Origin of the sequence: Enterobacter cloacae complex sp. SHL009, from assembly GCF_049237205.1 — a bacterium.
GTDB lineage: Bacteria > Pseudomonadota > Gammaproteobacteria > Enterobacterales > Enterobacteriaceae > Enterobacter > Enterobacter cloacae_M.
Genome location: NZ_JBMKIW010000005.1, coordinates 115,343 through 173,013, shown reverse-complemented (window position 1 = coordinate 173,013; position 57,671 = coordinate 115,343). Strand labels below are relative to the sequence as shown.

At 55.6% G+C, this 57,671-nt stretch carries 53 protein-coding genes (2 of these 53 running past the window's edge); 37 read left to right on the top strand and 16 right to left on the bottom strand.

What is annotated here, in order from left to right; genetic code table 11:
* Positions 1-1,163, bottom strand: partial view of an anaerobic C4-dicarboxylate transporter gene (locus ACOTZC_RS13785; RefSeq protein ID WP_023312271.1) — the 5' portion only. Its footprint begins 181 nt before the window's first position; 1,163 of the gene's 1,344 nt are visible here — the first part of the coding sequence; its start codon is at positions 1,161-1,163; the stop codon falls past the left edge of the window.
* 452 nt (positions 1,164-1,615) lie between these two features.
* Positions 1,616-2,119: a non-heme ferritin-like protein gene (locus ACOTZC_RS13780; protein ID WP_023312270.1), complete on the bottom strand. Its 504-nt coding sequence runs from the start codon at positions 2,117-2,119 to the stop codon at positions 1,616-1,618.
* A 787-nt stretch (positions 2,120-2,906) separates the two neighbouring features.
* Between ACOTZC_RS13780 and araF the strand changes: the two genes are divergently transcribed.
* The 5 genes from araF to otsA all read left to right on the top strand — a co-directional run bounded on the left by araF (position 2,907) and on the right by otsA (position 8,862).
* Entirely contained in the window at positions 2,907-3,896 is a 990-nt protein-coding gene (gene araF / locus ACOTZC_RS13775; protein ID WP_003859687.1) for an arabinose ABC transporter substrate-binding protein AraF, read from the top strand.
* A gap of 71 nt (positions 3,897-3,967) precedes the next feature.
* Positions 3,968-5,482: an L-arabinose ABC transporter ATP-binding protein AraG gene (gene araG / locus ACOTZC_RS13770; protein WP_421635824.1), complete on the top strand. Its 1,515-nt coding sequence runs from the start codon at positions 3,968-3,970 to the stop codon at positions 5,480-5,482.
* A 14-nt stretch (positions 5,483-5,496) separates the two neighbouring features.
* Positions 5,497-6,483, top strand: a complete 987-nt coding sequence (araH, locus tag ACOTZC_RS13765; RefSeq protein WP_023312268.1) for an L-arabinose ABC transporter permease AraH — start codon at positions 5,497-5,499, stop codon at positions 6,481-6,483.
* 176 nt (positions 6,484-6,659) lie between these two features.
* Positions 6,660-7,463 (top strand): trehalose-phosphatase, encoded by an 804-nt coding sequence (gene otsB, locus ACOTZC_RS13760; RefSeq protein ID WP_023312267.1) that lies wholly within the window; start codon positions 6,660-6,662, stop codon positions 7,461-7,463.
* The gene (otsA, locus tag ACOTZC_RS13755) at positions 7,438-8,862 is read left to right on the top strand and encodes an alpha,alpha-trehalose-phosphate synthase (RefSeq protein WP_029741334.1); all 1,425 of its coding nucleotides are present in this window, start codon (positions 7,438-7,440) and stop codon (positions 8,860-8,862) included. The genes otsB and otsA overlap by 26 nt, the downstream gene beginning before the upstream one ends.
* A gap of 15 nt (positions 8,863-8,877) precedes the next feature.
* On the opposite strand, the gene uspC is transcribed toward otsA, so the two are convergent.
* Positions 8,878-9,306, bottom strand: coding sequence for a universal stress protein UspC (uspC, locus tag ACOTZC_RS13750; protein ID WP_023312265.1), 429 nt, complete (start codon positions 9,304-9,306; stop codon positions 8,878-8,880).
* Between the two features lie 794 nt (positions 9,307-10,100).
* Between uspC and flhD the strand changes: the two genes are divergently transcribed.
* The 6 genes from flhD (at position 10,101) to cheW (ending at position 15,533) form a co-directional block, all read left to right on the top strand.
* Complete coding sequence (gene flhD, locus ACOTZC_RS13745) at positions 10,101-10,451, top strand: flagellar transcriptional regulator FlhD (RefSeq protein ID WP_023312264.1); 351 nt, start codon at positions 10,101-10,103, stop codon at positions 10,449-10,451.
* A 2-nt stretch (positions 10,452-10,453) separates the two neighbouring features.
* The gene (gene flhC / locus ACOTZC_RS13740; RefSeq protein WP_013096051.1) at positions 10,454-11,032 is read left to right on the top strand and encodes a flagellar transcriptional regulator FlhC; all 579 of its coding nucleotides are present in this window, start codon (positions 10,454-10,456) and stop codon (positions 11,030-11,032) included.
* A gap of 123 nt (positions 11,033-11,155) precedes the next feature.
* Positions 11,156-12,043 (top strand): flagellar motor stator protein MotA, encoded by an 888-nt coding sequence (gene motA / locus ACOTZC_RS13735; protein ID WP_008500417.1) that lies wholly within the window; start codon positions 11,156-11,158, stop codon positions 12,041-12,043.
* The gene (gene motB / locus ACOTZC_RS13730; protein WP_008500418.1) at positions 12,040-12,969 is read left to right on the top strand and encodes a flagellar motor protein MotB; all 930 of its coding nucleotides are present in this window, start codon (positions 12,040-12,042) and stop codon (positions 12,967-12,969) included. Before motA ends, motB begins: the two co-directional genes overlap by 4 nt.
* Positions 12,970-12,973: 4 nt before the next feature.
* Positions 12,974-15,010 carry a chemotaxis protein CheA gene (gene cheA, locus ACOTZC_RS13725; RefSeq protein WP_023312263.1) on the top strand — a complete coding sequence of 679 codons (2,037 nt, stop codon included), beginning with the start codon at positions 12,974-12,976 and terminating at the stop codon, positions 15,008-15,010.
* Between the two features lie 19 nt (positions 15,011-15,029).
* A complete protein-coding gene (gene cheW / locus ACOTZC_RS13720; RefSeq protein ID WP_023312262.1) occupies positions 15,030-15,533 on the top strand; it encodes a chemotaxis protein CheW in 504 nt (167 codons plus the stop codon).
* 104 nt (positions 15,534-15,637) lie between these two features.
* Here cheW and ACOTZC_RS13715 read toward each other — a convergent pair whose 3' ends face one another.
* Positions 15,638-16,903, bottom strand: coding sequence for a dicarboxylate/amino acid:cation symporter (locus tag ACOTZC_RS13715; protein ID WP_033145875.1), 1,266 nt, complete (start codon positions 16,901-16,903; stop codon positions 15,638-15,640).
* 429 nt (positions 16,904-17,332) lie between these two features.
* On the opposite strand from ACOTZC_RS13715, the gene ACOTZC_RS13710 reads away from it, so the two are divergent.
* The 11 genes from ACOTZC_RS13710 (at position 17,333) to cheZ (ending at position 28,949) form a co-directional block, all read left to right on the top strand.
* The gene (locus ACOTZC_RS13710; RefSeq protein ID WP_045404424.1) at positions 17,333-17,905 is read left to right on the top strand and encodes a Csu type fimbrial protein; all 573 of its coding nucleotides are present in this window, start codon (positions 17,333-17,335) and stop codon (positions 17,903-17,905) included.
* Positions 17,906-17,917: 12 nt separating this feature from the next.
* On the top strand, positions 17,918-18,466 hold the full coding sequence (locus ACOTZC_RS13705; protein ID WP_047173228.1) for a Csu type fimbrial protein: 549 nt from the start codon (positions 17,918-17,920) through the stop codon (positions 18,464-18,466).
* A 16-nt stretch (positions 18,467-18,482) separates the two neighbouring features.
* Positions 18,483-19,238 (top strand): fimbrial biogenesis chaperone, encoded by a 756-nt coding sequence (locus tag ACOTZC_RS13700; RefSeq protein ID WP_109845183.1) that lies wholly within the window; start codon positions 18,483-18,485, stop codon positions 19,236-19,238.
* Positions 19,214-21,598 (top strand): fimbria/pilus outer membrane usher protein, encoded by a 2,385-nt coding sequence (locus ACOTZC_RS13695; protein WP_421635823.1) that lies wholly within the window; start codon positions 19,214-19,216, stop codon positions 21,596-21,598. Before ACOTZC_RS13700 ends, ACOTZC_RS13695 begins: the two co-directional genes overlap by 25 nt.
* A complete protein-coding gene (locus tag ACOTZC_RS13690; RefSeq protein ID WP_032658592.1) occupies positions 21,595-22,557 on the top strand; it encodes a Csu type fimbrial protein in 963 nt (320 codons plus the stop codon). Before ACOTZC_RS13695 ends, ACOTZC_RS13690 begins: the two co-directional genes overlap by 4 nt.
* Before the next feature lie 84 nt (positions 22,558-22,641).
* Positions 22,642-24,309, top strand: coding sequence for a methyl-accepting chemotaxis protein II (gene tar / locus ACOTZC_RS13685; protein WP_023312255.1), 1,668 nt, complete (start codon positions 22,642-22,644; stop codon positions 24,307-24,309).
* A 44-nt stretch (positions 24,310-24,353) separates the two neighbouring features.
* The gene (tap, locus tag ACOTZC_RS13680) at positions 24,354-25,955 is read left to right on the top strand and encodes a methyl-accepting chemotaxis protein IV (RefSeq protein WP_023312254.1); all 1,602 of its coding nucleotides are present in this window, start codon (positions 24,354-24,356) and stop codon (positions 25,953-25,955) included.
* 19 nt (positions 25,956-25,974) lie between these two features.
* Positions 25,975-26,841, top strand: coding sequence for a protein-glutamate O-methyltransferase CheR (cheR, locus tag ACOTZC_RS13675; RefSeq protein WP_008500429.1), 867 nt, complete (start codon positions 25,975-25,977; stop codon positions 26,839-26,841).
* Entirely contained in the window at positions 26,838-27,887 is a 1,050-nt protein-coding gene (locus tag ACOTZC_RS13670) for a protein-glutamate methylesterase/protein-glutamine glutaminase (protein ID WP_023312252.1), read from the top strand. The genes cheR and ACOTZC_RS13670 overlap by 4 nt, the downstream gene beginning before the upstream one ends.
* A 17-nt stretch (positions 27,888-27,904) precedes the next feature.
* Entirely contained in the window at positions 27,905-28,294 is a 390-nt protein-coding gene (gene cheY, locus ACOTZC_RS13665) for a chemotaxis response regulator CheY (RefSeq protein WP_008500431.1), read from the top strand.
* Between the two features lie 10 nt (positions 28,295-28,304).
* Entirely contained in the window at positions 28,305-28,949 is a 645-nt protein-coding gene (gene cheZ / locus ACOTZC_RS13660) for a protein phosphatase CheZ (protein ID WP_023312251.1), read from the top strand.
* Positions 28,950-28,997: 48 nt separating this feature from the next.
* Here cheZ and ACOTZC_RS13655 read toward each other — a convergent pair whose 3' ends face one another.
* From ACOTZC_RS13655 to ACOTZC_RS13640, 4 genes are all read right to left on the bottom strand, one after another.
* The gene (locus ACOTZC_RS13655) at positions 28,998-30,164 is read right to left on the bottom strand and encodes a fimbrial protein (protein WP_047634886.1); all 1,167 of its coding nucleotides are present in this window, start codon (positions 30,162-30,164) and stop codon (positions 28,998-29,000) included.
* A gap of 4 nt (positions 30,165-30,168) precedes the next feature.
* Positions 30,169-32,709 carry a fimbria/pilus outer membrane usher protein gene (locus ACOTZC_RS13650; RefSeq protein ID WP_421635822.1) on the bottom strand — a complete coding sequence of 847 codons (2,541 nt, stop codon included), beginning with the start codon at positions 32,707-32,709 and terminating at the stop codon, positions 30,169-30,171.
* Positions 32,710-32,718: 9 nt separating this feature from the next.
* Positions 32,719-33,411 (bottom strand): molecular chaperone, encoded by a 693-nt coding sequence (locus ACOTZC_RS13645; protein WP_421635821.1) that lies wholly within the window; start codon positions 33,409-33,411, stop codon positions 32,719-32,721.
* Between the two features lie 134 nt (positions 33,412-33,545).
* Positions 33,546-34,121: a fimbrial protein gene (locus tag ACOTZC_RS13640; RefSeq protein ID WP_045404445.1), complete on the bottom strand. Its 576-nt coding sequence runs from the start codon at positions 34,119-34,121 to the stop codon at positions 33,546-33,548.
* Between the two features lie 499 nt (positions 34,122-34,620).
* Here ACOTZC_RS13640 and flhB point away from each other — a divergent pair, with 499 nt between their 5' ends.
* The 5 genes from flhB to ACOTZC_RS13615 all read left to right on the top strand — a co-directional run bounded on the left by flhB (position 34,621) and on the right by ACOTZC_RS13615 (position 41,222).
* Entirely contained in the window at positions 34,621-35,769 is a 1,149-nt protein-coding gene (gene flhB, locus ACOTZC_RS13635; protein ID WP_248196348.1) for a flagellar biosynthesis protein FlhB, read from the top strand.
* Positions 35,762-37,840 carry a flagellar biosynthesis protein FlhA gene (gene flhA, locus ACOTZC_RS13630; protein ID WP_023312249.1) on the top strand — a complete coding sequence of 693 codons (2,079 nt, stop codon included), beginning with the start codon at positions 35,762-35,764 and terminating at the stop codon, positions 37,838-37,840. The genes flhB and flhA overlap by 8 nt, the downstream gene beginning before the upstream one ends.
* Positions 37,840-38,232: a flagellar protein FlhE gene (gene flhE, locus ACOTZC_RS13625; protein ID WP_045404450.1), complete on the top strand. Its 393-nt coding sequence runs from the start codon at positions 37,840-37,842 to the stop codon at positions 38,230-38,232. Before flhA ends, flhE begins: the two co-directional genes overlap by 1 nt.
* 262 nt (positions 38,233-38,494) lie before the next feature.
* The gene (locus ACOTZC_RS13620) at positions 38,495-40,078 is read left to right on the top strand and encodes an MFS transporter (RefSeq protein WP_126303793.1); all 1,584 of its coding nucleotides are present in this window, start codon (positions 38,495-38,497) and stop codon (positions 40,076-40,078) included.
* A 4-nt stretch (positions 40,079-40,082) separates the two neighbouring features.
* Complete coding sequence (locus ACOTZC_RS13615) at positions 40,083-41,222, top strand: glycoside hydrolase family 88/105 protein (RefSeq protein WP_163354110.1); 1,140 nt, start codon at positions 40,083-40,085, stop codon at positions 41,220-41,222.
* Positions 41,223-41,257: 35 nt separating this feature from the next.
* Here the strand turns inward: ACOTZC_RS13615 and argS are convergent, their stop codons facing one another.
* Positions 41,258-42,991 carry an arginine--tRNA ligase gene (gene argS / locus ACOTZC_RS13610; protein WP_047173223.1) on the bottom strand — a complete coding sequence of 578 codons (1,734 nt, stop codon included), beginning with the start codon at positions 42,989-42,991 and terminating at the stop codon, positions 41,258-41,260.
* 239 nt (positions 42,992-43,230) lie between these two features.
* On the opposite strand from argS, the gene ACOTZC_RS13605 reads away from it, so the two are divergent.
* Entirely contained in the window at positions 43,231-43,791 is a 561-nt protein-coding gene (locus ACOTZC_RS13605; RefSeq protein WP_045404453.1) for a VOC family protein, read from the top strand.
* A gap of 78 nt (positions 43,792-43,869) precedes the next feature.
* Positions 43,870-44,613 (top strand): copper homeostasis protein CutC, encoded by a 744-nt coding sequence (cutC, locus tag ACOTZC_RS13600; protein ID WP_045355966.1) that lies wholly within the window; start codon positions 43,870-43,872, stop codon positions 44,611-44,613.
* Between the two features lie 261 nt (positions 44,614-44,874).
* On the opposite strand, the gene cmoB is transcribed toward cutC, so the two are convergent.
* The 5 genes from cmoB to ACOTZC_RS13575 are packed head-to-tail and all read right to left on the bottom strand — an operon-like array spanning position 44,875 to position 48,455.
* Positions 44,875-45,846, bottom strand: coding sequence for a tRNA 5-methoxyuridine(34)/uridine 5-oxyacetic acid(34) synthase CmoB (cmoB, locus tag ACOTZC_RS13595; RefSeq protein WP_045404454.1), 972 nt, complete (start codon positions 45,844-45,846; stop codon positions 44,875-44,877).
* Positions 45,843-46,586, bottom strand: a complete 744-nt coding sequence (gene cmoA, locus ACOTZC_RS13590; RefSeq protein WP_045355967.1) for a carboxy-S-adenosyl-L-methionine synthase CmoA — start codon at positions 46,584-46,586, stop codon at positions 45,843-45,845. Before cmoA ends, cmoB begins: the two co-directional genes overlap by 4 nt.
* Positions 46,587-46,626: 40 nt before the next feature.
* The gene (locus tag ACOTZC_RS13585; RefSeq protein ID WP_021240443.1) at positions 46,627-47,022 is read right to left on the bottom strand and encodes an MAPEG family protein; all 396 of its coding nucleotides are present in this window, start codon (positions 47,020-47,022) and stop codon (positions 46,627-46,629) included.
* Positions 47,023-47,073: 51 nt separating this feature from the next.
* On the bottom strand, positions 47,074-47,892 hold the full coding sequence (locus ACOTZC_RS13580) for a DUF72 domain-containing protein (RefSeq protein ID WP_045404455.1): 819 nt from the start codon (positions 47,890-47,892) through the stop codon (positions 47,074-47,076).
* Complete coding sequence (locus tag ACOTZC_RS13575; protein ID WP_047173221.1) at positions 47,889-48,455, bottom strand: hydrolase; 567 nt, start codon at positions 48,453-48,455, stop codon at positions 47,889-47,891. Before ACOTZC_RS13575 ends, ACOTZC_RS13580 begins: the two co-directional genes overlap by 4 nt.
* Before the next feature lie 263 nt (positions 48,456-48,718).
* On the opposite strand from ACOTZC_RS13575, the gene aspS reads away from it, so the two are divergent.
* From aspS to ruvB, 6 genes are all read left to right on the top strand, one after another.
* On the top strand, positions 48,719-50,491 hold the full coding sequence (aspS, locus tag ACOTZC_RS13570) for an aspartate--tRNA ligase (protein ID WP_045355970.1): 1,773 nt from the start codon (positions 48,719-48,721) through the stop codon (positions 50,489-50,491).
* A gap of 1 nt (position 50,492) precedes the next feature.
* Positions 50,493-50,936 (top strand): dihydroneopterin triphosphate diphosphatase, encoded by a 444-nt coding sequence (gene nudB / locus ACOTZC_RS13565; RefSeq protein ID WP_008500446.1) that lies wholly within the window; start codon positions 50,493-50,495, stop codon positions 50,934-50,936.
* Positions 50,937-50,963: 27 nt separating this feature from the next.
* Positions 50,964-51,704 carry a YebC/PmpR family DNA-binding transcriptional regulator gene (locus tag ACOTZC_RS13560; RefSeq protein WP_008500447.1) on the top strand — a complete coding sequence of 247 codons (741 nt, stop codon included), beginning with the start codon at positions 50,964-50,966 and terminating at the stop codon, positions 51,702-51,704.
* A gap of 34 nt (positions 51,705-51,738) precedes the next feature.
* Positions 51,739-52,260, top strand: a complete 522-nt coding sequence (gene ruvC / locus ACOTZC_RS13555) for a crossover junction endodeoxyribonuclease RuvC (RefSeq protein WP_003859749.1) — start codon at positions 51,739-51,741, stop codon at positions 52,258-52,260.
* An 80-nt stretch (positions 52,261-52,340) separates the two neighbouring features.
* Positions 52,341-52,955 (top strand): Holliday junction branch migration protein RuvA, encoded by a 615-nt coding sequence (gene ruvA / locus ACOTZC_RS13550; RefSeq protein WP_045355971.1) that lies wholly within the window; start codon positions 52,341-52,343, stop codon positions 52,953-52,955.
* A gap of 8 nt (positions 52,956-52,963) precedes the next feature.
* Positions 52,964-53,974, top strand: a complete 1,011-nt coding sequence (ruvB, locus tag ACOTZC_RS13545; protein ID WP_023312235.1) for a Holliday junction branch migration DNA helicase RuvB — start codon at positions 52,964-52,966, stop codon at positions 53,972-53,974.
* A 57-nt stretch (positions 53,975-54,031) separates the two neighbouring features.
* Here ruvB and znuB read toward each other — a convergent pair whose 3' ends face one another.
* Complete coding sequence (gene znuB / locus ACOTZC_RS13540) at positions 54,032-54,817, bottom strand: zinc ABC transporter permease subunit ZnuB (RefSeq protein WP_354664351.1); 786 nt, start codon at positions 54,815-54,817, stop codon at positions 54,032-54,034.
* Positions 54,814-55,569 (bottom strand): zinc ABC transporter ATP-binding protein ZnuC, encoded by a 756-nt coding sequence (znuC, locus tag ACOTZC_RS13535; RefSeq protein ID WP_023312233.1) that lies wholly within the window; start codon positions 55,567-55,569, stop codon positions 54,814-54,816. The genes znuB and znuC overlap by 4 nt, the downstream gene beginning before the upstream one ends.
* 77 nt (positions 55,570-55,646) lie before the next feature.
* Between znuC and znuA the strand changes: the two genes are divergently transcribed.
* Positions 55,647-56,591 carry a zinc ABC transporter substrate-binding protein ZnuA gene (gene znuA, locus ACOTZC_RS13530; RefSeq protein ID WP_045404493.1) on the top strand — a complete coding sequence of 315 codons (945 nt, stop codon included), beginning with the start codon at positions 55,647-55,649 and terminating at the stop codon, positions 56,589-56,591.
* A gap of 15 nt (positions 56,592-56,606) precedes the next feature.
* Positions 56,607-57,671 carry the 5' portion of a murein DD-endopeptidase MepM gene (gene mepM, locus ACOTZC_RS13525; RefSeq protein ID WP_023312231.1) on the top strand. The gene runs 255 nt beyond the window's last position, so only the first 1,065 of its 1,320 coding nucleotides appear in the window; its start codon is at positions 56,607-56,609; its stop codon lies beyond the right edge, outside the window.

The following is a 57,671-nucleotide window of genomic DNA, read 5'->3' as shown; positions in this document are numbered from 1 at the left end:
GCCGGGAAAAAGGCGATCAGCATTTTCGGGTCGATGCCTAACATCAGCCCCATCGGCGCAACGGCCGTCAGCGCCGCCGCCTGGCTGTTCACCAGTTTTGACACCAGAAACAGCACAATGGCATACGTCCACGGGTGGCTTTTCACAACGCCTTCCAGCGCCAGCTTTAACTCGTCGAGATGCGCCTGGAAAAAGGTATCGCTCATCCACGCCACGCCGAACACCGAGAAGATCGCGACCATACCGGCCTTGAACACCGCGCCGTTGGAAATCGCCGACGCATTAACCTTACAGGCCATCAGCATCACGGCGCCCGCAATTAGCATCATCATCTGAATGACAAGGTTCATCGACAGCGCCGTCATTTTGCCTTTCACTTCAAAGGCGGGGCGCAGTTCCGGGAATGCCCCCAGCAAAACGACCACGGCAATACCGGCAAAGAAAATCCACGTGGACCAGTAGGCCTGTTTAGGGAAACGCTGATTCATTAACGTCTCCGTACCGCCGTAGATAAACTCGCGCTGCTTAGGATCTTTCAGCTTTTCCTGAAACTCAATGTCGTCCGCCAAATCTTTCCCACGGCGTAAGCTCCACAGGGCCGCAATGGCTACGCCGAAAAGCGAAGCGGGAACCGACACGGCGAGAATTTCCAGGATCCCCCACGCGTGGCCGATCCCATGCTGGGCCGCCAGGATGGACACCAGCGACACAACGGCAACGGAAACGGGGGATGCCGTAATCGCCATCTGTGATGCCACCGATGCCACGGCCATGGGGCGCTCCGGGCGGATCCCTTTTTTCAGGGCGATATCCGCAATGATGGGGAACATGGTGTAGACCACGTGCCCGGTGCCGCACAGAAAGGTCAGCATCCAGGTGGTGAAAGGGGCGAGCAGGGTGATGTGCTGCGGGTGTTTGCGCAGCAGGCGTTCAGCAAACTGCATCATGACGTTGAGGCCGCCCGCAGTCTGCAGCGTAGCCGCACAGCCAATTACCGCGAGAATGGTCAGCATAACGTCAACCGGCGGCTTACCCGGTTGCAGACCAAAGACAAAACATAAAATAAAAAGACCAATGCCGCTGATTAACCCCAGCCCCATACCGCCGAAACGCGTACCCGTCAGCAGGCAGAGGAGAATGACAACAAACTCAATGGTGATCATGATGCTCCCTCGTCAATGATTATGTAACTAAATAAATCATCACACGTTGTGTGGTTAATCATTGGGAGCCAGATCTGATTTGTTAAATTTCAGCAAAAGCAGAAGGTTGGAGATGGGAAAAGGAATCCTGCCTCAGGTGGGAGGAGGGATCCCCACAAAACAATGCCTGCACGGACGACTCCCTCTCCCTTGAGGGAGAGGGCTGGGGTGGTCATTCCGTTCACTTCATGTTCCTTGCTACTTTTTAACGACATGACCGGTGAACGTGCCAGGGCGACTCAATCGCCGCCGCCCTGGCGACCCGGGCTCCCGGCTGTAAATCGCCGCTTCGGCGATTTACAGCCGGACCAGGACATCGCTGTAAGTTATTCACTTGCCTGATACAAAATTCATCGCTTCAGGTTAATAAATTTCTGGGAAACCCTCAGCCCGGTTGGAGCAGATTAAAAAACTCAGTGGTGCTGTACCGCCACAATGTCGAGCAGATGACGGTCGGTTTGCTCAGGACATAAACCCGCCTGCTGCGCATTATGGATCTCATCCGCCAGCGTCTTCAGCAGCATGCCATCCTGCTGCTGCTCTTTGTCCATATCACGTAAGAATTTGAGCGTCGTAATGTCCTGCTGCGCTTTGGCTTCATCGGCCAGTTTGCTGAGCGTGCTGCAACGTTGCTCGTACTCTTCAAGCGTTTTCTGAAACAGTTCTTCCAGGCAGGAGTAGTTTTCGTTGATCCCATCAAGGGCTTTAACGACAGGATTTGCCCCTGCGGCTTTCAGAAAATTGAAGACACGCATCATATGGGTGACGTTACTTTGCGCCTGCGAGCGAAAGAATGTAGCAGACCCCGTAAGACTATTCTCGGCACACCACGCACTTAAGTGAAGGTGCAGGTTCGAGGCGTAGAACTCAAGGTTCATCTGCGCGTTAAGTTTTTGCATCATCGTTTGGGTAGCCATACTCATATCCTTATTGACTGTGGGACGTGATGTCCGTTGCTTAACCTGAGCGCCAGGCAAATACGAAGAAAAGAGCAGAAATAGACATTCTGCCGTGACCGAAGTCGACCGAAATTCACTTCCTGTGTTCGATATAAATAAGCATACCCTTGTCTTGAGTCTAAGAAAACTCTTAATCAGGCTGTATTTACCATACATTACAAAGTTTAATATAGTACATAAATACAATTAGCTCGCCATGAATTGAATGTGACTTAATAAGCTAATAATTAAGGATTTTTACCATTAAGGCACACTGTTACTCTTTCGGGGATATTAAGTTGGAATATTACTCCGAGAAAAAGAGAAATACGGTTTAATCGTTTCGAATATATGATGTGCCAATAAAATTGCGCTAAATCAATTTCTGAGAAATAACGTTTTTACAGGTGCGTTGTACATCCTTGATGAAAAACATGTTGAACCCCTTTAACGCCAGCTGCGTTTTGCCCGCTGAGGGGCATCAGGGATATCTTGGCTAATCTTATGGATAATTCTGCTTAACCCCTTTCTATTTGTCTGACAAATCCCGCATTTTTTATGTCATTTTTCGCTGAATTTATGTACGCAATTACTGTAATTCTGCGGTGTGATGGGGCTCTCTTATGGATGATTAATTTCCCGCTAAAACTATCACCAGCAATAACGCTTATGACGAGGTAAGCGCTAATGCCTTGTTTTAAGTCCGATTAAATAAGAAGCACGCACTTATTCCCTACAGAAAAGAATGCTAAAGCTGGAGTTTACCATGCACAAATTTACTAAAGCGCTGGCGGCCATCGGTCTGGCTGCCGTTATGTCACAATCCGCTATCGCTGAGAATTTAAAACTCGGTTTTTTGGTAAAACAGCCCGAAGAGCCCTGGTTCCAGACTGAATGGAAATTCGCAGATAAAGCCGGGAAAGATTTAGGTTTTGAAGTCATTAAAATCGCCGTGCCTGACGGCGAAAAAACCCTGAACGCCATCGACAGCCTTGCGGCCAGCGGTGCAAAAGGTTTCGTTATCTGTACCCCTGATCCAAAGCTGGGATCGGCGATTGCGGCGAAGGCGCGCGGTTACGACATGAAGGTCATCGCGGTTGACGATCAGTTCGTCAACGCTAAAGGCAAGCCGATGGATACCGTCCCGCTGGTCATGATGGCGGCGACAAAAATTGGCGAACGCCAGGGCCAGGAGCTCTATAAAGAGATGCAAAAGCGCGGCTGGGATGTCAAAGAGACCGCGGTAATGGCTATCACGGCTGACGAGCTGGACACCGCCCGTCGTCGTACTACCGGTTCAATGGATGCGCTGAAAGCAGCCGGCTTCCCGGAAAAACAGATCTATAAAGTCCCAACCAAATCCAACGATATCCCGGGCGCTTTCGACGCCGCGAACTCTATGCTGGTCCAGCATCCGGAGGTCAAACACTGGCTGGTGGTCGGCATGAACGACAACACCGTGCTGGGCGGGGTACGCGCGACGGAAGGCCAGGGCTTCAAGGCGCCTGACGTGATCGGGATTGGCATCAACGGCGTTGACGCCGTCAGCGAGCTGTCCAAAGCGCAGGCTACCGGCTTCTACGGTTCTCTGCTGCCGAGCCCGGACGTTCACGGCTACAAATCCAGTGAGATGCTCTACAACTGGGTAACCAAAGGGGCCGAACCGCCGAAATTTACCGAAGTGACCGACGTGGTGCTGATTACCCGCGACAACTTCAAAGAGGAGCTGGCGAAAAAAGGGCTGGGCGGTAAGTAATACGCGGTGATTGTGCCCCTCATGCTTCGTGAGGGGCCAGACGTACACACTACAGGAATCACGGAGACGTTATGCGACAGTCTGATCCGTATCTCTCTTTTCGCGGCATCGGGAAAACTTTCCCCGGTGTTAACGCGCTGACCGATATCAGCTTCGACTGCTATGCCGGCCAGGTTCACGCCCTGATGGGGGAAAACGGCGCGGGGAAATCCACGCTGTTGAAGATTCTCAGCGGCAACTATGCGCCTACGACCGGCACGCTGGCCATTCGCGGCGAAGAGGTGGCGTTTGCCGATACCACGGCGGCGCTCAATGCCGGGGTTGCGATCATCTATCAGGAGCTGCACCTCATTCCTGAGATGACCGTGGCGGAAAACATCTATTTAGGACAGCTCCCGCATAAAGGCGGAGTGGTAAATCGTTCGCTACTTAATTATGAAGCGGGGCTGCAGCTTAAACACCTGGGTCTGAACGTCGATCCCCAGACGCCGCTGAAATATCTCTCCATCGGCCAGTGGCAGATGGTTGAAATTGCCAAGGCGCTGGCGCGTAACGCCAGAATTATCGCCTTCGATGAGCCCACCAGTTCGCTCTCTGCGCGTGAAATAGAAAATCTGTTCCGCGTGATCCGCGAATTGCGTCAGGAAGGCCGTACGATTTTGTATGTCTCGCACCGCATGGAAGAGATATTTGCCCTGAGCGACGCCATCACCGTCTTTAAAGATGGGCGCTATGTGCGCACCTTTACCGACATGCAGCAGGTTAACCATGACCAGCTTGTTCAGGCGATGGTCGGACGCGAGCTGGGTGATATTTATCACTGGCAGCCGCGTCAGTATGGCCCTGAACGCCTGCGCCTGGACAGCGTCAAAGCGCCGGGCGTGCGCACGCCGATTTCGTTATCTGTTCGCAGCGGCGAAATTGTCGGCCTGTTTGGTCTGGTGGGGGCGGGGCGCAGTGAATTAATGAAAGGCCTGTTCGGTGGAACCCGTATTACCGAAGGGCAGGTTTCTATTGACGGTGAACGGGTCGATATCCAGAAACCGGCCCACGCGATCGGGGCGGGCATGATGCTCTGCCCGGAAGACCGTAAAGCAGAGGGCATTATTCCGGTGCATTCGGTACGCGACAACATCAATATTTCCGCCCGCCGCAAGTTTATTCGCGCAGGCTGCCTGATAAACGATGGCTGGGAGTCGAGCAATGCCGACCACCATATTCGCTCGCTGAATTTTAAAACGCCGGGTCCGGAACAGCTGATCATGAATCTGTCAGGCGGAAACCAGCAGAAGGCGATTTTAGGCCGCTGGCTGTCCGAAGATATGAAGGTCATTTTGCTGGATGAGCCGACGCGCGGTATCGATGTGGGGGCAAAACACGAGATTTATAACGTGATCTATGAGCTGGCAAAACGCGGCGTGGCGGTGCTCTTCGCCTCCAGCGATCTGCCGGAGGTGCTTGGCGTGGCCGACCGCATTGTGGTGATGCGTGAAGGCGAAATTGCCGGTGAATTACTTCATGAACAGGCGAATGAACAACAGGCGTTGAACCTCGCCATGCCTAAAGTCAGCCAGGCTGTCGCCTGAGTAAGGAGTTAATGATGTCCTCTGTTACTACATCCGGAGCGCCTAAGTCGAAGTCGGCGCTGAGTTTTGGACGTATCTGGGATCAGTACGGCATGCTTGTGGTCTTTGCCGCGCTGTTCCTCGCCTGCGCGATCTTTGTTCCTAACTTTGCCACCTTCATTAATATGAAGGGGCTGGGGCTGGCCATTTCCATGTCCGGGATGGTGGCCTGCGGGATGCTGTTCTGTCTGGCCTCCGGCGATTTTGACCTGTCGGTAGCGTCGGTGATTGCCTGTGCGGGCGTCACGACGGCAGTGGTGATCAACATGACGGAGAGCCTGTGGATTGGCGTTCTGGCCGGTCTGCTACTCGGCGTCATCAGCGGTCTGGTGAACGGGTTTGTTATCGCACGCCTGAAGATTAACGCCCTGATCACCACGCTTGCGACAATGCAAATTGTCCGCGGGCTGGCCTATATTATCTCCGACGGTAAAGCTGTGGGGATTGAAGACGAGCGCTTCTTTACCCTGGGTTACGCCAACTGGCTGGGTCTGCCTGCGCCAATCTGGCTGACCGTGGCCTGCCTGATCCTGTTCGGCTTCCTGCTCAACCGGACCACCTTTGGCCGCAATACGCTGGCGATTGGCGGTAACGAAGAGGCCGCTCGTCTGGCCGGGGTGCCGGTAGTGCGAACCAAGATTATTATCTTTGTGCTCTCAGGGCTGGTTTCTGCCGCTGCGGGAATTATTCTTGCGTCGCGCATGACCAGCGGCCAGCCGATGACCTCTATTGGTTACGAGCTGATCGTGATTTCGGCCTGCGTTTTAGGGGGCGTTTCCCTCAAGGGCGGCATCGGAAAAATCTCATATGTGGTGGCCGGTATCCTGATTTTAGGCACGGTAGAGAACGCCATGAACCTGCTGAATATTTCGCCGTTCTCGCAGTACGTCGTGCGTGGCCTGATCCTGCTGGCAGCGGTGATTTTCGACCGTTACAAGCAAAAAGCGAAGCGTACCGTTTAGTCCTTTTCCCCACCTTTTATTGCTCAACTTATAACCATAGTTGACCCCTTAACCGCCTCGCCAGTAATACTGGCGGGGCGGTTGTCAAATGGCGAGCCACGTCACACTGTCTATACTCACATGACTATGAAAGAGGTAAAGGCGTTTACCTCTCGTAAACCGTAAGGAGGAAAAGGGTGGCTGACTTGTTAACCGCACCGCCTGTACTGCCCGGAAAATATGCTTTCTTTTTTGACCTCGACGGGACGCTCGCCGGGATCCAGCCGCATCCTGACGACGTGGTCGTCCCGGATACGGTGCTAGAGAATTTGCAGCAGCTCTCAAGACTGAACGAGGGCGCATTGGCATTGATTTCAGGGCGCTCAATGGCCGAGCTGGACGTGCTCGCCAGTCCTTACCACTTTCCGCTAGCCGGTGTACACGGAGCGGAGCGCCGCGATATCCATGATCAACTGCACGTTGTATCACTTCCTGAGACCTTAATTAAGGCGTTACACACTCAACTCTCCTCGGCGCTTGAGTCGCTTCCGGGCACTGAACTGGAAGAGAAGGGCATGGCTTTCGCTTTGCACTATCGGCAGGCACCGCATCACGAGGCGGCGGTCTTTGCGATTGCTCGCAGCGTGGCCGATGCACACCCGCAGCTCGCGCTGCAGCCGGGGAAGTGCGTCGTTGAGATAAAACCTGAGGGGATTAATAAAGGTGCTGCTATTGCGGCGTTTATGGCGGAACCGCCATTTAAGGGACGTACACCGGTATTTATTGGCGATGACCTGACCGACGAGGCCGGGTTTCGCGTGGTGAATCAGGCCGAAGGGATCGCCGTCAAGGTGGGGCCTGGTGACACCGTTGCCGAATGGCGACTGGCGGATGTCGCCAGCGTCTGGCAGTGGATATCTGACATCGCTAACCAGCAACAACAACAAATAGCGCAAAGCAAAGGGGGAAACCATTATGGGTCGCTTAGTCGTCGTCTCTAACCGAATCGCACCGCCTGACGATAAAAAAGCCAGTGCAGGTGGCCTGGCGGTAGGGGTGTTAGGTGCCTTAAAAGCCGCTGGCGGGCTGTGGTTTGGCTGGAGTGGAGAAATCAGTGAAGAAGAGAAACCGCTCAAAAAGGTGACGCGCGGAAACATTACGTGGGCTTCATTTGCATTGAAAGAGAAAGACTATGACGAGTATTACTCGCAGTTCTCAAATGCCGTCCTGTGGCCTGCGTTCCACTATCGTCTTGACCTGGTCAAATTCCAGCGTGAATCCTTCGAAGGCTACTCGCGTGTGAATGCGCTGCTGGCGGATAAACTGCTGCCATTAATCGAAGAAGACGATATTTTATGGATCCACGATTATCACCTGTTGCCCTTCGCGCGCGAGCTGCGAAAAAGAGGGGTAAATAACCGCATTGGCTTCTTCCTGCACATCCCGTTCCCTACGCCGGAAATTTTTACCGCGCTGCCGCCGCATGAAGAGCTGCTGGAGGCGCTGTGCGATTACGATTTGCTGGGCTTCCAGACCGAAAATGACCGCCTCGCTTTCCTTGACTCCGTGTCTGGCAAAGCGCGTCTGGTGACCAAAGGCGGGAAAACCCATACGGCGTGGGGGAAAACCTTCCACACCGAGGTCTATCCAATAGGGATTGAACCTGACGAAATCGCGGAGCAGGCTTCCGGCCCGCTGCCGCCGAAGCTGGCGCAGCTTAAGAATGAACTCAAGCACGTGAAAAATATCTTCTCGGTTGAGCGTCTTGATTATTCCAAAGGGCTACCGGAGCGCTTCCTGGCGTATGAAACGCTGCTGGATAAATACCCGCAGCATCACGGGAAAATCCGCTATACCCAGATCGCGCCGACGTCGCGCGGTGAGGTTCAGGCCTATCAGGATATTCGCCATCAGCTGGAGACAGAAGCAGGGCGCATTAATGGCCGCTACGGCCAGCTGGGCTGGACGCCGCTGTTTTACCTGAATCAACACTTTGACCGTAAGATCCTGATGAAGGTCTTCCGCTATGCGGACGTTGGGCTAGTCACGCCGCTGCGCGACGGGATGAACCTGGTGGCGAAAGAGTATGTGGCGGCCCAGGATCCTGCCGACCCGGGTGTTCTGGTGCTTTCCCAGTTTGCCGGGGCCGCAAATGAGCTCACGTCGGCGCTCATCGTTAACCCTTACGACAGGGATGACGTGGCTAACGCGCTGAATCGCGCCCTGACAATGCCGCTCACGGAACGTATTTCCCGCCATGCTGACATGATGGAAACAATCCGGAAGAACGATATTAACCACTGGCAGGCGCGTTTTATTCAGGATCTCCGGGATATCGCTCCGCAAAGTCATGAAGGCGATCTGCAAAAAAAGATCGCGACCTTCCCTAAACTCGCCTGATTTACTGCTGGGGGGTTAATGCCCCCCAAGCGGCACTAATAGCACATCGACCTGGCTCGACGCGACAATAGATTTCGCCGCGCAGGCTGCCCGCGATAAAAAGCTGTGGTTATGGTTCCCGCAAATCACTAAATCAATATTTTGTTTACGACACATATCGAGAATATGGGCGTTAAGTTCCCCGGTCGCAATAACGGTCTCATAAACAGGATATTGTGCCTTTTCCACTAATTCGCGCAGAAATTGCTGCGTTTCTTCCTGCAGAACCTCGCGAATATCCTCCAGCATGGGGGCGGCCAGCTGATTATACATCTCCGGCTCGGCAGCGAGCGTGATGAGGCTGATGCGGGCATTGTGGGGTCTGGCAATGGAAACTGCCCGGGCGACGAGCTGATGGCTTTCGGGGGAAACTGCAACGGAAACAAGAAGATGGGAGTAACTCATGGCGCACTCCTTGGATGTCTGAAAGACAGCGTTTAACCACCTTTACCGCGAAATCTCCGGTTCTGCAAGAGCAGATTACGACATTAGTGTGAAGCTTATCATAATTATTCATTAATTATTCTTATAAGAAGAATAACTGAAAAATGCGCCTAAATGAAAAAAATTAACAACTTAACGTAAATCACACAAATCCACGCTTTGACTGTTAAATCGTTTTGATGCGTTACAAACTCATTTCGAATGATCACGTCCTGAAACAACTTTTTTGTACTAGCTGCATAACTATATGTTTTTTCACGGTAAGAAAAATGTTTCCAGGAGAGGGGCCTGATGTAAATGTTTCCGCGCGGCGCTTACGGCAGGAAAAGCACGTTGCATGCCAGTTCGGATCACCCTTCTGCATGAGTATTCGTCAATTAAGAATACAAAACAGTACTGATTGTCTAAATATTGAACAAATTACAAGTCATACTGATGGATTTATGGGTCATATTCACTTAAATTGTGTGACGTGGATCACATTTTTTTTAAATTTGAGGGTGGCTGGATTGTATGTGTCAAAACTGACGAGTAGAGTTTGCGTCGAATTAGGAAAAATCTTAGTTATTTGTAAGAAATGATAAATCATGTAAGAGACGCATTCGCGGTTTCTCTCTTACGGTTTCAGTGAATACAAACCTAAATTCAACTATGCATTTAGCCTTTTCTTTTTTATACCGGGTGATTTCCCGGCGACATCACGGGGTGCGGTCTTTCCGCATAAAAATAATAGTTGGTTATTCGGGATGGGAACAATGCATACATCCGAGTTGCTAAAACATATCTATGACATCAATTTGTCGTATTTACTGCTCGCGCAGCGTTTGATTAGTCAGGACAAGGCGTCCGCGATGTTTCGTCTGGGTATTAACGAAGAAATGGCAACCATGCTGGGCGGCTTAACCCTCCCGCAGATGGTTAAACTGGCTGAAACGAATCAACTGGTTTGCCAGTTCCGTTTCGATGATTCGCAGACAATAACGCGTCTGACGCAGGAATCCCGTGTGGACGATCTCCAACAGATCCATACCGGTATTCTTCTTTCCACTCGCTTGCTTAACGAAATCAGCCAGCCTGATGACGCAGCCCGTAAGAAAAGGGCCTAGCAATGAGCGAGAAAAGCATTGTTCAGGAAGCGCGTGACATACAGTTGGCCATGGAGCTGATTACGCTGGGTGCTCGTTTACAAATGCTGGAAAGCGAGACTCAGCTGAGCCGTGGTCGTCTCATCAAGCTGTACAAAGAGTTACGTGGTAGTCCCCCGCCGAAAGGCATGCTGCCGTTTTCTACCGACTGGTTTATGACGTGGGAGCAGAATATTCATGCTTCCATGTTCTGTAATGCCTGGCAGTATCTTCTCAAAACCGGTTTGTGCAGCGGCGTTGACGCCGTAATCAAAGCGTACAAACTTTACCTTGAACAATGCCCACAGCAGGAAGAAGGCCCTCTGCTGGCGCTGACCCGCGCATGGACGCTGGTGCGTTTTGTTGAGAGCGGAATGCTTGAACTGTCGCGCTGCAACTGCTGCGACGGCAATTTTATTACCCATGCTCATCAGCCTGCAGGCAGCTTCGCCTGTAGTTTATGTCAGCCTCCATCCCGCGCAGTAAAAAGACGTAAACTTTCCCGGGATGCTGCCGATATTATTCCACAACTGCTGGATGAACAGATCGAACAAGCTGTTTAACCCGAACGTGTGGGAAAGATTCCAGCAGCGGTAAGCAATTACCGCTGCTTTTTTTTACCCCGCAAACGGTAAACGCTGCGAGCTGGACGTCCTTGCCATAGTCACTAGCGGAAGGATGATGTCGTGCTTATCTTATTAGGTTACCTGGTAGTTCTCGGTACAGTTTTCGGCGGTTACATGATGACCGGCGGGCACCTTGGAGCACTCTATCAACCGGCTGAACTTATTATCATCGGCGGCGCAGGGGTAGGGGCTTTTATCGTTGGTAACAACGGTAAATCGATCAAGGGCACGCTGAAAGCGATTCCGTTGCTGTTCCGTCGCTCGAAATACACCAAAAGTATGTATATGGATCTGCTGGCATTGCTCTATCGCCTGATGGCGAAGTCGCGTCAGCAGGGCATGTTCTCGCTTGAACGGGATATTGAAAACCCGAAAGAAAGCGAAATTTTTGCCAGCTATCCGCGAATTCTTGCTGACGCCATGATGCTGGATTTCATCGTCGACTATCTGCGACTCATCATCAGCGGCAACATGAATACCTTCGAAATCGAAGCGCTGATGGACGAAGAGATTGAAACCCACGAAAGCGAATCTGAAGTGCCGGCCAACAGCCTGGCGCTGGTCGGCGACTCGCTTCCGGCATTCGGTATCGTTGCCGCGGTAATGGGCGTGGTTCACGCCCTGGCCTCGGCAGACCGTCCGGCAGCCGAGCTGGGCGCGCTGATTGCCCACGCGATGGTGGGGACTTTCCTCGGTATTTTGCTGGCGTACGGCTTCATTTCGCCGCTGGCGAGCGTTCTGCGCCAGAAGAGCGCGGAAACCACCAAAATGATGCAGTGCGTGAAGATCACGCTGCTCTCTAACCTCAACGGTTACGCGCCACCGATCGCGGTTGAGTTTGGCCGTAAAACGCTTTACTCCAGCGAGCGTCCGTCGTTTATCGAGCTTGAAGAACACGTGCGTGCGGTGAAAAACCCAAACCAACAGACGACAACTGAGGACGCATGAAAAACCAGTCCCATCCGATCGTCATCGTAAAAAAACGCAAGCACAAGGGCGGCGGGCATGGCGCGCACGGCTCGTGGAAAATTGCGTACGCCGACTTTATGACCGCAATGATGGCGTTCTTTCTGGTGATGTGGCTGATCTCCATCTCCAGCCCAAAAGAACTGATCCAGATTGCCGAATATTTCCGTACGCCGCTGGCAACGGCGGTGGCCGGTGGGCCGCGTATCTCTAACAGCGAAAGCCCGATCCCGGGCGGCGGCGATGATTACACACAGCAGAAGGGTGAGGTGAAAAAAGAGCCGAACATCGACGAGCTGAAAAGAAAGATGGAGCAGGCGCGTCTGAAGAAACTGCGTGGCGATCTCGATCAGCTGATTGAGGCGGATCCGAAGCTGCGCGCGCTGCGCCCGCATCTGAAGATCGACCTGGTGCAGGAAGGGCTGCGTATTCAGATTATCGACAGCCAGAACCGCCCAATGTTTAAAACCGGGAGTGCGGAAGTCGAACCCTACATGCGCGACATTCTGCGTGCCATTGCACCGGTGCTGAACGGCATTCCTAACCGAATCAGCCTGTCAGGACACACGGATGATTTCCCGTACGCCAGTGGGGAGAAAGGATACAGCAACTGGGAGCTTTCTGCCGATCGTGCCAACGCCTCGCGTCGCGAGCTGGTGGCAGGTGGGCTTGATGATGGCAAGGTACTGCGCGTAGTCGGCATGGCCGCAACCATGCGCGTTTCCGACCGCGGGCCGGATGATGCCATCAACCGTCGTATCAGTCTTTTAGTGCTGAACCAGCAGGCGGAGCAGGCCATCCTGCATGAAAACGCCGAAAGTCAGAATGAGTCACTGGACGATTTAAAACAGCCTGGGGCCGTTCCTTCGGCTGCCGTTCCAACATCGCCACCAGCCAATCCGAGGTGATAGCGTGAGCATGGATATTAGCGATTTTTACCAGACATTCTTTGATGAAGCCGACGAATTGTTGGCCGATATGGAGCAACACTTGCTCGATTTGGTGCCCGAAGCACCGGACTCCGAGCAGCTCAATGCCATCTTCCGCGCGGCGCACTCTATTAAAGGCGGAGCCGGAACCTTTGGATTTACCATCCTGCAGGAAACGACCCATTTAATGGAAAACCTGCTTGATGAAGCACGACGCGGTGAGATGCAGCTCAATACCGACATTATCAACCTGTTTTTGGAAACCAAAGATATTATGCAGGAACAGCTCGACGCCTATAAAAGTTCGGCAGAGCCTGATGCCGCCAGCTTTGAATACATCTGTAACGCGCTGCGCCAGCTCGCCCTGGAAGCAAAAGGTGAGGTCGCAGCAGCCGTTGTCCCTGCGGCGAAACTGAGCGTTGTCGATGCGGTTGCTGCCGACGAGGCCGCGCCAGCCGCTGCACAAGCGGGCAAACTGCGCGTTGTGCTGTCACGTCTCAAAGAGAATGAAGTTAACCTGCTGGAAGAAGAGCTGGGTAACCTGGCGAAATTAAGCAACGTGGTAAAAGGCAAAGACAGCCTTGCCGCGACGCTTGATGACGGTATTGGCCAGGACGATATCGTGGCGGTACTGTGCTTTGTGATCGAAGCTGACCAGATCGCTTTCGAAACCGAAACGGCTGCGGTTGACGTCCCTGCCGCTGCGGAAGAGGTGGCCTCTGTCGCTCAGGCCGCCGCACCGGCTGTGGCTCCTGCGGCTCCGGCGCTGAAGGCCGTGCCAAAAGAGGCCGCGGCACCTGGCCGTGGTGAAAAGCCTGCCGCGCGCTCCAGCGAGTCAACCAGTATCCGCGTTGCCGTTGAGAAGGTCGACCAGCTGATTAACCTGGTGGGTGAACTGGTGATCACCCAGTCGATGCTGGCCCAGCGTTCTAACGAACTGGACCCGGTCACGCATGGCGATCTGATCACCAGCATGGGCCAGCTGCAGCGTAACGCCCGCGACCTGCAGGAATCGGTCATGTCCATCCGTATGATGCCGATGGAATATGTCTTCAGCCGCTTCCCGCGTCTGGTTCGCGACCTTGCCAGCAAGCTGAATAAACAGATTGAACTGACCCTGATGGGCAGCTCAACCGAACTGGATAAGAGCCTGATCGAGCGCATTATCGACCCGTTAACGCACCTGGTGCGTAACAGTCTCGACCACGGTATCGAACTGCCGGAAAACCGCATTGCCGCCGGTAAATCCCCGGTCGGCAACCTGATCCTCTCCGCGGAACACCAGGGCGGAAACATCTGCATCGAAGTGACCGACGACGGCGCGGGTCTTAACCGCGAGCGCATCCTGGCAAAAGCGATTTCGCAGGGAATGGCGGTCAATGAAAACATGACCGACGAAGAAGTGGGCATGCTCATCTTCGCGCCGGGCTTCTCTACCGCAGAGCAGGTGACTGACGTGTCCGGGCGCGGCGTAGGCATGGACGTGGTGAAACGTAACATCCAGGAGATGGGCGGCCACGTTGAGATCCAGTCTAAACAGGGTTCCGGCACCACCATTCGCATTCTGCTGCCGCTGACGCTGGCGATCCTCGACGGCATGTCTGTCAAAGTGGCGGACGAAGTCTTTATCCTGCCGCTGAACGCCGTGATGGAATCCCTGCAGCCGCGTGAAGAAGATCTGCATCCGCTGGCGGGCGGCGAGCGCGTGCTCGAAGTGCGCGGTGAATACCTGCCGCTGGTGGAACTGTGGAAAGTGTTCGAAGTGGACGGGGCGAAGACAGAGGCCACGCAGGGCATCGTTGTGATCCTGCAAAGCGCGGGCCGTCGCTACGCGCTGCTGGTCGATCAGCTGATTGGCCAGCACCAGGTGGTAGTGAAGAACCTCGAAAGCAACTACCGCAAAGTGCCGGGTATTTCTGCCGCCACCATTCTGGGTGATGGTAGCGTGGCGCTGATCGTCGATGTGTCGGCGCTTCAGGGTTTAAATCGTGAACAACGTGTGGCGTACACAGCCGCCTGATTAAGTAGAAGGTAATAACATGACCGGTATGAGTAATGTAACGAAACTGGCGGGCGAGCCATCAGGGCAGGAATTCCTGGTATTCACTTTAGGCGATGAGGAGTACGGCATCGATATCCTGAAAGTGCAGGAAATCCGTGGTTACGACCAGGTTACCCGCATCGCTAACACGCCTGCTTTTATTAAAGGTGTCACCAACCTGCGTGGCGTCATTGTGCCAATCGTGGACCTGCGCGTGAAGTTCAGCCAGGGCGACGTTGACTACGACGACAACACCGTGGTGATCGTTCTGAATCTGGGGCAGCGCGTGGTAGGTATCGTGGTGGACGGCGTATCTGATGTGCTTTCCCTGACCTCTGACCAAATTCGTCCTGCGCCGGAGTTTGCGGTCACGCTGTCGACCGAATACCTGACCGGCCTGGGCGCGCTCGGCGAGCGTATGCTGATCCTGGTGAACATTGAGAAGTTGCTGAACAGCGATGAGATGGCGCTGCTGGATATCGCCGCGAGTCACGTAGCGTAAGTAAATGCAAAACGGCAACCCAGGTTGCCGTTTTTTGTGTTTGCTCCCTCTCTCTGTGGGAGAGGGCAGGGGTGAGGGCATCAGGCCTCACCCTTTTTTTCACCTTACGCTTCCTGCTTTACCAGCTCAGCTTCTGCTTCCGCTTCCCGCGCGCCTTCATTCTGCGACAGCATTGCGGTTGCGATCCCATTCCCCAGCACGTTAATTGCGGAACGGCCCATATCCAGGAAGTGGTCGATCCCCATCAGCAGCAGAATCCCCGCCACCGGAATGTTAAAGCTCGGAATGGTTGCTGCCAGCACCACCAGTGAAGAACGCGGTACGCCCGCAATCCCTTTCGACGCCAGCATCAGAGTCAGCATCAGCACCGTCACTTCAGAGAAGCTCAGGTGAATGTTGTACGCCTGAGCGATAAACATCGAGGCGAAAGAGCAGTACACCATCGAACCCACCAGGTTGAAGGAGTAGCCAATCGGCAGAACGAAAGAGGCGATGTTGCGCGAGCAGCCAAAGCGCTCCAGCTGCTCCAGCGTTTTCGGGTAGGCGGCTTCAGAGCTGCTGGTGGTAAACGCCACCAGGACCGGGTCTTTCAGCATGCTGACCAGGCGAAACACCTCTTTTTTCAGCACCATGTAGCCCACGGCCAGCAGCACCATGCAGGTGAGAAGAATGGCAACATAGTAGCCGCCAATAAAGGAGGCGTAGTTCAGCAGAATGCCCAGACCCTGCGTGGCAATGACGGATGAAATCGCCGCGAAAATGGCCAGCGGAGCAACGTACATTACGTAACCCGTTACCTTCAGCATGATATGGGAAACCACATCCAGCGCGGCCACCAGCGGCGCGTTGAATTTTTGCCCCAGCGACGCGCCGCCGATGCCGAAGAACATCGAGAACACCACAATCTGCAGGATCTCATTGTTCGACATCGCCCCCGCGATACTGGTCGGAATGGTGTGCGACAGGAACGCTTTCAGCGTCATGCCGCCAACGGCCAGGCCGGTATCTACCGCTTCTGTCGGAACCGTCAGGTTCAGACCGCTTCCCGGATGCTCCAGCGTGACGATGAACAGGCCAACCAGAATTGAGAGCACGGATGAGCTGATAAACCACACCATCGCTTTGCCGCCAACGCGGCCAATGGTGGAGGTTTCGCCTAGCTTCATAATGCCGACGGTGAGCGTGCTGAAGACCAACGGTGCAATGACCATTTTGATCAGACGGAGGAAAATATCGGTCAGAAGGGTAATATTATCCGACCAGGCTTTGATGGCATCCGCAGATGCATACTCATGAATTGCTGCCCCTGAAAGAATACCCGCCAGCATGAATATCACGATGAAGAGTGTGAGTTTGTTTGCACTTGCCACGAAAAAAGACCCTCTATGCGCTTCAGATGTAGCCCGCATCGATACATATAAATTTTTTATTACGATGCGGGAAATTATTCGGCACATAAATTGACGCAAAGTGTAGGGGGATACAACTCCTTTTTAAGTTTTATTAATTTTGTTGTTAATGCGTCGACGATATATTGTGATCACTGTCACACTTTAATGGATATATTCTGCCCGGATAGAATAAAATTGCTGCCTGAAATAATTTAACTTTCTGTTATTTATAAGAAAAATGAGTCAATAAGACATATGCCTTATGCGTTAAGGGTCAGGTGGTCGAAGCGATATCCGTAAACTAAATTCTCAATAACCCCCTCAGAGGAACGTTAAGCGGGGCTAACATCTTGAACGACAAAAATAAAATGTGGCAAGGGAACGGAGACGTCTTCTGGAGGGTGGTAAATGAAAAGAAAACTCCTTTTGATCGGCGCAGGCACCTTACTGACTGCGACAATGGCCCATCAGGCGCTTGCCGTCACCAGCAGCGGCACTATAGGCGCGACGCTGACGCTGACAAACGGGTGTCTGATAAACGGATCGCCCGCGCAAAGTGGCATCAACTTCGGTACGCTCGATTTTGGTACCCATCCGGCAACCTTTTCCACGCTTACGACGCAGCTGAGCGGCGCCAGCGGCGGAAACACCTTCACCATTCAATGTACGACCGCCAGCTATACGGTCGCGATCACCGGTAATACCCACTCCACCGCGCCCGGCTCGGTTGTCGGTTCGCCGGGTACGCCTGAACGCTATCTGGTGAATACGGCCAACGCGGCACAGGGCGTGGCCTACAGCCTGTACAGCGACAGCGGGTTTAACACCGTGATTGCCAATAACGCCGCGCTGCCGATCGCGTCCACGGCAGGCGGGGTGGACAGTTACACCCTGTACGGACGGATTACCGGCGGCGGTAACAGCGTGACGGTCGTCCCAGGGACCTACACCGACACGATTAACGTCAGCGTCACCTACTAGTCCCGAACCGCCATGAAGGCATCTCTCACAGGTCTGCGCAAACGCGCAGAGGGACGCGTGCAGCCTTTTTTCGCGACGATCGTCGGATTGCTCATGATGCCCACGGCGGATGCGGTGACATCCCAGTCCTTTAAGGTCAGCGCGACGATTGTCCCGGGATGCGCGGTGGCCACCGGTAGCGGAGGGCTTCTCGGTACGCTGGATTTTGGCAGCCATAACGGCGTCGAGAGCGCGCCGGTCAGCACCAGCTTTGTGCCAAACGGGGCGTTGTCTATTGCCTGTACGCCAGGCGTGGCGCTGAGCATGAGCATTAATGGCGGTCAAAATTATTCATCCGTTCGTCGCATGAAGCGCGCGAATGGCGTCGATATGGTGCCATACCGGCTCTACAGCAGCAGCTCGCTGGCCGCGAACAGCGAAATTGGCGTCAACCAGGCGATAGCGGTGACCTATACCAACAGCAATAACATCGCGCTGCCGCTTTTTGGCGTGGCGCTACTGACCGGGTTTAGCCCGGCGGGAACCTATTCCGATCAGCTCACCGTGACCTTGTCATGGTAATAAAGGGAGAGTGTTGATGAAGCCATTTTTCAGACCGGTTTGTCTGGCGGGCGCGTTGGGAATGGCGGTTGCTGGCCAGGCGCAGGCGGCCGCCACCATCCTGCTCTGGCCCATCGATCCCTGGCTTGCAGCGGACGCCAACGCCACGGAACTGTGGATCCAGAACCAGGGAAACAGCGCCACGACGATGCAGGTCCGCATCGTGCGCTGGAAGCAGGAGGACGGACACGAGCGCTATACCGCGCAGCAGGACGTGGTCGCCAGCCCGCCCATCGTCACGATTGGCACAGGCAGCAAGCAGCTCATTCGCCTTATCAAACAGGCTACGGTTCCTGCAGGGGTCGAACAGGCCTATCGCATTATCGTCGATGAAATCCCCCAGCCAGATGCCAAAGCCGAACCCGCTATCGGCCTGAAATTGCAGATGCGTTACTCCATCCCTCTGTTCGTATATGGACAGGGGATCCCGACCATCAAAGAGGGGGCGCATCACGCGCTGGTGGAGACCCAAAACCTGAGCTGGCGGGTGACGCAGGCTGAGGGTAAGCCTGCGCTGGAGGTCAAAAATCGGGGGGATGTCCACGTCAGGCTGAGCCAGGTGGCGCTGGAGCAGGGAGGTCAGAAACGCACGGTGGCGGAGGGATTGCTGGGTTACGTCCTGCCGGGCAGCACCCGCAGCTGGCCTATACCCGCTGGCGTTCGTCAGCCAGAGCGGATGAGCGCGCAGATTAATGCCAGGGACGAACAATGGCAGTCGACGCCCGTCAACTGAAGCCGGCGATGATGATACTGCTATGCGTCAGTTCCGCAACACTGGCCGGGCCCGGCGACGACAGTTTACCGCCGCCTCCCCAGGCACAGGCGATAAATGATGAAGCGGTTTTCCAGCTGGCCATCGTGGTCAATCACTACGACACCGGCCTGGTCGTGCCCGTGACGCAGCGTAAAGGCGCTTTCTTTATCTCCAGCGCCGATTTGCTGCGCGCGGGGCTGCCCCCGGCGCACGTTCCCACCGGCGAGGTAAATCTCTCCTCGCTTGCTCAGGTTCGGGTGGAGTACGACAGCGCCGCGCAGCGCCTGCTGCTGACCGTTCCTCGCGACTGGGTGACGGCCCGCGTGACGCCTTTCAGCGCGCAAGCGGCGCAGGCCAAACCTCACTATGGGCGCGGGGCGCTGCTGAATTACGATCTCTACACCAACCACACGGAACATATCGGCGGCCAGGCATCGATCTGGCATGAGTTCCGCTACTTCAACGAAAACGGCTCGTTTTCCTCGACCGGTTACGCGCGGGAAAATTTCACCGGCAACGACGGCCAGCAGGAAGGGTATGTCCGCTATGACACGACCCTGCTGTTCACCAACGAAGATGACGCGATGAGCTGGAGCGCCGGGGACGTGATCAGCGATGCCCTGAGCTGGAGCTCCAGCGTGCGAATGGGGGGGATAAGCGTCGGGCGGGATTTCTCCCTGCGTCCTGACCTGGTGACATGGCCGCTGCCCGAGTTCGCGGGGGAAGCCGCGGTACCCACTTCGGTCGATCTCTTTATCAACGGCTATCGCTCCGGTTCAACCCAGCTTCAGCCGGGGCCTTTCACCCTGACCAATCTGCCCTATATCAACGGGGCCGGGGATGCGGTGCTGGTCACGACGGATGCGCTGGGGCGCCAGGTAAGCACCACGCTACCGTTTTACGTCACCAGCGACCTGCTTAAGCAAGGGCTGAGCGACGGCGCCGTGACGCTCGGCAGCCTGCGGCGTAATTACGGTATCAAGAATTTTGACTACGGTCCGGCAGCCGGCAGCGGCTCGTATCGCTACGGAATGACGGACTGGCTAACCCTCGAGGGCCACGCGGAAGGGGCGCAGGAGCTGGCGCTGGGCGGCGCGGGGACGGTGATAAAACTCGGTCAGTTTGGCGTGGTGAATACCTCTTACTCGCAAAGCCGCATGCGCGGTGATGCGGGCGGGCAAATCAACTGGGGTTACCAGTACAGTACCAGCGAGTTTAGCGTCGCCACCCAGCACACGCGTCGCGACCGCGGCTTTGGCAATCTCGCCCTTTACGACCAGCCGACGGTGTATGACGAAAACGATAAGCCCATCGCCAGCTTTAGCCGTAATACGGACCAGTATTCGCTGACCTTCAATCTGGGAGGGTACGGCAACATCGGTGCAGCCTGGATCGGCGTGGAGAGTTTTGATAGCCAAAAAACCGAGCTGCTTAATCTCTCCTGGAGCCGTAACCTGTGGGGGGCGAGCAGCATTTATCTGGCCGGCAGCCGGGATCGGCAGCGGGGAGACTGGACGGTCGCGCTGTCGCTGCAGGTGCCGCTGGGCGCACGCGACAGCGCTGCCGTCACCGTCGAAAACACTCCGGATGCAGGCAGTACCCAGCGCATTAACTACAACCACTCCATGCCTTCTGACGGTGGGTTCAGCTGGAACATGGCCTGGGCCAACCAGTCGAGATCCAGTGATTATCAACAGGGTACGCTGGGCTGGCGCAATAACAATATCGAGCTGCAGGGCGGCGGCTATGGCGAAAGGGATACCATGACCTGGTGGGGCGAGGCGATGGGCGCCGTTGTGCTTATGGACGGCGAGCTGTTCGCGGCGAATAAGATCAACGATGCGTTTGTGGTCATCAGTACCGACGGCCACCCTGACGTGCCCGTCAGCTATGAGAACCAGCCCGTAGGTAAAACCAATAACAACGGCTACCTGCTGGTGAGCGGGGTATCGGCGTATTACCCCGCAAGCTACCGGATTGATACTCTGAATCTGCCGGCGGATACCCGTCTGAAAGAGACCGAACGCCGGATCGCGATTCGGCGTCACAGCGGCTATCTGGTCGATTTCCCGATGGAGCAGGAGCGGGTGGCAAGCGTTATTCTGCATGACGCGCGCGGGAAGGCGTTGCCGGTGGGAAGCCAGGTTCGACGCGCCTCGCGCAGCAATGCGGTGGTGGGGTATGACGGCATCGCCTGGCTGGAAAATCTCAGCGATGTGAACCCGCTGGAGGTGATCGTACCTGACGGGAGGCGCTGCAAGACTACTCTGACCGTGGGGGCTAATCCGGAGCATAAGCTGAAAACCTACGGGCCGCTGATTTGCCGGGAGGCGCCATGACGCGCCTGCTGCTTTTGATCCTGCTGCTGTTTTCCGGCGGCGGTTGGGCGGCGTGTACTGTCAGCACGGTTAATGCGTCGTTTGGCAGCGTCACCTCGTTCGCGCTCAGCGGAACCGGGGAAGTTCAAACCACCGGCACGCTGGTGGTGGCCTGCGATGCCGTGCTGAATCTGCTCACCAGCGACTCGGTAACGCTGACCTACACCGCGGCATCGGTTTCGGGCAGCAGCCGCGCCACGATGAAACGCACGGATAATGCGGCCATCACCGACGTCATCCCCACCCGGCTGTGCGGGTTATCAGGATGCGCGAGCAGCAGCGAGGTACAGATTAGTAAATCGTATACCTGGAGCGGGAATACCCTGCTGGGGTTGCTGGGGTCAAAGCAGTACAACATTCCGCTCTATTTCCGCACCGTCGCCGGGCAAAACGTGACTGCCGGGCCATATCAGGTGCAGTTAACCTTCAGCATTAACTACAGCGTCTGCTCCGTGGGCGCGCTTGGCGTTTGCACAATCAATCAGACGGGAACCGCGACAACCACCATCCTGCTCGATATGACCGTCACCAACGACTGCAGCGCCATGACAACGCCAGATGTGAACTTCAACAGCGCGCCGCTGGTGCAAAGTTTCCCCACCGTCTCGCAGGCGATTGCCGTCACCTGTACCAAAGGAAGTTCGTATACCATCGGCATTAATAACGGCGCCAACGCGCTGAACAACGTGCGGCGGATGGTGAGCGGCAGCAACGCCATGAGCTACGACATCTATAAGGAAGCCACCGGTAACCGCTGGGGCGGCAGCGGCAGCGAGCGCTGGTCCAGCGCGGTATCGTCCCAGGTCAGTACCGACGGTTTACTGCGCACCTACAACTACACCGCTAAAGTCCTGACCAATCAGGCCACGCCGCCCGCCGGAACCTACACCGACACGCTGATTGTCGACGTGGCGTTTTAACCCCGCGCTTTTCCCTTTCGCAAATGTAAAGTTCCTGTGGGCTGTGCCGATAACACCGTTAATAAATCTATGAGAAGGTGTTGTATGTTGAACCGTATCCGCGTTGTCACAATGCTCATGATGGTGCTGGTCATTTTCGCACTTCTTCAGCTCATCTCCGGCGGGCTTTTTTTCTCGTCATTAAAACAGAACCAGGACAGCTTCGCGGCCTCGAACGATCTCCGCCTGCAGCAGAGTGAACTCACGTCGACGTGGGATCTGATGCTGCAAACGCGCATCAACCTGAGCCGCTCGTCCGCGCGCATGATGATGGACCCGAACAATCAGCAGAGCAGCGCGAAAACCGATCTGTTGAAAAATGCCCGTGCCACCCTCGCTGATGCCGCTAAACATTACGACGCCTTTAAAAAGATTACCCCACAGCCTGCAATGGAGCAGGTGAGCCAGAACATTGACGAAAAATACAACGCCTATCATGCCGGTCTGGCAGAGCTGATTCAGTTCCTGGAGAGCGGCAATATGGACGCCTATTTCGCGCAGCCGACGCAGGGGATGCAAAACGCACTCGGCGCGGCGCTGGGGGAATACGCGAAGGCCAGCGGCGATCTCTATCACTCGGCCTTTACGGAAAGCCAGAATGACTACCGCTTTGCGAAATGGCAGATGGCCGTGATGGCGCTGGCGCTGGTTATTGTGCTGGTTGCGGTCTGGTACGGCATTCGCCATATCCTGCTAAACCCTCTCGGCCGCGTCATTGCCCATATTCGTGAAATCGCCGGCGGTGACCTGACCAAAACGCTGACCGTCTCCGGGCGCAATGAGATCACCGAGTTGGCAAACAGCGTTGACCATATGCAGCGTTCGTTAATCGAAACCGTCGCCAACGTGCGCAACGGGTCGGAGGCTATCTATACCGGCACCAGCGAAATTGCGATGGGGAATAACGATCTCTCATCCCGAACCGAGCAGCAGGCTTCCGCCCTGGAAGAGACGGCCGCCAGCATGGAGCAGCTCACCGCGACCGTGAAGCAGAACGCCGATAACGCCCGCCAGGCGTCTCAGCTGGCAGAAAGCGCCTCCGAGACGGCGCAGCGCGGCGGACGCGTGGTGGATGGCGTGGTGAAAACCATGCACGAAATCGCAGACAGCTCGAAGAAAATCGCCGACATCATCAGCGTCATCGACGGCATTGCCTTCCAGACCAACATTCTGGCGCTGAACGCCGCCGTGGAAGCGGCGCGCGCGGGCGAACAGGGGCGCGGGTTTGCCGTGGTGGCCGGGGAAGTACGCAACCTGGCCAGCCGCAGCGCCAACGCAGCAAAAGAGATCAAGTCCCTGATTGAAGATTCCGTCTCCCGCGTGGATACCGGCTCCGTGCTGGTGGAAAGCGCCGGGGAGACCATGAATGACATCGTGAATGCCGTTACCCGCGTGACGGACATCATGGGTGAAATCGCCTCTGCGTCCGATGAGCAGAGTCGTGGTATCGACCAGGTTGCCCTGGCGGTATCGGAAATGGATCGCGTGACACAGCAAAACGCCGCGCTGGTGCAGGAGTCCGCTGCGGCGGCCGCTGCTCTGGAAGACCAGGCGAGCCGTCTGAAGATGGCCGTCTCGGCGTTTCGTCTCGCTTCACTCGCTGGAAACTCGGTCACCCCGCAGGCGACGTATCGCGCGCCAGCCGCTGAATCGGCTGCAAACCGTACGCGCACCGCGACGACCGGACAAGATGAAAACTGGGAAACATTTTGACTGACAATTAAACCGCGGCTGCTTGCCGCTTGATGGGAGCGTGGATGTTAAATCGTATTCGTATCTCGACCACACTGTTTTTGATTCTGATCCTTTGCGGTGTGTTGCAGGTTGGCAGTAACGGGTTGTCTTTTTGGGCGTTTCGCGATGGCTATCAGAATTTGCAGGAAGTTGAGGCGAGTAATCAGCAGCGCTCCGCACTGGCACAAACGCGTGCTGTGCTGTTGCAGGCAAGCACTGCGCTGAACAAGGCGGGAACCTTAACCGCGCTGAGTTATCCGCCGGATGACATTAAAGCGCTGATGGCGACCGCGCGCGACAGCCTGAAGCAGGCTGACGCACAGTTTAAAGCCTTTACGGCGCAGGCCGCCGACAGCGAGAAAGAGAAAGCGCTGAAGGCCGCCATGAAGACGAACTTTGAACAGTGGTATAGCGATCTGGACCACCAGGCGACGTGGCTTGAGAACAACCAGCTGTCGGACTTTATGACCGCACCGGTCCAGGCGTCTCAGGCAGCGTTTGACGGCAGCTTTAACGCCTGGCAGCAGGATATTAACCAGTCTGTACAGCGTGCCGGTGACCAGAGCCGTCAAAGCTATCACATGTCGGGCGTCATCTTCGCCGTGGTGGTGATTCTGGCAGGGTTGCTGACCGGCGGGGCGCTGCTCTGGTCGCGCAGAATGATTGTGCAGCCGCTGGCGATTATCAGCAGCCACTTCGACAGCATTGCGAAAGGCGACCTGGCGCGTCCTGTGGCGGTGTTCGGTAAAAACGAAATTTCGGCGATCTTTGCCAGCCTGAAGGCGATGCAGGGATCGCTGCGGGAAACGGTGAGCGACGTGCGGCAGGGCAGCTATGCCATGCACACCGGGATCTCTGAGATTGCGGCGGGGAACAACGATCTCTCGTCCCGCACCGAGCAGCAGGCGGCCTCGCTGGCGCAGACGGCGGCCAGCATGGAGCAGTTGACCGCGACGGTAGGCCAGAACGCCGATAACGCGCGTCAGGCGTCTGACCTGTCAAAACAGGCGGCGATGACGGCGAAGAAAGGCGGGGACCAGGCGTCCCATGTCGCCAGCACCATGCAGGAGATTGCCACCAGCTCGCAGAAAATTGGCGACATCATCAGCGTGATTGACGGTATCGCGTTCCAGACCAACATTCTGGCCCTGAATGCCGCCGTGGAAGCGGCGCGCGCCGGTGAGCAAGGGCGTGGATTTGCGGTGGTGGCGGGGGAAGTGCGTAACCTGGCGAGCCGCAGCGCCAACGCGGCAAAAGAAATTAAGGTCCTGATCGAAGAGTCGGTCTCGCGCGTTCAGCAGGGCTCAACGCTGGTGGATACGGCGGCGAAAACCATGCACGAGATCGTCACCTCCGTGACGCGGGTGAACGACATCATGGGCGAAATTGCCTCGGCGTCGGACGAACAGCGCCGCGGCATTGAGCAGGTTGCCCAGGCCGTCAGCCAGATGGATCAGGTGACGCAACAGAACGCCTCGTTAGTTGAGGAAGCGGCAGCGGCAACCGACCAACTGGCAAGCCAGGCGGATCGTCTGACCGGACTGGTCGCGGTATTTAATGTCAAAGAGCACGTTGAAGCAGTAACAGAAGTCGGGCGGTCGCAGGCCGTGCCAGTTGTATCCTGAATGTAATTAAGAAGGCGCTATGACATCACCAATGCCCCCTGGGCAAACGTCATTATTGTTGCAGATGACACAGCGCCTCGCGCTGTCCGACGCGCATTTTCGTCGGATATGTCAGTTAATCTACCAGCGTGCGGGGATCGTGCTTGCGGATCATAAGCGGGACATGGTCTACAACCGTCTGGTGCGGCGCTTGCGTACGCTGGGTCTGGATGATTTTGGCCGCTATCTGAGCATGCTCGAGGCGAACCAGAACAGCGCCGAGTGGCAGGCTTTTATTAACTCGTTAACCACCAACCTGACGGCGTTTTTCCGTGAAGCTCACCACTTCCCGGTTCTGGCCGAGCATGCGCGCCGTCGCACCGGGGAGTATCGCGTCTGGAGTGCGGCCGCCTCGACGGGTGAAGAGCCGTACTCGCTGGCGATCACCCTTGCCGATACGCTGGGAATGGCGCCGGGACGCTGGAAGGTCTACGCCAGCGATATCGATACTGAAGTGCTGGAGAAGGCGCGTAACGGCGTTTATCGCCAGGATGAACTGAAAACGCTGTCGCCGCAGCAGCTGCAGCGTTATTTCATGCGCGGGACGGGCCCGCATGAAGGCCTGGTGCGCGTGCGCCAGGAGCTGGCGAACTGCGTCGAATTCGCGCCCGTTAACCTGCTGGATAAGCAGTACAACGTGCCGGGGCCGTTCGACGCCATTTTTTGCCGTAACGTCATGATCTATTTTGATAAAACGACGCAACAGGACATTCTGCGTCGGTTTGTTCCGTTGCTCAAGCCTGACGGTTTACTGTTTGCCGGGCACTCGGAAAACTTCAGCAACCTCGTGCGTGAGTTTAGCCTGCGTGGGCAAACGGTATATGCGCTGAGTAAGGAAAAAGCATGAGTAAAATCAGGGTGTTGTCTGTCGATGATTCAGCGCTGATGCGTCAGATCATGACTGAAATTATCAATAGCCACAGCGACATGGAGATGGTGGCAACCGCGCCCGATCCGCTAGTAGCGCGGGATTTAATTAAAAAATATAACCCCGATGTGCTAACGCTGGATGTCGAGATGCCGCGCATGGATGGCATCGATTTCCTCGAAAAATTAATGCGGCTGCGGCCTATGCCGGTGGTGATGGTCTCCTCCCTGACCGGGAAAGGATCGGAGATCACCCTGCGCGCGCTGGAGCTGGGGGCGGTGGATTTTGTCACCAAACCGCAGCTCGGCATACGCGAAGGGATGCTGGCCTACAGCGAAATGATCGCCGAGAAGATCCGCACCGCGTCGCGTGCGAAGCTTGCTGCCCATACGCCATTGGCCGCGCCTGCGACCCTGAAGGCCGGTCCCTTACTCAGCTCGGAAAAACTGCTGGTCATTGGGGCGTCAACCGGAGGAACAGAGGCAATTCGTCATGTACTCCAGCCATTGCCGCTTTCAAGTCCGGGTATTCTGATCACTCAGCATATGCCGCCAGGCTTTACCCGTTCGTTCGCCGAACGCCTGAACAAGCTGTGCCAGATCAGCGTGAAGGAGGCGGAAGACGGCGAGCGCGTGCTCCCGGGACATGCCTATATCGCCCCGGGCGACAAGCATATGGAGCTGGCGCGCAGCGGCGCTAACTATCAAATCAAAATTCATGACGGACCGCCGGTCAACCGGCACCGTCCGTCGGTGGATGTGCTGTTTCATTCGGTGGCGAAACATGCGGGGCGCAACGCCGTTGGGGTGATCCTGACGGGGATGGGCAACGATGGTGCCGCCGGAATGCTTGCAATGCACCAGGCTGGCGCCTGGACGATTGCGCAGAATGAAGCAAGTTGTGTGGTGTTCGGCATGCCGCGCGAGGCCATCAATATGGGTGGCGTGAGCGAAGTGGTCGATCTTAGCCAGGTAAGCCAGCAGATGCTGGCGAAAATCAGTGCCGGACAGGCAATACGTATTTGACTCAGGAGTATTATTTTATGGCGGATAAAGAGCTTAAGTTTTTGGTTGTGGATGACTTTTCCACCATGCGTCGCATCGTGCGCAACCTGCTGAAAGAGCTGGGCTTCAACAACGTTGAAGAAGCAGAAGACGGCGTTGATGCGCTGAACAAACTGCAGGCTGGCGGATTTGGTTTTGTTATCTCCGACTGGAACATGCCTAACATGGACGGTCTGGAACTGCTGAAAACCATTCGTGCCGATGCGGGAATGGCGTCTATGCCGGTTCTGATGGTTACTGCAGAAGCGAAAAAAGAGAACATCATTGCCGCTGCACAGGCGGGCGCAAGCGGCTATGTGGTGAAGCCATTCACCGCGGCAACCCTGGAAGAGAAGCTCGGTAAGATCTTCGAGAAACTCGGCATGTGAGGTGATGGAAATGTTGCAACCTGCTATGAAACCCGTTGAAGAACACTCGCCGAGCGATATCATCGTCCGCATCGGCAGCCTGACGCGCATGCTGCGCGACAGCCTGCGCGAGCTGGGTCTGGATCAGGCGATTGCCGAAGCGGCGGAAGCCATTCCTGATGCCCGCGATCGTCTGGACTATGTTGTGCAGATGACCGCTCAGGCCGCGGAACGTGCGCTGAACAGCGTTGAAGCGTCACAGCCGCACCAGGATGCGATGGAAAAGGGGGCGAAAGCGCTGAGCAAACGCTGGGACGAGTGGTTTGAGAATCCTATCGAGCTGGCGGATGCCCGCGAGCTGGTGACGGATACCCGTCAGTACCTGGGTGATGTGCCGGGCCACACCAGTTTCACCAACGCCCAGCTGCTGGACATCATGATGGCGCAAGATTTCCAGGACCTCACCGGTCAGGTGATCAAGCGCATGATGGATGTTATCCAGGAGATTGAGCGTCAGCTGCTGATGGTTCTGCTGGAGAACATTCCGGAACCGGCAGCCCGTCCAAAACGCGAGAACGAAAGCCTGCTCAATGGTCCACAGCTCGACGCCAGCAAAGCGGGCGTTGTGGCAAGCCAGGATCAGGTAGACGACCTGCTGGACAGCCTCGGTTTCTAATTGATCTGATTACCCTCAGGCTGCGGCGTCAACCTGAGGGTATTTCGGTTAGCGGAGATTCATCTTCACTGTCACGTTACCTTCAAAGCGGCCCGGGACAGGGGGGATATCAGTCGTGCCGACCGGTGCAGCCTGAATTTTGACCCTACCGTTTCCCTGTCCGTCCATCATTACAGGAAATTCATAAGTACCATCCAGCGCGACGTTCTGACTGTTTTCATCATATATACGCACCCCGAGATCGTCCCTGTCCAGAAGTTTTGCAATGTACGGCATACTGCTATCTACAACGCCCTGATCTGCAGTGAGCGTAAGCTTTATCCGGTCCGAGTTTCCCACTGCGTTATCATCACAGTGATAGGTAATATCAACGTTTTTGAGGGCATAGCGTTTTGGCGGTTGCCCCTTGATGACGAATTGCTTGCTGACAATGCTGCCGAACTCAACCTCAATGGTGCTGCCTTCATTGATGGTGCAGCTTAGCGGCGCAGATAGCGTGCCGCTAAACCAGATATCAGAGACCTGTTCTGCCTGCCCAGGATCGCAGCTTGCCCCCGTACCGAAATAGAGACAGGCATAGTTTTGCGCGACGATCGTCGAAGGGATCACCTCTTGACCCAGGATGGGTTTTTTAACGTGAAGCATGATCGCAACGACGTTCCAGCGGAAGTTGCGCTTTATTGCAGCGGCATTGCTCGGCTGGGTGCCATTACTGCAGACGTTAGCATCTCCCTCCGTTTTGGCGAGCGCATTCTCGGTAGTGCTACGCATATTTCCCCTGGACGTCGGGTATTCATTGACAGGTAACGGGGTCAAAGAAGTGCCGTCCGGAGAATTAATGGCATCAGCGTAGGCGGTGATATCGGCATCGATTTTTTCAGTCAGGTAGCCGTATCCGTTTGTTCCAGAATTCAACGGACTCCCGGCAAACGTTTTTTCATAGACCATGCTCGAAGAAAACATATTTCCGGGGCAGGTGCAGTTGGCAACTATAGCCGGGCCATCTCCCACCAGATGATTTGGCACATCATAGTCATGATTGGCAATATTTTCGCTGGCCGAAAACTCATGGTCGAACGAAGTGGTGTAGGCTTGCGGCGCACCGAAGCAGTTATGCAGTAAAGTCACGGCTCCCCCGCACGGGCTGGTTGTGGCCAGACTCAAGGCCGCGGTCAATGACGCCCAGACAGCCAGTTTCTTGAATATAGTTCTCATGTGCTTATTCCTGCTGACAAAGCTCACTAACCGAGCGAATACCGTTAGGGCTTTCGGTTTGGTTGGCTGACTGTTGCGTAATGCTGGCGTGGCATTGCTGGCCCGTACCATTGCCCCATTTCACGGTGAGCTGTGCGGTCTCTCCAATCCCTGCCAGATAGACGGTGCCGGTTTCGTCGACAATGCCGCTCATCACCGGGGCGCTAGAGGTCGCGATGGCACCGAACGGAACGGAGAGACCGTTTGGACGTTTCAGGGTGACCAGCATCCGATAGCCTGTGTGGGCGTCAAATCTGGCCAGCACCGCCGCGTTGCGCGATGGAATGACGGTGATAGCGGTATCGCTGCTGTCTACATTTTCCGGGAGGCTCGAGGTATCAATACGAATATTGTTCTCCTGGTAGGGCGTGAGGGATGGAATGACTGCATTACCATGCCAGTCGGTCTGAATACCCCGTTGGTTCATAAAACGAACGCCGGAAGCGTCGTTGGCGTTCACGATAGCAAACTGGCTACCTAAAGATTGAGCCAGCGTGACGCCACGAGGATGGGCAACAATACCGCCGCTAATGCCGTAGTTAAGCTGCTGAGAGTCATCAGTGGAAGCGTAATACCCGGCGGTCAGGTTGGCGTATTGCGAACGGTAGCTGCCATATACGCTACTGGTATCTTCCCCGTCGTGGTTGGAATGGCTCTGCTGCAACGAGTAGCTCAGACGCTCGTCGTCCAGCAGTGTGCCGCTGAGCCCCACGTTTTGCCGCGTATAGCCATTTTTTGTATTGCTGATGTTATAGCTACTCCAGGCGCGCGGCAGCCATCTGGTGAGCGGAATGCTAAATCCCAAAGACACCATCCTGTCAGACTCTTCGTCATTGGTTTTGCTGTACGAATAGGCCATGTGATAACTCGTTCCGGCAACAACGGTATTGAAGCCAACCGACAGGCTGCGCTCTTTTTTAGAGGTGCTCCAATAATCCTGCTGATAACCGTTAAGATACAGACTCACCCCTGCAATGGCCTGGCTAACGCTGGCCTGAATGCGGTTGCGTTTATTGTAACGAAACAGTAGATCGTCTTCGTGGCCGTCACGCTTTTGGTTGGCGTCGGCAAAGCTGTAATACCCGCGGCTGGTGTATCGGTAGCTGCCGAGGCTGAAGTTGGTGTTGGTCGAATCTAGTTTACCGGTATAAAGCAGGCGCCATGACTGGCCAGTATGCTGGCTGTTATCGTCAAGTCGGGTGTCGGCCATGGTAACGTCAGCTGACATTGAGCCCAGCGGTCCAAGCGCCAGACCGGCACCGGTATTGGCAGCGTTATAGTCTTTCGAGAGCGTCATTCCTCCAAACCAGGTGAGAAGGTTATTTAAACCGTAAATGATGCTTCCCTGCAAAAAGTCGGGTTCCTTTTGGTCGCTCCCGCTGTCAGCACGATAACGGCCTGCTGTAATTTCGTATTTAATACGCCCAGGCCGCAGCATAACCGCGATACTGGAGTAGGGCTGCGTAAAGTGATGCTCGGTGCCGTCAGCCTCTTTTACCGTAACGTCAAGATCGCCGCTGTTGGTCGTGGAGTAGAGATCATCGATCTCGAACGCTCCAGGCGCGACATTTTGCTGATAGATGAGATAGCCATTCTGGCGCACCGAGACTTCAGCATTTGAACTGGCGATGCCCCGTATAACAGGGGCATAACCGCGCTGGCTATAGGGAAGCATCTCTTCATCCGACGCAAGGTTAACGCCCCGGTATTGTAAGCTATCAAATACCTCGCCTCGCGTGTTGCTCTCTCCGGTCGTGAACTGCGCCCTGAGGGTGTCTACATCATGCTGCAGGAAGGTATTGATGTTTTCCCACTGGTTTTCACTATCTGAATTGCTCCACGTTGAATAGTTGCGCACTCGCCAGCCACCCAGGTTGGCGCCGGTGCGCAAATTCAGATACTGACTGGTGGCGCTGCTGTCGCCGCTGTCCTTATTTTTTGATCCTGAAAAAGCGTAGTCACTGAACAACACGGGTACACCGTCGTCCCATCGGGAGGGATCGATATAATCGTAACAGGTACCATTTAACGCGGCCTGAGGAATACTCAACGCTAATGTCATGGTTGAAAAATCAAGCCGCGCGGAGGCCTGGGGGATATAGTTGCCTATATCTTTTGCCAAAGCCTTATTGGCGGGTAATGTAAGCAAGGCGGGATACCGATCGATAGCAATCCCCCATGCCCGCAGCATATCCGGTGTGAGCTGCGGTATCAGAGACCCTTCTGAAGAGCTGACGTAAGCGATATTGGTGGTGCTCAGGCGGTGCTCGTTCACCTGCACTCTTGAAGAATAGGTGCCGGGCAACTGGGCATTCGACTTTGAAAAGAGTGAAAGGTCGATATCCTGCTGAGCCAGCATATTCCCCTCAAGCGATGAGGGAGAGAAACGATACTCACGAGCAAGCGTCGAGATGCTCGCCATGAGTAAGACACCGCCAAGGCAGCGAAAAAGCGGATTCGGTCTAAAGAACCGCCCGTATGACAAATCATTACGTCCTGTCATCATCGCGGTCTTTTAATCCTGAGCTAGTGAGGTGGTGTATTTTTCGGAAGCATTGCCGTAATCGGTGATGCAGCGCCAGGTGACGTTCGTACCCTGAGCATTGTCAGGGAGAAGAATGTCAATGCGGGATTTAGGGGCAACCATGTCGGCCTTCACCACTTTGTAGGTGCCCAACGTAAGTGAATCAAAGACGCTGTAGAATGCCCCCGCATTGACGACAGTAAGCTGCTGACCATTACGAGCAAAGCGTAGATTTTTGCAGGATTCAGATGGTGTACCGCTGAGTCCGACGGGACGCCAGAACAGTTTCAGACGCGTTCTATAAATTAACCGTAAGACGTTTTTACCATCCTCATCTGCAGCCGTACCGGGAACAGTTCGTACGTTCATATAGAACAGTGACTCTTTATCGTCTGCTGGTGCTGTCCCGTTCCAGGTAATGCGCAGGCTTTGCTCTTTTTGCGGATCGAGTCGAAAGAGAGGTGGTGTGACGATAAACGGTCCGCGCGTTTTCCCATCACTTGTTTCCGTCCATGACTGTATTAACCAGGGAAGCTCTTTATCTTTATTTTGTAAGGGCAGGGCAACTTCCTTCTTCGTGGCATCGTAGATTATGCGTGTGCGCCCTATCTGAACACCTGCTGCGTGACAAACGGTGCTCGTAATGACAGGAATACATAATAAGACCTGGAGTGATATACGCATGGTGAAACCTTCAATAAAGGAGGTTGAGGGGAAATGATAATAGTCCGAATTCGGGTTCGGACTATTATCAGAGCATGACTCCTTAAACGTCATGATGCCATATATATATATTCTGAATGTCAATAGTGAATTTATTAACGGTAAAGAATATTTATAGTCATATCAGCATCTGCCGGACCGGCGGTCACTGTGGATGCAAACGATTTATAGCGGGCATTAAAGTCAGCCTTAATCGTATCTGAGGGTTTTGTCGCAAGCTCGATATAGACTTGCTCTTCAGCGCCGTCCATGGTGATGAGTTGATCATTTTTACCCGCCTGGCTGACGGCAACGCCGACACCAGTGGCCGCGGTTTCACCCGTGGTGGTAATTTTACTGACGTCCAGTAGCGTATTGGTTCCGGTCAGGGTTGTTGGGCCGTTAAAGGTCAACTGTACAGCCGGAAGCCCATCGCTTTTTAACGGGCAGTTCGCCAGCGTAATAGAGAACGGCATAAGTGCGGTTTCCGTACCAACATCCGTAAACAATGATATTGGATAGGTACCCAGTGGAATTGTACTGTCCGTGCCATCGTCACCCTGAATGGTGCAACTTGATTCGATAATTTCGCCTGTGAAGTGGATCGTGCCGGCATTCATTTCTGCGGCGAAACCATTCATCGAGACTGTTGCAAAGACTACGCTCGAAATAATATTCTTTTTGAACTTCATCTTAATTGTCCCTTTAAGTAAAAAGAAATATCTGGCATACATTTTGCTTTTTTATGAAAAGTAAATTATGTCGCGTGAAATTATAACGTTTAATTTTCTTCCGTTAAGTGTGTTACAGGACTAATGTTATATAGATGAATCCATTTTTGGATTAAGCATGTTAGTGGTTTACATAATACCTGTTACTCTGAATTCTTCAATTTACATAGTTATATCAATTCTGCAATGCCAGATGATTAAATTCGACGGCTATGTTGGTTTTCTTCAGTAATGTTCTTAGCATAAATCTTCTTTGAAACTGCGCTTAATTCATTTTTTATACGAAAACATCATAAAAGCTCGACTATATTTGTTCGATCATTGCTCACTCTCCTTTCGTCACCCAACGTGCGGAGGGGGGTAAACTCGAAAAGAAGACCCGGTTATAGGGTTTTTTCAACCCATTGATGAAAGACTGCGCTGGCATGATACCCGTGACGTAATGGGCTGAGCATGCACTGTGGCAGAAGAGAACGACGACAAAACGGAAGCCCCCACACCCCACCGGCTAGAAAAAGCGCGTGAGGAAGGGCAGATCCCCCGATCCCGAGAATTAACTTCCCTGCTGATCCTTATCGTAGGGGTGTGCATTATCTGGTGGGGCGGGGAGTCGCTCGCCCGAAAGCTGGCGGGAATGTTGTCCACCGGCTTACGTTTTGACCACAGCATGGTCAACGATCCGAATCTGATCCTCAGCCAGATTATTCAGCTTATTAAGGGGGCCATGATCGCGCTGTTGCCCCTGATTACCGGGGTTGTGCTGGTCGCGCTGGTCTCTCCGGTGATGCTCGGCGGTCTGGTTTTCAGTGCCAAATCGCTGCAACCGAAATTTTCCAAACTGAACCCGCTGCCGGGTATTGCGAAAATGTTCTCTGCGCAGACCGGGGCTGAGCTGCTCAAAGCCGTCCTCAAATCGGTGCTGATGGGCAGTTCCGCAGGCTTTTACCTCTGGTACCACTGGCCAGAAATGATGCGTCTTATCAGCGAATCGCCTCTCACCGCGATGAGCAACGCGCTGAATCTGGTCGGGCTCTGCGCGCTGCTTGTGGTGCTCAGCATTATCCCGATGGTGGGTTTTGACGTGATCTTCCAGCTTTATACCCACTTCAAAAAGCTGCGCATGTCGCGTCAGGATATCCGTGACGAATATAAGCAGATGGAAGGTGACCCGCACGTAAAAGGGCGTATCCGCCAGATGCAGCGTGCCGCCGCCCGTCGCCGCATGATGGACGATGTGCCGAAGGCCGACGTCATTGTTACCAACCCAACGCACTATTCCGTTGCGCTGCGCTATGACGAAAACAAAATGAGCGCGCCGAAAGTCGTTGCGAAAGGGGCGGGGCTGATCGCACTCCGTATCAGGGAAATTGGTACTGAAAACCGCGTGCCGATCCTGGAAGCCCCTCCGCTGGCGCGTGCCCTGTACCGCCATGCGGATATTGGACAACAGATCCCGGGACAACTCTACGCCGCCGTGGCGGAAGTGCTGGCCTGGGTGTGGCAGTTGAAGCGCTGGCGTCTGGCTGGCGGTCAGCGGCCTGTAAAACCTGAAAACCTTCCGGTGCCTGCCGCGCTGGATTTTATGAACGAGAAGGACACTGATGGCTAATCTGGTGGCAATGTTGCGCCTGCCCGGCAACCTGAAATCGACCCAATGGCAAATCCTTGCCGGGCCGATTCTGATCCTGCTAATTCTTTCGATGATGGTACTGCCGCTCCCGGCGTTCATCCTCGATCTGCTTTTCACTTTCAATATTGCGCTGTCCATTATGGTGCTGCTGGTGGCGATGTTCACCCAGCGTACCCTGGAGTTTGCCGCGTTCCCGACCATTCTGCTGTTTACCACCTTGCTCCGACTGGCGCTGAACGTAGCGTCCACGCGTATCATCCTGATGGAAGGTCACACTGGTGCGGCAGCGGCAGGTAAAGTGGTTGAAGCGTTCGGCCACTTCCTGGTGGGCGGCAATTTCGCTATCGGTATCGTGGTGTTCGTTATCCTCGTTATTATCAACTTTATGGTTATCACCAAAGGTGCAGGGCGTATTGCGGAAGTGGGCGCGCGTTTTGTGCTGGACGGGATGCCGGGCAAACAGATGGCGATCGATGCCGACCTGAATGCCGGTCTTATCGCCGAAGATGAAGCCAAAAAACGCCGTTCGGAAGTGACGCAGGAGGCGGACTTCTACGGCTCCATGGACGGTGCGAGCAAGTTTGTGCGCGGTGACGCCATCGCGGGCATTCTGATCATGGTGATTAACGTGGTCGGCGGCCTGCTGGTGGGGGTATTGCAGCACGGGATGGACATGGGCCACGCGGCGGAAAGCTATACGCTGCTGACCATTGGTGACGGTCTGGTCGCGCAGATCCCGGCGCTGGTTATCTCTACTGCGGCGGGTGTGATTGTGACCCGCGTGAGTACCGATCAGGACGTTGGCGAGCAGATGGTGGGCCAGCTGTTCAGCAACCCGCGCGTGATGCTGCTGGCCGCTGCCGTTCTGGGTTTGCTCGGTCTGGTGCCGGGGATGCCAAACCTCGTCTTCCTGCTGTTTACGGCGGGTCTGCTGGGGCTTGCCTGGTGGATGCGCGGTCGTGAAACCAAACCGGCAGCGGAGCCTGTTCAGGTAAAAATGCCGGAGAATACCCAGGCCGTCGAAGCGACCTGGAACGACGTTCAGCTGGAAGATTCCCTGGGAATGGAAGTGGGCTATCGCCTGATTCCGATGGTCGATTTCCAGCAGGATGGCGAGCTGCTTGGCCGTATCCGCAGTATCCGTAAAAAATTCGCCCAGGATATGGGCTTCCTGCCGCCGGTTGTTCACATCCGCGACAATATGGACCTGCCGCCCGCGCGCTATCGCATTCTGATGAAAGGTGTCGAAATTGGCAGCGGTGATGCCTATCCGGGCCGCTGGCTGGCGATTAACCCGGGCACCGCCGCAGGCACGCTTCCGGGCGAGCAAACTATCGACCCGGCCTTTGGCCTGGCCGCTATCTGGATTGAAAGTGCCCTGAAAGAGCAGGCGCAAATCCAGGGGTATACGGTTGTTGAAGCCAGTACCGTGGTGGCGACCCATCTTAATCACCTGATTGGGCAATTCTCGGCAGAGCTGTTTGGCCGTCAGGAGGCGCAGCAGCTGCTGGACCGCGTCACGCAGGAGATGCCGAAGCTGACGGAAGATCTGGTCCCGGGCGTGGTGACCTTAACCACGCTGCACAAGGTGCTGCAAAACCTGCTTGAAGAGAAAGTGCCGATCCGCGATATGCGCACTATTCTGGAAACCCTTGCCGAGCATGCGCCGATACAAAACGATCCGCACGAGCTGACGGCGGTGGTACGCGTGGCGCTGGGTCGTGCGATCACCCAGCAGTGGTTCCCGGGAACCGGAGAAGTGCAGGTTATTGGCCTCGATACGCCGCTTGAACGTCTGCTGCTGCAGGCCCTGCAGGGCGGGGGCGGCCTGGAGCCGGGGCTGGCGGACCGTCTGCTGGCGCAAACGCAGGAGGCGCTGGCGCGCCAGGAGATGCTGGGCGCACCGCCGGTGCTGCTGGTTAACCATGCGCTGCGTCCGCTGCTGTCGCGTTTCCTGCGTCGTAGTCTGAATCAGCTGGTCGTGCTGTCGAATATGGAGCTGTCGGATAACCGTCATATCCGCATGACCGCGACGATTGGAGGAAAATAATGCGTAAATGGCTCTGGATTTTGCTCTTCCCGCTGGCGGCGCACGCTGCCGGGGAGGGCACATGGCAGGCAAGCAGCATGGGGGTGACCCTCAGCAACCGGGGCGTCGCCATGTCATCTAACCCGCTGGCGCCTGCTGAAGGCGTTTCCGGTCAGATGGGTCTTGTGGTCTGGAATTACCGGCTGATTGGCCCAACGCCCGCAGGGCTGCGGGTGCGCCTTTGTTCTCAGACTCGCTGCACGGAAATCGACGGCGAAAATGGCACGACGCAGGCATTCAACGGCGTACCGGCTATTGAACCTTTGCGTTTCATCTGGGAAGTGCCGGGTGGGGGACGTTTAATCCCGGCGCTGAAAGTGCAGAGTAATTCTGTCATCGTGAACTATCGCTAACACCCTGCCTTTTCACCAGCCATCAGGCCATTCTGATGGCTGGCTCTCAAAACTGACCTCTCCTTTTGATCAAATAGAAACGCTGTTTTATAAATCAGTGACGCGCGTGACCCTACTCTTTGTATTTTTGCCATGCACCCTCTCAGGAGTGGCAGAAACAGAAAGGTATCAACAGGTCGATGCATTTACTGTAGCCGTATAAAAGCTCCCGGACGAAGCGTGCTTGCAGGGAGTCTCCTGAAACTGATTAGGGTTGACGGCAATGAAAACACGTAAAATTGGACTCGCGAATTATCTTGCTTACGGGTCAGGTGATTTTCTCGGGGCGGGTACCACCGCCCTTACGGCGGCCTGGCTTTTATATTTTTATACCACCTTCTGCGGGCTTTCACCGATCGAAGCAACGTTCATCTTTGCTGCGGCAAGGGTGCTGGATGCCGTCGTTAGCCCGTTGATGGGCTTTTTAACCGATAACTTTGGTACGACCTGGCTCGGCAAGCGCTTTGGCCGTCGTAAGTTCTTTATTCTGCTGGGGATCCCTTGCGTGTTCAGCTACTCGCTGATGTGGGTTGGGGACATGAGCTTCGGGTACTACCTGCTGACCTATCTGCTGTTTGATATTGTTTACACCATGATTCTGGTGCCGTACGAAACGCTGGTGCCGGAAATGACCGATGACTTTAAACAGAAAACCAAGTTCTCCGGGGCGCGTATCGCTATGGCCCAGATGTCCGCCATTCTGGCTTCCTTCCTGCCGGGGATCCTGTTGACTTGGTTCGGGAAAGACAACGCGGTTTCCTTCTTCTACGCAAGCCTGGTTTTCTCTGTGCTCTGCGCGCTGATGCTGACTTTCGTCTGGTTCTTCACCTGGGAACGTCCGCGCGAAGAGTGGTCTGAAGCGGCGCTGCGTGCTGAAGAAGAGAAGAAGAAGCTGACGATAGGGCAAAGCCTCAACCGCCTGATCGTTGAGCTCAGCTCCACGCTGCGCATCAAGATTTTCCGTCAGCATTTGGGCATGTACCTCGGCGGCTATATCGCGCAGGACGTGTTTAACGCGGTATTCACCTACTACGTAGTGTTCGTGCTGATGCAGGAAGCGTCAGTGGCGTCCAGTCTGCTGGGCACGATGGCCATCTTCCAGTTCCTTGCGGTTATCGCCATGATCCCGCTGTGTATCCGCTTCGGACCCGCGCCGTCCTACCGCATGGCCGTGGTGCTGTTTGGCCTGGCGTCTCTCTCTTACGCCATGCTTTATTACGCGGGCATGAGCGACGTCTACGCTCTGCTGTTGCTGATCTCTGCGGTGGCTGGGCTGGGGCGCGGCGGGATCAACTACGTGCCATGGAACACCTACACCTACATTGCTGACGTGGATGAGGCGATCACCGGCCAGCGCCGCGAAGGGATCTTCGCGGGCATCATGACCCTGACCCGTAAGGCGTCACAGGCCGGCGCGGTGATGCTGGTGGGTATTGTGATGCAGATGTCCGGCTTTGTCAGCGGTCAGAAAGTGCAGCCTGCGGAAGTGAGCCACACCATTTTGACGATCCTGAGCGTGGGCACCATCATGGTGCTGTTCTGCGGCTTCCTCGTTTCCCTGCGCTTCAGGCTCAATCTGCAGACCCACAGCACGCTGCGCGAGGAGACCGCGAAAATGCGCGAGTGTGGTCATGCGATGCCTGAGTCAGCGACGCCACACGCCCGCGCCACCGTTGAGATGCTGGCCGGTATGCCTTATGAGTCACTGTGGGGCAATAACAACATCGGTTATCTGAATCGCAACAAGCCAGCGGCACCCTCTCTGAAAGAGCGCGCGGTACTGAATTCGACATACAACAGAGGTTAAGATGATGAAAGTTTGGCCTGTCAAACATAGCCCGTTACTGCGTCAGCCAGAGCGCTTTATCGCCCGGGACGAGCTGAAATCGCTGATTCAAAAGGTGACGCATAGCCTGGTCAATATCCACGACAAAACGGGTGAATTTTTGCTGCGGCTGGACGACGGGCGCGTGATCGACACCAAAGGCTGGGCCGGATGGGAGTGGACGCACGGCGTTGGCCTGTACGGTATCTGGCAGTATTACTGCCAGACCGGCGATGAAGGTATGCGAGACATTATCGACAGCTGGTTTGCCGACCGGTTTGCGGAAGGTGCGACCACCAAAAACGTGAATACCATGTCGCCGTTTCTGACGCTGGCTTATCGCTACGAAGAGACCCAAAATCAGGCCTGGTGGCCGTGGCTGGAAAGCTGGGCGGAATGGGCGATGGCAGAGATGCCGCGCACGGAACACGGCGGGATGCAGCACATCACCCTGGCGGAAGAAAACCATCAACAGATGTGGGATGACACGCTGATGATGACGGTGCTGCCGCTGGCGAAAATCGGCAAGCTGCTCAATAAGCCGGAGTACGTTGAAGAGGCGGTCTATCAGTTCCTGCTGCACGTGCAGAACCTGATGGACCGGGAGACCGGGCTGTGGTTCCACGGCTGGAGCTATGACGGTAATCATAACTTTGCCCGTGCCCGCTGGGCGCGCGGCAACAGCTGGCTCACCATCGTCATCCCGGACTTCCTTGAGCTGGTGGATCTGCCGGAAAGCAACGCGGTGCGCCGCTACCTGGCGCAGGTATTGAATGCGCAGATTGCCGCGCTGGCGAAATATCAGGACGACAGCGGGCTATGGCATACGCTGCTCGACGATCCACATTCTTATCTTGAGGCGTCTGCCACGGCAGGGTTTGCCTACGGCATTCTGAAAGCCGTGCGCAAGCGCTACGTTGGCGCGGAGTATGCCGAAGTGGCAGAAAAAGCGATTCGCGGTATCGTCAAAAATATTTCGGCGGAAGGCGAGCTGTTGCAAACGTCGTTCGGCACGGGCATGGGCAGCGATCTTGAGTTTTATCGCCAGATCCCGCTGACGTCTATGCCATACGGACAGGCGATGGCGATTCTCTGTTTGACGGAATATTTACGGAAGTATTTCTGATAAGAAAAAACCCGGCGCTTGCCGGGTTTTTTGTATTACATGCGTTCTACGGTTTCGATACCCAGGGTATCCAGACCCAGCTTCAGGGTCTTCGCCGTGAGCTGCGCCAGCTTCAGGCGGCTGTTGCGGACCGATTCGTTTTCCGCAGACAGAATAGGGCAGTGTTCGTAGAAGCCGGAGAACAGACCCGCCAGATCGTACAGGTAAGCACACATTACGTGCGGCGTGCCGTCACGCGCGACAACCGTCAGCGTCTCTTCAAACTGCAGCAGGCGCGCCGCCAGCTGTGCTTCACGATCTTCCGTGATGGTCACTGTTGCATTCGCCAGTACGTATTCATCAATGTTCGCCTTACGGAACACCGAGAGCACGCGGGTGTAGGCGTACTGCATGTAAGGCGCCGTGTTGCCTTCAAACGCCAGCATGTTATCCCAGTCGAAGATATAGTCGGTGGTACGGTTCTTGGAGAGATCCGCGTATTTCACCGCACCGATACCCACGGCGTTGGCCAGTTTTTCCAGCTCGTCGGCAGGCATGTCCGGGTTCTTCTCGGCCACCAGACGGCGGGCGCGCTCCAGCGCTTCGTCCAGCAGGTCGGACAGCTTCACGGTTCCGCCCGCACGGGTTTTGAACGGCTTGCCGTCTTTGCCCAGCATCATGCCGAACATGTGGTGTTCCAGCGGCACGCAATCCGGCACGTAACCGGCTTTACGCACGATGGTCCACGCCTGCATCAGGTGCTGGTGCTGACGGGAGTCGATGTAGTACAGCACGCGGTCAGCATGCAGCGTCTCGTAACGGTATTTCGCACAGGCGATATCGGTAGTGGTGTAGAGGTAGCCGCCATCCTTTTTCTGGATGATCACGCCCATCGGTTCGCCTTCCTTGTTTTTATACTCGTCAAGGAACACCACCGTTGCGCCTTCGCTCTCTACCGCCAGGTTTTTCGCTTTCAGGTCAGCCACAATCCCGGGCAGCATTGGGTTGTAGAGACTTTCGCCCATCACGTCGTCACGGGTCAGGGTGACGTTCAGACGGTTATAGGTCAGCTGGTTCTGAGACATGGTGATGTCGACCAGCTTGCGCCACATCTCGAGGAAGTATTGGTCGCCGCCCTGCAGTTTTACCACGTAGCTGCGCGCGCGCTCGGCAAAAGCTTCGTCTTCGTCGTAGTGCTTTTTGGCTTCGCGGTAGAACCCTTCCAGATCCGCCAGCGCCATTTCACCGGCGTTTTCCTGCTGCTGTTTTTCCAGGTAAGCAATCAGCATGCCGAACTGGGTACCCCAGTCGCCCACGTGGTTCGCGCGGATCACCTTGTGACCGAGGAACTCGAGCGTGCGCACTGCGGCATCACCGATGATGGTGGAGCGCAGGTGGCCAACGTGCATCTCTTTCGCCACGTTCGGGGCAGAGTAGTCGATCACGACGGTCTGCGCCTCCGGCTGGGAAACGCCCAGACGGTCAGATTTCAGCGCCGCATCAACGTGGCTTGCCAGGAATGCAGGCTCAAGGAAGATGTTGATAAAGCCCGGACCGGCGATTTCGGTTTTGCTGGCAATGCCGGAAAGATCCAGATGCGTCAGTACCTGCTCAGCGAGCTGTCGCGGCGGCATGCCCAGTTTTTTAGCCACTGCCATCACGCCATTAGCCTGATAGTCGCCAAACTGTACTTTTGCTGACTGACGAACCTGCGGTTCGCAATCCGCAGGCGCGCCTGCGGCAATCAGTGCCTGACTGACTTTTTCGGAGAGAAGAGCCTGAATATTCACCTGGATACCTTACGTTTTTGATGCGGGCTTACAACCGCCCGCGCCAGTTAAAGAATTTAGGGCGGGAGTATACTGCAAATGCCCTCTGGCGTCAGCATTGCGGGGCCTGAAGATTGCTCAGAATCCAGGCGGTGAAGGTGTGCATAATCATGCAGTCGCAAAAAGCCAGATTCTGCGGTTGGTCAAAACAGGGCAACAGAGTAAATTAGCGGCTTTGCGACATGAAAAGAGAGTGACTTATGGCGAACTGGCAATCCATTGACGAACTGCATGATATTTCCGCAGATTTACCGCGCTTCACCCAGGCGTTCACAGATCTTGCCACCCGTCTCGGTCTGGATATCGCGCCGCTTGAGGCCGATCACATCTCTTTGCGCTGTCATCAGAATGCCACGGCGGAGCGCTGGCGTCGCGGGTTCGAACGGTGCGGCGAGTTGCTCTCCGAGAACATCATCAATGGCCGTCCCATTTGCCTGTTCAAACTGCATGAACCGGTGAACGTGGCGCACTGGCAATTCACCGTGGTTGAACTGCCGTGGCCGGGCGAGAAACGCTATCCGCACGAAGGCTGGGAGCATATCGAAATTGTCCTGCCGGGTGAGCCGGAAACGTTGAACGCGCGCGCGCTGGCCCTCCTTTCCGACGAAGGCTTAAGCAAACCGGGAATTTTTGTGAAGACGAGTTCACCCAAAGGCGAGCGCGAGCGGTTACCTAACCCGACGCTGGCCGTCACTGACGGACAGGTCACGGTGAAGTTTCATCCGTGGACCATTGAGCAGATCGTTGCCAGCGAAGCGTAAGAGATGTGAGTTCACGCCGGGACTGAAAACGGACGGCGTGTCATGATATTTCGTTTAGTGGAATTTCAGGAGGATTAAATGGCGCTGCTGGAGATTTGTTGTTACAGCGTGGAGTGTGCCGTGACCGCGCAAAAGCACGGGGCTGACCGCATTGAACTGTGCGCGGCACCCAAAGAGGGCGGGCTGACGCCGTCTTACGGCGTGTTGAAGTCTGCCCGTCAGGCCGTCACCATTCCCGTTCACCCGATTATTCGTCCGCGCGGCGGTGATTTTTGTTACACGGCGGGCGAGTTCAGTGCCATGCTTGATGATATCGCGCTCGTTCGGGACCTCGGGTTTCCAGGGCTGGTGACCGGCCTGCTGGATGAAGACGGCAATATCGATATACCGCGCATGCGTCAGATTATGAGCGCCGCGCAGGGGCTGGCCGTCACTTTTCATCGCGCATTTGATATGTGTAAAGATCCGCTTCAGGCCTTTGAAACGCTTGGAGAACTTGGCGTGGCGCGCATCCTCACATCGGGTCAGCAGGCGTCAGCTGAAAAAGGACTGCAATTAATTACGGAACTAAAAGCACATTCCGGTGTTCCAATAATAATGGCGGGTGCGGGAGTCCGCGCCAGCAATCTGGAACGGTTTTTAAACGCAGGGGTAGAAGAGCTGCACAGCTCCGCGGGTAAATGGATACCTTCGCCCATGCGTTATCGCAATACAGGATTGTCAATGTCGACGGATGCTGAAGCGGATGAGTATTCACGCTATGGCGTAGAGGGAGAGTCGGTTGCGGAAATGAAGTCGCTGATTGAGCGCCATCACGTGTAGCAACGTACCGATTTTTACCGCGCATCATGTCGCCCAATATGATGCTTGCTTGTACCAGGCCCCTGCAATTTCAACAGGGGCCTTTTTTTGTCTTTCATGCTTCAAGCCGCAGCTGCGTTGGCCGCCTCGCTCACCCCGGTCACTTACTGATGTAAGCTCCCGGGGATTCGCTGCGTAGCCGCCTTGCTGCAACCTGAACTATTTCGAAGAAAACGTGCTACGAGTAGGCCGTTAAGGCGTAGCCGCCACCCGGCTAAAAGGCTACGGCTTGGTCGCAATCAACACCGCACGCATCGGAGCCGGATAGCCTTCGATGGTTTTGCTGTGGTCGGCCGGGTCGAGGAACTGCTCCAGCGATTCGGTGATCATCCAGTCGGTGCGGCGCTGTTCCTCGAGCGAGGTCACGCTGACGTCGGCAATCCGCACATCCACAAACCCGCACTTCTCCAGCCAGTTCTTCAGCGCCAGCGCGGAAGGGATGAAGTAAACGTTGCGCATCTGTGCGTAGCGATCGCCCGGCACAAGAACGTCATGTTCATCGCCTTCAATTACCAGCGTTTCCAGCACCAGCTCGCCGCCGCTGACCAGCTGATCCTTCAATTGCCACAGGTGTTCAAGCGGGGAACGACGGTGGTACAGTACGCCCATGGAGAAGACGGTATCAAAGGCTTTCAGGGCAGGGAGTTGTTCAATGCCCAGCGGCAGCAGGTGCGCGCGCTGGTCGTTACCCAGCAGCTTGCGCACCGCTTCAAACTGGCACAGGAACAGCTGCATCGGGTCAATACCGACCGCCAGATGCGCGCCCGCGCCAATCATGCGCCACATGTGGTAACCGCTGCCGCAGCCCACGTCCAGTATGGTACGTCCGGTCAGGTCGGAAAGGTGAGGCAGAACGCGATCCCATTTCCAGTCCGAGCGCCATTCGGTATTGATGTTCACGCCGTAAAGTGAAAACGGCCCTTTGCGCCACGGCATCAGGTTACGCATCAGCGTTTCGATGCGGTTGATCTGTCCGGCCGGAAGCGGCTCTTCGCTCTCGGCGGTTACGCTGTGCAGAAGATCCAGACGATGCGGGGTCAGTTCGGGCAGAAACTCCACCGCATTTGACCACTGCTTTAACAGGCCGTGCTGCTGATCGCGCTGCCAGGCGGCAATCTGCGCGGGCAAGGTTTCCAGCCAGTGGGAGAGCTGGTTTTTGGCAATCAGCTGATAGAAGTTGCTGAATTCGATCATGCGGATTCTCCCGCTTTCAACGCCACCAGAGAGCCGAAGTTAAAGCACTGGAACCACAGTTCGCTGTGCTCAAATCCGGCTTTGCGCAGGCGCGCTTTGTGGGTTTCTACGGAATCCGTCAGCATCACGTTTTCGAGCATGCTGCGCTTCTGGCTGATCTCCAGCTCGCTGTAGCCGTTCGCCCGTTTGAAATCGTGGTGCATATTGAACAGCAGTTCGCCAACCTCGGCATCTTCGAAGCTGAATTTCTCCGAGAGCACCAGAGCGCCGCCGGGATTCAGCCCCTGATAAATTTTGTCCAGCAGCAGCTGACGGTCTTCAGGCACCAGGAACTGCAGGGTGAAATTCAGCACCACCATCGACGCGTTATCGATCTCAATATCGCGGATATCGCCTTCCACCACGTCTACGGGAACAGGGGCTTTATACGCGTCAATGTGGCGACGGCAGCGCTCAACCATCGCCGGGGAGTTATCGACGGCAATGATTCGGCAGCCTTCGTGGTGAACGTTACGACGAACCGACAGCGTTGCCGCGCCGAGCGAGCAGCCCAGGTCATAGACCTGCGTGCCGGGTTGAACGAAGCGCTCAGCCAGCATGCCGATCATTGAGATAATATTGGAATAACCGGGAACAGAGCGCTGGATCATATCCGGGAAGACTTCGGCTACCCGTTCATCGAAGGTCCAGTCGCCCAGGCTGGCGATAGGCGCGGAAAAAAGCGTGTCGCGATCTGACATAACGTAAAAATCCGGGAAAAATAAAGTGGCGTATTGTGCGCTAATGGAGGGAGAAAACCAACTCCCACGGCATATACCACAGGTTAGCCAGCACCATCAGCAAAAGCGAACACCAGGTCGCACTCATGCCGGAACGACGCCAGCGGATTAAGCGGTGGTGAAAACCGTAATAGTGCATCAGGCGGCCAGCAATAAGAAGCAGGCCACAGATGTGCACCATCCAGGTTTCTGCGCCATTCATCTCCATAAACAGCAGCAGGATTAAGGCTGCGGGGATGTATTCGACCGCGTTGCCATGAATGCGGATAGCACTTTGTAGCTCGGAAAATCCGCCGTCACCGTAAGAGACGCGGTACAGCGTTCTGAGGCGCACAACATCAAATGAAAACTTAATCAGCAGTAATGCACCTAACACCGCATACAGCGCGCTGACCATACAAACTCCCTGTTTTTGGCAGATGGCACTTCACTATGATAGGGGGTGATATCAGAAAAGAGAAGATTGTTGTGGGATGGAAGGGGCGCTGCCCACGGACGGCACCGCAGCCTGCAAGGCCTGCCAAAGAGCATCGACCAGTTCGGGGGCCTGGGCAATATCCGGCGTGTGCAAAAAGAGATACGGTGTGGTGGCGTGTTCCCACGAGGCCAGTTTTTCCAGCCAGACGGCGAACATCGCCTGGTTTTGCTGCATGTTGTCGCTGCCGATAAATCTGACCATTGGGTTATGCGCGGTCACGATGGCGTGGACCGGCACTTTCGGTTTTTTACGCTGAGCTTCAACGATGGCTTCGCTATGGGGGACAGCGCTGTGCACCGGTCGGCTATCGAGGATCACCCGGTTAACGGAACGCTCAAGCAGGCCGCGATTGAGCGCTTTTTCTGCTTCGCCCTTCGCAAAAAATTCAGGATGCCTGACTTCAACGCCGTAGGTGAATTCGCGGGGCAGGGCATCCAGGAACTGCCAGAGCGCAGGCAAATCGCGCGGGCCAAACGTGGCGGGTAGCTGGATCCAGTACTGACCGATGCGGTTCGCGAGCGGCGACATGCGCGTAAAAAACTCTTCGGTCAAATCACCGCAGTTGCGCAGCGCGGCCTGGTGGGAAATGGTGGACGGAAACTTAAAGCAGAAGCGGAAGTCGTCGGTGGTTTGTTCCCGCCAGCGCGCAACAATCTCGGCTTTGGGGAGCGCATACAGGGTGGTGTTACCCTCGACACAGTTGAAGTGCCGGGCATACTCCTCAAGGCTGGTGATGCCAAGGCGCACCCATTTCGGGTGCGACCACTGGGGCAGGCCCACGTACATCATAGCGCGCTGACAATCTCATCCGTGCTGCGCACGCGGCCGATGCGCGGGAAGATATGGGTCATGCTGCCCTGGTGCTGTTCCTCGGAGGCCGCGCTGCAGGCATCTTCGGCGATCACCAGATTAAAGCCCAGCTCCCACGCGTTGCGGGCGGTAGACTCCACGCCGATGTTGGTGGAAATGCCGCACAGGATGATGGTGTCGATGCCGCGACGGCGGAGCTGCAGCTCGAGATCGGTACCGTAAAAAGCGCCCCACTGGCGTTTGGTCACTTCAATATCGCTGTCGCGTTTGCCGAGTGCGGCCGGGTACGTCCACCAGTTTTCCGGCAGGGCGCGTGCAGGAGCCTGGGCATCAACGGGCTGTTTTAACGCTTCGGCGTAATCAGCGGACCAGCCGACTCGCACCATGACAACAGGCGCACCGCTGGCACGACATGTTTCCGCCAGGCGAGCAGCGCGGTTGACCACATCATCCGCAGTATGCGGGCCACCGGCGAAGGGCAGAATGCCTTCCTGTAAATCAATCACAACAAGTGCGGTTTTACTGGCATCAAGTGTTAACATCGTTACTCCCGTTAAATGAATCACTTCCAGACACCATACGACGTCATGGCCTGTTCCTGGTCGGATAATTTTGTTAATTTTTGTGAGAATGCGCAATAAGAGTGCAGCAAACGACCGCCTGGCCGTGGTTCGCTCTTATCGTCCGGCGGAATTTCCAGTATAATAGCCGCCTTTTTTCATCCAGTTGTGACATACAGAAAGCTGCGACATAGTAGCCTGCATACCAGGCGACATTTAGCCTGCGGCTAATTAAGGGATATCTCATGCGTACAGAATATTGCGGGCAGCTGCGTCAGTCCCACGTTGGACAGCAGGTAACCCTGTGTGGTTGGGTCAATCGTCGTCGTGATCTTGGTAGCCTTATCTTCATCGATATGCGCGACCGCGAAGGTATCGTTCAGGTGTTCTTCGATCCGGATCGCGCAGATGCGTTGAAGCTGGCCTCTGAGCTGCGTAATGAGTTCTGCATTCAGGTTACCGGCACAGTGCGCGCGCGTGACGAGAAAAATGTCAACGCCGACATGGCGACGGGTGCCATCGAAGTGCTGGCGTCCGATCTGGTGATCATCAACCGTGCAGAAGCGCTGCCGCTGGACTCCAACCACGTCAACACTGAAGAAGCGCGTCTGAAATACCGCTACCTGGATCTGCGTCGTCCGGAAATGGCTCAGCGCCTGAAAACCCGTGCGAAAATCACCAGCCTGGTGCGCCGCTTTATGGATGACCACGGTTTCCTCGACATCGAAACCCCGATGCTGACCAAAGCCACGCCGGAAGGCGCACGCGATTACCTGGTTCCATCCCGCGTTCATAAAGGCAAATTCTACGCGCTGCCGCAGTCTCCACAGCTGTTCAAACAGCTGCTGATGATGTCCGGCTTCGATCGCTACTATCAGATTGTTAAATGCTTCCGCGACGAAGACCTGCGCGCTGACCGCCAACCAGAATTTACCCAGATCGATGTGGAAACCTCCTTCATGACCGCCGAGCAGGTGCGTGAAGTGATGGAAGCTCTGGTGCGTAGCCTGTGGAACGACGTGAAAGGCGTTGAGCTGGGCGATTTCCCTATCATGACCTTCGCTGAAGCCGAGCGTCGTTACGGCTCTGACAAACCAGACCTGCGTAACCCGATGGAGCTGGTGGACGTAGCAGACCTGGTGAAAGGCGTTGAGTTTGCCGTATTCGCTGGCCCGGCTAACGATCCTAAAGGCCGCGTAGCAGCGCTGCGTGTACCGGGTGGTGCTGCCCTGAGCCGCAAGCAGATCGACGACTACGGCAACTTCATCAAGATCTACGGCGCGAAAGGTCTGGCCTATATTAAAGTGACCGAGCGTGCGAAAGGTCTGGAAGGCATCACCAGCCCGGTAGCGAAATTCCTGAACGCGGACATCGTGGAAGCGATCCTTGAGCGCACCGGCGCGCAGGACGGCGACATGATCTTCTTCGGCGCAGACAACAAGAAAGTCGTGGCGGATGCGATGGGCGCGCTGCGTCTGAAGCTCGGCAAAGACCTGAGCCTGACCGACGAAAACAAATGGGCGCCGCTGTGGGTTATCGACTTCCCAATGTTTGAAGACGACGGTGAAGGCGGCCTGACCGCAATGCACCATCCGTTCACCTCGCCAAAAGAGATGACGGCGGCAGAGCTGAAAGCGGCACCGGAAGAGGCGGTCGCGAACGCTTATGACATGGTTATCAACGGCTATGAAGTGGGCGGCGGTTCCGTGCGTATTCACAGCGGTGAAATGCAGCAGACCGTGTTCGGCATTCTGGGCATCAACGAGCAGGAGCAGCGCGAGAAGTTTGGCTTCCTGCTGGACGCACTGAAATACGGTACGCCGCCGCACGCGGGTCTGGCCTTCGGTCTTGACCGTCTGACCATGCTGCTGACCGGCACCGATAACATCCGTGATGTTATCGCCTTCCCGAAAACCACTGCCGCAGCGTGTCTGATGACCGAAGCGCCAAGCTTTGCCAACCCGGCCGCACTGGCCGAACTGGGCATTGATGTGGTGAAGAAGGAAGAGAAAAACTGATATGACATATAAGCTCCCCGTTTCGGTCCTGGTGGTCATTTATGCAGAAGACACGAAGCGGGTGCTGATGTTGCAGCGGCGCGATGACCCTGAATTCTGGCAGTCGGTTACCGGCAGTCTGGAAGAGGGGGAGACCGCGCCGCAGGCCGCCGCGCGTGAAGTAAAGGAAGAGGTCGCCATTGACGTTGCCCGCGAGCAATTGACCCTGAAGGACTGTCAGCGCACGGTGGAGTTCGAAATTTTTAGCCATTTACGTCATCGCTACGCGCCGGGTACCGAGCGCAATACGGAGTCGTGGTTCTGTCTCGCGCTCCCCCATGAACGGGAGATCGTGTTTACCGAACACCTGACCTACCGCTGGGTGAATGCGGCAGATGCCGCCGCACTGACCAAGTCGTGGAGCAACCGGCAGGCGATTGAAGAATTTGTAATTAACGCAGCCTGAGAAGGCGCGATTTTTGGAGAACTTTTTATGGCAGGTCATAGTAAGTGGGCCAACACCAAACACCGCAAAGCGGCACAGGATGCCAAGCGCGGTAAGATCTTTACCAAAATCATTCGCGAGCTGGTGACAGCAGCGCGTCTGGGCGGCGGCGACCCGGCTTCTAACCCGCGTCTGCGCGCGGCGGTGGATAAAGCGCTGTCTAACAACATGACGCGTGACACCCTGAACCGTGCTATCGCACGTGGCGTGGGCGGTGATGAAGACGCGAACATGGAAACCATCATTTATGAAGGTTACGGTCCTGGCGGTACGGCGGTGATGGTTGAGTGCCTGTCCGACAACCGTAACCGTACCGTTGCGGAAGTGCGCCACGCGTTCACCAAAACCGGTGGCAACCTGGGCACCGACGGTTCCGTGGCTTACCTGTTCAGCAAAAAAGGCGTCATCTCCTTCGAGAAAGGCGACGAAGATGCGATCATGGAAGCGGCGCTGGAAGCCGGTGCGGAAGACGTAGTGACCTTCGATGACGGCGCTATCGACGTTTATACCGCGTGGGAAGAGATGGGTGCCGTGCGCGACGCGCTGGAAGCGGCTGGCCTGAAAGCGGACAACGCTGAAGTCTCCATGATCCCGTCCACCAAAGCGGACATGGATGCGGAAACGGCACCAAAACTGCTGCGTCTGATCGACATGCTCGAAGACTGCGACGACGTGCAGGAAGTGTACCACAACGGTGAAATCTCTGATGAGGTTGCAGCGACTCTCTGATGAGAGCCTGTAAACCGTTTACGGGAGACGCGTGATGTCGATTATTCTCGGGATTGACCCAGGCTCACGCGTCACCGGTTATGGCGTTATCCGTCAGGTGGGACGCCAGTTAACCTACCTGGGCAGCGGCTGTATTCGCACCAAAGTGGACGATCTTCCTTCGCGCCTGAAGCTCATTTATGCGGGCGTGTCGGAGATCATCACCCAGTTTCAGCCGGACTATTTCGCCATCGAGCAGGTCTTTATGGCGAAAAACGCCGATTCAGCGCTAAAGCTCGGTCAGGCGCGCGGTGTCGCCATCGTCGCTGCCGTGAACCAGGATTTGCCGGTATTCGAATACGCGGCACGTCAGGTCAAGCAGACGGTAGTGGGCATTGGTAGCGCGGAGAAAAGCCAGGTACAGCATATGGTGCGTACCCTGCTGAAGCTTCCCGCGAACCCGCAGGCCGACGCCGCCGATGCGCTGGCTATTGCGATTACCCACTGTCACGTCAGCCAGAATGCGATGCAAATGAGCGAGTCGCGGCTCAATCTGGCGCGAGGCAGGTTACGATAATCAGAAATCAGGCTGGATAAACATCCAGCCTTTTTTTATTATGTCGACAGTTAAATTCTCCCAGAACGCAGGAGCGTCACGTGATAGGCAGACTCAGAGGCATCATCATTGAAAAACAACCCCCGTTAGTGCTGCTGGAAGTGGGTGGCGTGGGCTATGAAGTCCATATGCCGATGACCTGCTTCTACGAGCTGCCGGACGCGGGCAAAGAGGCGATTGTCTTTACCCAGTTTGTGGTGCGTGAAGATGCCCAGCTGCTGTACGGCTTCAATAACAAGCAGGAACGGATCCTGTTCCGCGAGCTGATTAAAACCAACGGCGTTGGGCCGAAGCTGGCGCTGGCGATTTTGTCCGGCATGTCGGCACCACAGTTTGTGAATGCCGTTGAGCGCGAAGATCCTGCGGCGCTGATTAAGCTCCCGGGCATTGGTAAGAAAACCGCCGAGCGCCTGATTGTCGAAATGAAAGACCGCTTTAAAGGTCTGCATGGCGATCTGTTCACTCCGGCTGCCGATTTGGTACTGACCTCTCCTGGCGGCCCTGCGACGGATGATGACGCCGAGCAAGAAGCGGTTGCCGCGCTGGTGGCGCTGGGCTATAAACCTCAGGAGGCCAGCCGTATGGTGAGCAAAATTGCCAAACCGGACGCCAGCAGTGAAACCCTGATTCGTGAAGCGCTGCGCGCTGCATTGTGAGGTAAAGGATGATTGAAGCAGACCGCCTGGTGTCGGCAGGCACTATTCAGGCAGATGACGTGGTGGATCGCGCGATTCGCCCTAAGCTGCTTGATGAGTATATCGGCCAGCCGCAGGTTCGTTCCCAGATGGAGATTTTCATCCAGGCGGCAAAGCTGCGCGGCGATGCGCTCGATCACCTGCTCATTTTTGGCCCTCCCGGTTTAGGCAAAACCACGCTGGCGAATATCGTTGCCAATGAAATGGGCGTCAACCTGCGCACCACCTCCGGCCCCGTGCTGGAGAAGGCGGGCGATCTCGCCGCGATGCTGACCAACCTCGAACCGCATGACGTGCTGTTTATCGATGAGATCCACCGCCTGTCGCCGGTGGTGGAGGAAGTGCTCTATCCGGCGATGGAAGATTACCAGCTGGATATCATGATCGGTGAAGGCCCGGCCGCGCGCTCCATCAAAATCGATCTGCCGCCGTTTACCCTGATTGGCGCCACCACCCGCGCCGGGTCGTTGACCTCTCCGCTGCGCGACCGTTTCGGCATCGTGCAGCGTCTTGAGTTTTACCAGGTGGCGGATCTCCAGCACATCGTTGGCCGTAGCGCCCGCTATATGGGGCTCGAAATGAGCGAAGAGGGCGCGTTTGAAGTGGCGAAGCGTTCCCGCGGTACGCCGCGTATCGCCAACCGTCTGCTGCGCCGCGTGCGTGACTTTGCCGAGGTGAAGCACGATGGCTCGATTTCCGCGGAGATCGCCGCTCAGGCGCTCGATATGCTGAACGTCGATGCCGAAGGCTTTGACTATATGGACCGTAAACTGCTGCTGGCGGTGCTGGATAAGTTCTTTGGCGGCCCGGTTGGGCTGGATAACCTGGCTGCGGCTATTGGGGAAGAGCGTGAGACGATTGAAGATGTGCTGGAGCCGTATCTGATCCAGCAGGGCTTCCTGCAGCGTACCCCGCGTGGACGTATGGCAACGGTGCGGGCGTGGAATCATTTCGGCATTACGCCACCGGCAATGCCGTAATGTTGTGTTCCCTCTCCCCGAGGGAGAGGGCCGGTGAGGGCTTCTGCGCCCTCCATGTTAATTCGCGGTCTTTTTCATCATACTTAAGATAAACAGCACCGCCGCACTCAGCACCACTGACGGCCCCGCAGGCGTGTCATAGAACGCCGAGAAGGTTAACCCACCCGTTACCGCAATCATTCCGATAATCACGGCTACGCCGGCCATCTGCTCCGGCGTACGGGCAAAGCGACGCGCCGTGGCGGCAGGGATGATCAACAGCGACGTAATAATCAGCGCGCCGACAAACTTCATTGCGACACCAATCGTTAATGCCGTCACCAGCATCAGCAGCAGTTTTACGCGCTGCAGCTGCACGCCGTCGACAAATGCCAGATCAGGACTGACGGTCATGGCCAGTAAATTCCGCCACTGCCAGAGCAGAATAGCGAGCACCACCACCACGCCAACGGCGATAGCGATGAGATCTTCCGGCGTCACGGCCAGCAGGTCGCCGAAGAGGTAGGCCATCAGATCCACGCGGATGTTCGACATCAGGCTGACCACCACAAGGCCCAGAGACAGGGCACTGTGCGCCATAATGCCAAGCAGCGTATCAATGGCGAGGTGAGGGCGCTTTTCCAGCCAGACCAGACCGGCGGCCAGCAGCAGCGTGACCACAATCACCGCGTAGAAGGGGTTGACATCCAGCAGCAGACCAAAGGCAACGCCCAGCAGAGACGCGTGCGCCAGGGTATCGCCAAAATAGGACATTCTGCGCCAGACAACAAACGAGCCGAGTGGACCCGCGGCGCAGGCAAGCATAATCCCGGCCAGCCAGCCGGGCAGTAACAGTTCAATCATGAGTGTCCATTTCCCCGACGCAGTACGATTCGTCCCTGCAAATCATGGCGATGATTATGATGATGACGGTAAATACCCAGCTGTTCAGCGCCGCGGGGGCCGAACATGGAGATAAACTCCGGATGCATTGACACCACTTCAGGCGTACCGGAGCAGCAGATATGGTGGTTGAGGCACAGCACTTCGTCGGTTTTTGCCATCACCAGATGGAGATCGTGAGACACCATCAGCACGGCGCAATCAAGCTCCCGACGTAGCTGGTCGATCAAATCATAAAGCGCAACCTGCCCATTCACATCCACACCCTGAGTTGGCTCATCCAGTACCAGCAGCTGCGGGCTGCTCAGCAGCGCGCGGGCAAGTAAAACACGCTGAGTTTCACCGCCGGACAGTTTTTGCAGCGGCGCATCGACAAGATGGCCCGCCTGCACGCGTTTCAGCGCCGGGAGAATATCGGCTTTACGGGTGCCGGGGCGCAGACGCAGGAAACGGCTGACCGTCAGCGGCAGCGTGGCGTCGAGGTGAAGTTTTTGCGGCACATAGCCAATACGCAATTTTTCCTCGCGCTTAATCACGCCTTCATCGGGTGCGACCAGACCCAGCACCACGCGCACCAGGGTGGATTTGCCTGCGCCATTGGGACCGAGCAGCGTCAGAATTTTGCCGGGCTTCAGATCGAGCGACACGTCAGAGAGGACGCGGCGCTGGCCGAATGAGACCGAGATATTTTCAAGAGAAACCAATGTCGTCATGTCATTTTAAGCTTGAAGAAGTCAACGAATGTTATAATATCACATTCCACGCATTCACTACGATGATTAGTCGCATTATGTTACATAAAAATACGCTTCTTTTCGCAGCATTATCCGCTGCCCTTTGGGGTACAACCGCACAAGATGTTAACGCTGCGGTTGTCGCTTCGCTTAAACCACTCGGTTTCATCGCGTCCGCCATTGCAGACGGGGTAACTGAAACCCAGGTTCTGCTCCCTGATGGTGCATCCGAGCATGACTATTCCCTGCGCCCGTCGGATGTAAAACGCTTACAAAACGCGGACTTAGTTGTCTGGATTGGTCCTGAAATGGAAGCGTTTATGCAAAAGTCAGCAAAACAGGTTGCTGGCGAAAAACAGGTCGCGATTGCCGAACTCTCCGGCGTGAAACCGTTGCTCATGAAAGGGGCGGATGACGACGGCGACGAACATGACCATCATGCCGCAGACGGCGAAAAAGGTGATGGAGATCACCATCACGGCGAGTACAACATGCATCTTTGGTTATCCCCAGAGATAGCGCGGCTTTCAGCGGTTGCAATCCATGACAAATTAGTGGAACTTATGCCGCAAAGTCGAGCCAAACTAGACGCCAACCTGAAGGATTTTGAGGCACAATTAGCCGCAACCGATAAGCAGGTTGGTAATGAGCTCGCACCGTTGAAAGGTAAAGGGTATTTCGTTTTTCATGACGCCTACGGCTATTACGAAAAACACTACGGTTTGACCCCACTGGGCCACTTCACCGTCAACCCTGAAATTCAGCCTGGTGCGCAGCGTTTACATGAAATCAGAACACAGTTGGTTGAGCAAAAAGCGACATGCGTTTTTGCTGAGCCACAGTTCAGGCCAGCGGTCGTAGAAGCCGTGGCCAGGGGAACATCCGTGCGCATGGGAACCCTTGACCCGCTAGGTACGAATATCCAGTTGAGCAAAGCGAGCTATTCGCAGTTCCTCAGCCAACTGGCGAACCAGTATGCGAGCTGCCTGAAAGGAGATTAACGAGGAAGTGAATACGTGCAACAGATAGCCCGCTCTGTCGCCCTGGCATTTAACAATCTGCCACGACCCCACCGCGTTATGCTGGGGTCGCTTACAGTTCTCACCTTAGCGGTCGCCGTCTGGCGGCCCTATGTTTACCACCCGAGTTCTGCCCCTATCATTAAAACCATTGAGCTTGAAAAGAGCGAAATCCGTTCTTTGCTGCCTGAAGCCAGTGAGCCTATCGACCAGGCGGCTCAGGAAGATGAAGCTATCCCGCAGGATGAGCTGGACGATAAAACCGAGAACGAGGCGGGTATCCACGAATATGTTGTCTCTACCGGGGATACGCTGAGCAGCGTGCTGAACCAGTACGGCATCGACATGGGCAATATCAGCCAGCTGGCGGCTGCGGATAAAGATCTTCGCAACCTGAAAATCGGACAGCAGCTCTCCTGGACTTTAACGGCGGATGGCGATCTCCAGCGTCTGACCTGGGAAATGTCCCGCCGCGAAACCCGCACCTACGATCGCACTGCAAACGGTTTCAAGATGACCAGCGAAATGCAGAAGGGTGACTGGGTTAACAGCGTTCTGAAAGGCACCGTGGGCGCGAGCTTTGTCTCCAGCGCGCGCGATGCAGGCCTGACCAGCGCTGAAATCAGCTCGGTGATCAAAGCCATGCAGTGGCAGATGGATTTCCGCAAGCTGAAGAAGGGCGATGAGTTCTCCGTCCTGATGTCCCGCGAAATGCTGGACGGCAAGCGCGAGCAAAGCCAGCTGCTGGGCGTACGTCTGCGCTCCGAGGGCAAAGATTACTACGCGATTCGTGCCGAAGACGGCAAGTTCTATGACCGTACCGGTACGGGCCTTGCAAAAGGCTTCCTGCGCTTCCCGACGGCAAAACAGTTCCGCGTCTCCTCTAACTTTAACCCGCGTCGTCTGAACCCGGTAACCGGGCGCGTCGCGCCGCACCGTGGCGTTGACTTTGCCATGCCGCAGGGCACGCCGGTACTGGCGGTTGGAGATGGTGAAGTGGTGGTGGCCAAGCGTAGCGGTGCCGCCGGATATTATGTCGCGGTACGTCATGGCCGCACTTAT

Bases quoted from the DNA above. Each gene is read 5' to 3' on its own strand.
- ACOTZC_RS13780 (WP_023312270.1), bottom strand. From the start codon at position 2,119: ATGGCTACCCAAACGATGATGCAAAAACTTAACGCGCAGATGAACCTT.
- araF (WP_003859687.1), top strand. From the start codon at position 2,907: ATGCACAAATTTACTAAAGCGCTGGCGGCCATCGGTCTGGCTGCCGTT.
- araG (WP_421635824.1), top strand. From the start codon at position 3,968: ATGCGACAGTCTGATCCGTATCTCTCTTTTCGCGGCATCGGGAAAACT.
- araH (WP_023312268.1), top strand. From the start codon at position 5,497: ATGTCCTCTGTTACTACATCCGGAGCGCCTAAGTCGAAGTCGGCGCTG.
- otsA (WP_029741334.1), top strand. From the start codon at position 7,438: ATGGGTCGCTTAGTCGTCGTCTCTAACCGAATCGCACCGCCTGACGAT.
- uspC (WP_023312265.1), bottom strand. From the start codon at position 9,306: ATGAGTTACTCCCATCTTCTTGTTTCCGTTGCAGTTTCCCCCGAAAGC.
- flhD (WP_023312264.1), top strand. From the start codon at position 10,101: ATGCATACATCCGAGTTGCTAAAACATATCTATGACATCAATTTGTCG.
- flhC (WP_013096051.1), top strand. From the start codon at position 10,454: ATGAGCGAGAAAAGCATTGTTCAGGAAGCGCGTGACATACAGTTGGCC.
- motB (WP_008500418.1), top strand. From the start codon at position 12,040: ATGAAAAACCAGTCCCATCCGATCGTCATCGTAAAAAAACGCAAGCAC.
- cheW (WP_023312262.1), top strand. From the start codon at position 15,030: ATGACCGGTATGAGTAATGTAACGAAACTGGCGGGCGAGCCATCAGGG.
- ACOTZC_RS13710 (WP_045404424.1), top strand. From the start codon at position 17,333: ATGAAAAGAAAACTCCTTTTGATCGGCGCAGGCACCTTACTGACTGCG.
- ACOTZC_RS13705 (WP_047173228.1), top strand. From the start codon at position 17,918: ATGAAGGCATCTCTCACAGGTCTGCGCAAACGCGCAGAGGGACGCGTG.
- ACOTZC_RS13700 (WP_109845183.1), top strand. From the start codon at position 18,483: ATGAAGCCATTTTTCAGACCGGTTTGTCTGGCGGGCGCGTTGGGAATG.
- ACOTZC_RS13695 (WP_421635823.1), top strand. From the start codon at position 19,214: ATGGCAGTCGACGCCCGTCAACTGAAGCCGGCGATGATGATACTGCTA.
- ACOTZC_RS13690 (WP_032658592.1), top strand. From the start codon at position 21,595: ATGACGCGCCTGCTGCTTTTGATCCTGCTGCTGTTTTCCGGCGGCGGT.
- tar (WP_023312255.1), top strand. From the start codon at position 22,642: ATGTTGAACCGTATCCGCGTTGTCACAATGCTCATGATGGTGCTGGTC.
- tap (WP_023312254.1), top strand. From the start codon at position 24,354: ATGTTAAATCGTATTCGTATCTCGACCACACTGTTTTTGATTCTGATC.
- cheR (WP_008500429.1), top strand. From the start codon at position 25,975: ATGACATCACCAATGCCCCCTGGGCAAACGTCATTATTGTTGCAGATG.
- ACOTZC_RS13670 (WP_023312252.1), top strand. From the start codon at position 26,838: ATGAGTAAAATCAGGGTGTTGTCTGTCGATGATTCAGCGCTGATGCGT.
- cheY (WP_008500431.1), top strand. From the start codon at position 27,905: ATGGCGGATAAAGAGCTTAAGTTTTTGGTTGTGGATGACTTTTCCACC.
- cheZ (WP_023312251.1), top strand. From the start codon at position 28,305: ATGTTGCAACCTGCTATGAAACCCGTTGAAGAACACTCGCCGAGCGAT.
- ACOTZC_RS13655 (WP_047634886.1), bottom strand. From the start codon at position 30,164: ATGAGAACTATATTCAAGAAACTGGCTGTCTGGGCGTCATTGACCGCG.
- ACOTZC_RS13650 (WP_421635822.1), bottom strand. From the start codon at position 32,709: ATGATGACAGGACGTAATGATTTGTCATACGGGCGGTTCTTTAGACCG.
- ACOTZC_RS13645 (WP_421635821.1), bottom strand. From the start codon at position 33,411: ATGCGTATATCACTCCAGGTCTTATTATGTATTCCTGTCATTACGAGC.
- ACOTZC_RS13640 (WP_045404445.1), bottom strand. From the start codon at position 34,121: ATGAAGTTCAAAAAGAATATTATTTCGAGCGTAGTCTTTGCAACAGTC.
- flhA (WP_023312249.1), top strand. From the start codon at position 35,762: ATGGCTAATCTGGTGGCAATGTTGCGCCTGCCCGGCAACCTGAAATCG.
- flhE (WP_045404450.1), top strand. From the start codon at position 37,840: ATGCGTAAATGGCTCTGGATTTTGCTCTTCCCGCTGGCGGCGCACGCT.
- ACOTZC_RS13620 (WP_126303793.1), top strand. From the start codon at position 38,495: ATGAAAACACGTAAAATTGGACTCGCGAATTATCTTGCTTACGGGTCA.
- ACOTZC_RS13615 (WP_163354110.1), top strand. From the start codon at position 40,083: ATGAAAGTTTGGCCTGTCAAACATAGCCCGTTACTGCGTCAGCCAGAG.
- ACOTZC_RS13605 (WP_045404453.1), top strand. From the start codon at position 43,231: ATGGCGAACTGGCAATCCATTGACGAACTGCATGATATTTCCGCAGAT.
- cutC (WP_045355966.1), top strand. From the start codon at position 43,870: ATGGCGCTGCTGGAGATTTGTTGTTACAGCGTGGAGTGTGCCGTGACC.
- cmoB (WP_045404454.1), bottom strand. From the start codon at position 45,846: ATGATCGAATTCAGCAACTTCTATCAGCTGATTGCCAAAAACCAGCTC.
- cmoA (WP_045355967.1), bottom strand. From the start codon at position 46,586: ATGTCAGATCGCGACACGCTTTTTTCCGCGCCTATCGCCAGCCTGGGC.
- ACOTZC_RS13585 (WP_021240443.1), bottom strand. From the start codon at position 47,022: ATGGTCAGCGCGCTGTATGCGGTGTTAGGTGCATTACTGCTGATTAAG.
- ACOTZC_RS13580 (WP_045404455.1), bottom strand. From the start codon at position 47,892: ATGATGTACGTGGGCCTGCCCCAGTGGTCGCACCCGAAATGGGTGCGC.
- ACOTZC_RS13575 (WP_047173221.1), bottom strand. From the start codon at position 48,455: ATGTTAACACTTGATGCCAGTAAAACCGCACTTGTTGTGATTGATTTA.
- aspS (WP_045355970.1), top strand. From the start codon at position 48,719: ATGCGTACAGAATATTGCGGGCAGCTGCGTCAGTCCCACGTTGGACAG.
- nudB (WP_008500446.1), top strand. From the start codon at position 50,493: ATGACATATAAGCTCCCCGTTTCGGTCCTGGTGGTCATTTATGCAGAA.
- ACOTZC_RS13560 (WP_008500447.1), top strand. From the start codon at position 50,964: ATGGCAGGTCATAGTAAGTGGGCCAACACCAAACACCGCAAAGCGGCA.
- ruvC (WP_003859749.1), top strand. From the start codon at position 51,739: ATGTCGATTATTCTCGGGATTGACCCAGGCTCACGCGTCACCGGTTAT.
- ruvB (WP_023312235.1), top strand. From the start codon at position 52,964: ATGATTGAAGCAGACCGCCTGGTGTCGGCAGGCACTATTCAGGCAGAT.
- znuB (WP_354664351.1), bottom strand. From the start codon at position 54,817: ATGATTGAACTGTTACTGCCCGGCTGGCTGGCCGGGATTATGCTTGCC.
- znuC (WP_023312233.1), bottom strand. From the start codon at position 55,569: ATGACGACATTGGTTTCTCTTGAAAATATCTCGGTCTCATTCGGCCAG.
- znuA (WP_045404493.1), top strand. From the start codon at position 55,647: ATGTTACATAAAAATACGCTTCTTTTCGCAGCATTATCCGCTGCCCTT.